At 37.7% G+C, this 57671-nt stretch carries 53 protein-coding genes (2 of these 53 cut by a window edge); 40 read left to right on the top strand and 13 right to left on the bottom strand.

Translation table 11 applies throughout. The features are described 5' to 3' along the window. The 3 genes from msrB to B4B65_RS12505 form a co-directional block, all read left to right on the top strand. Positions 1–478: the 3' portion of a peptide-methionine (R)-S-oxide reductase MsrB gene (gene msrB / locus B4B65_RS12515; RefSeq protein WP_293915929.1), read on the top strand. Its footprint begins 47 nt before the window's first position; 478 of the gene's 525 nt are visible here — the last part of the coding sequence; the start codon falls outside the window, past its left edge; its stop codon occupies positions 476–478. Between the two features lie 84 nt (positions 479–562). Continuing rightward, positions 563–1135 carry a fasciclin domain-containing protein gene (locus tag B4B65_RS12510; RefSeq protein WP_293915928.1) on the top strand — a complete coding sequence of 191 codons (573 nt, stop codon included), beginning with the start codon at positions 563–565 and terminating at the stop codon, positions 1133–1135. A 491-nt stretch (positions 1136–1626) separates the two neighbouring features. Further along, positions 1627–3051 carry a Glu/Leu/Phe/Val family dehydrogenase gene (locus B4B65_RS12505; protein WP_293915926.1) on the top strand — a complete coding sequence of 475 codons (1425 nt, stop codon included), beginning with the start codon at positions 1627–1629 and terminating at the stop codon, positions 3049–3051. 82 nt (positions 3052–3133) lie between these two features. Here the strand turns inward: B4B65_RS12505 and B4B65_RS12500 are convergent, their stop codons facing one another. Further along, positions 3134–3532, bottom strand: a complete 399-nt coding sequence (locus B4B65_RS12500) for a DUF983 domain-containing protein (protein ID WP_293915925.1) — start codon at positions 3530–3532, stop codon at positions 3134–3136. A gap of 5 nt (positions 3533–3537) precedes the next feature. Beyond that, positions 3538–4389 (bottom strand): helix-turn-helix domain-containing protein, encoded by an 852-nt coding sequence (locus B4B65_RS12495; RefSeq protein WP_293915924.1) that lies wholly within the window; start codon positions 4387–4389, stop codon positions 3538–3540. Between the two features lie 820 nt (positions 4390–5209). Between B4B65_RS12495 and B4B65_RS12490 the strand changes: the two genes are divergently transcribed. The 4 genes from B4B65_RS12490 to B4B65_RS12475 are packed head-to-tail and all read left to right on the top strand — an operon-like array spanning position 5210 to position 7111. Then, positions 5210–5635, top strand: a complete 426-nt coding sequence (locus B4B65_RS12490; RefSeq protein ID WP_293915922.1) for a MarR family winged helix-turn-helix transcriptional regulator — start codon at positions 5210–5212, stop codon at positions 5633–5635. A 17-nt stretch (positions 5636–5652) separates the two neighbouring features. After that, complete coding sequence (locus B4B65_RS12485; RefSeq protein ID WP_293915921.1) at positions 5653–6075, top strand: organic hydroperoxide resistance protein; 423 nt, start codon at positions 5653–5655, stop codon at positions 6073–6075. Positions 6076–6086: 11 nt separating this feature from the next. Further along, the gene (locus B4B65_RS12480) at positions 6087–6455 is read left to right on the top strand and encodes a DUF1304 domain-containing protein (RefSeq protein WP_293915920.1); all 369 of its coding nucleotides are present in this window, start codon (positions 6087–6089) and stop codon (positions 6453–6455) included. 20 nt (positions 6456–6475) lie between these two features. Then, the gene (locus B4B65_RS12475) at positions 6476–7111 is read left to right on the top strand and encodes an NAD(P)H-dependent oxidoreductase (protein ID WP_293915918.1); all 636 of its coding nucleotides are present in this window, start codon (positions 6476–6478) and stop codon (positions 7109–7111) included. A gap of 79 nt (positions 7112–7190) precedes the next feature. On the opposite strand, the gene B4B65_RS12470 is transcribed toward B4B65_RS12475, so the two are convergent. Beyond that, positions 7191–7529 (bottom strand): hypothetical protein, encoded by a 339-nt coding sequence (locus B4B65_RS12470; RefSeq protein ID WP_293915917.1) that lies wholly within the window; start codon positions 7527–7529, stop codon positions 7191–7193. A gap of 63 nt (positions 7530–7592) precedes the next feature. Continuing rightward, positions 7593–10451, bottom strand: a complete 2859-nt coding sequence (locus tag B4B65_RS12465; protein ID WP_293915916.1) for a copper-transporting P-type ATPase — start codon at positions 10449–10451, stop codon at positions 7593–7595. A gap of 298 nt (positions 10452–10749) precedes the next feature. Between B4B65_RS12465 and B4B65_RS12460 the strand changes: the two genes are divergently transcribed. From B4B65_RS12460 to B4B65_RS12420, 9 genes are all read left to right on the top strand, one after another. Further along, positions 10750–11343 carry an RNA polymerase sigma-70 factor gene (locus B4B65_RS12460; RefSeq protein WP_293915915.1) on the top strand — a complete coding sequence of 198 codons (594 nt, stop codon included), beginning with the start codon at positions 10750–10752 and terminating at the stop codon, positions 11341–11343. A 121-nt stretch (positions 11344–11464) separates the two neighbouring features. Beyond that, positions 11465–12607 carry a FecR family protein gene (locus B4B65_RS12455; protein WP_293915907.1) on the top strand — a complete coding sequence of 381 codons (1143 nt, stop codon included), beginning with the start codon at positions 11465–11467 and terminating at the stop codon, positions 12605–12607. A 9-nt stretch (positions 12608–12616) separates the two neighbouring features. Continuing rightward, a complete protein-coding gene (locus tag B4B65_RS12450) occupies positions 12617–16711 on the top strand; it encodes a SusC/RagA family TonB-linked outer membrane protein (protein ID WP_293915906.1) in 4095 nt (1364 codons plus the stop codon). A gap of 12 nt (positions 16712–16723) precedes the next feature. Further along, the gene (locus B4B65_RS12445; RefSeq protein WP_293915905.1) at positions 16724–18088 is read left to right on the top strand and encodes a RagB/SusD family nutrient uptake outer membrane protein; all 1365 of its coding nucleotides are present in this window, start codon (positions 16724–16726) and stop codon (positions 18086–18088) included. Positions 18089–18256: 168 nt separating this feature from the next. Further along, positions 18257–19654 carry a BT_3987 domain-containing protein gene (locus B4B65_RS12440; RefSeq protein WP_293915904.1) on the top strand — a complete coding sequence of 466 codons (1398 nt, stop codon included), beginning with the start codon at positions 18257–18259 and terminating at the stop codon, positions 19652–19654. 35 nt (positions 19655–19689) lie between these two features. Beyond that, the gene (locus B4B65_RS12435; protein ID WP_293915903.1) at positions 19690–20805 is read left to right on the top strand and encodes a TlpA disulfide reductase family protein; all 1116 of its coding nucleotides are present in this window, start codon (positions 19690–19692) and stop codon (positions 20803–20805) included. A 33-nt stretch (positions 20806–20838) separates the two neighbouring features. Continuing rightward, a complete protein-coding gene (locus B4B65_RS12430; protein ID WP_293915902.1) occupies positions 20839–21531 on the top strand; it encodes a DUF4369 domain-containing protein in 693 nt (230 codons plus the stop codon). A gap of 85 nt (positions 21532–21616) precedes the next feature. Continuing rightward, positions 21617–22540, top strand: coding sequence for a S1 family peptidase (locus B4B65_RS12425; protein ID WP_293915901.1), 924 nt, complete (start codon positions 21617–21619; stop codon positions 22538–22540). 10 nt (positions 22541–22550) lie between these two features. Beyond that, a complete protein-coding gene (locus tag B4B65_RS12420; RefSeq protein ID WP_293915900.1) occupies positions 22551–23801 on the top strand; it encodes a thioredoxin fold domain-containing protein in 1251 nt (416 codons plus the stop codon). Between the two features lie 111 nt (positions 23802–23912). Here B4B65_RS12420 and B4B65_RS12415 read toward each other — a convergent pair whose 3' ends face one another. Further along, entirely contained in the window at positions 23913–26078 is a 2166-nt protein-coding gene (locus tag B4B65_RS12415) for a S46 family peptidase (protein ID WP_293915899.1), read from the bottom strand. Positions 26079–26234: 156 nt separating this feature from the next. On the opposite strand from B4B65_RS12415, the gene B4B65_RS12410 reads away from it, so the two are divergent. Further along, positions 26235–27176, top strand: a complete 942-nt coding sequence (locus tag B4B65_RS12410; protein ID WP_201679348.1) for a hydrogen peroxide-inducible genes activator — start codon at positions 26235–26237, stop codon at positions 27174–27176. 60 nt (positions 27177–27236) lie between these two features. Beyond that, positions 27237–28979 carry a chloride channel protein gene (locus B4B65_RS12405; protein ID WP_293915898.1) on the top strand — a complete coding sequence of 581 codons (1743 nt, stop codon included), beginning with the start codon at positions 27237–27239 and terminating at the stop codon, positions 28977–28979. Between the two features lie 3 nt (positions 28980–28982). On the opposite strand, the gene B4B65_RS12400 is transcribed toward B4B65_RS12405, so the two are convergent. After that, entirely contained in the window at positions 28983–29573 is a 591-nt protein-coding gene (locus B4B65_RS12400) for a riboflavin synthase (RefSeq protein ID WP_293915897.1), read from the bottom strand. 1564 nt (positions 29574–31137) lie between these two features. On the opposite strand from B4B65_RS12400, the gene B4B65_RS12395 reads away from it, so the two are divergent. Beyond that, the gene (locus B4B65_RS12395; protein WP_293915896.1) at positions 31138–32802 is read left to right on the top strand and encodes a PNGase F N-terminal domain-containing protein; all 1665 of its coding nucleotides are present in this window, start codon (positions 31138–31140) and stop codon (positions 32800–32802) included. Positions 32803–32861: 59 nt separating this feature from the next. Here B4B65_RS12395 and ychF read toward each other — a convergent pair whose 3' ends face one another. Next, on the bottom strand, positions 32862–33962 hold the full coding sequence (gene ychF, locus B4B65_RS12390) for a redox-regulated ATPase YchF (protein ID WP_293915895.1): 1101 nt from the start codon (positions 33960–33962) through the stop codon (positions 32862–32864). 67 nt (positions 33963–34029) lie between these two features. Between ychF and B4B65_RS12385 the strand changes: the two genes are divergently transcribed. From B4B65_RS12385 to B4B65_RS12325, 13 genes are all read left to right on the top strand, one after another. Further along, a complete protein-coding gene (locus B4B65_RS12385) occupies positions 34030–34359 on the top strand; it encodes a Rieske (2Fe-2S) protein (RefSeq protein WP_293915894.1) in 330 nt (109 codons plus the stop codon). A gap of 109 nt (positions 34360–34468) precedes the next feature. Beyond that, entirely contained in the window at positions 34469–35008 is a 540-nt protein-coding gene (locus B4B65_RS12380; RefSeq protein WP_293915893.1) for an SRPBCC family protein, read from the top strand. Positions 35009–35308: 300 nt separating this feature from the next. Then, a complete protein-coding gene (locus B4B65_RS12375) occupies positions 35309–36310 on the top strand; it encodes an NAD(P)H-dependent glycerol-3-phosphate dehydrogenase (RefSeq protein WP_293915892.1) in 1002 nt (333 codons plus the stop codon). 8 nt (positions 36311–36318) lie between these two features. After that, positions 36319–37215, top strand: coding sequence for an oxygen-dependent coproporphyrinogen oxidase (hemF, locus tag B4B65_RS12370; protein ID WP_293915891.1), 897 nt, complete (start codon positions 36319–36321; stop codon positions 37213–37215). Between the two features lie 19 nt (positions 37216–37234). Continuing rightward, complete coding sequence (locus B4B65_RS12365; RefSeq protein WP_293915890.1) at positions 37235–38488, top strand: M16 family metallopeptidase; 1254 nt, start codon at positions 37235–37237, stop codon at positions 38486–38488. Then, positions 38481–39764 (top strand): M16 family metallopeptidase, encoded by a 1284-nt coding sequence (locus tag B4B65_RS12360; protein ID WP_293915889.1) that lies wholly within the window; start codon positions 38481–38483, stop codon positions 39762–39764. The genes B4B65_RS12365 and B4B65_RS12360 overlap by 8 nt, the downstream gene beginning before the upstream one ends. A 387-nt stretch (positions 39765–40151) precedes the next feature. Further along, positions 40152–41018 carry a DUF4303 domain-containing protein gene (locus B4B65_RS12355; RefSeq protein ID WP_293915888.1) on the top strand — a complete coding sequence of 289 codons (867 nt, stop codon included), beginning with the start codon at positions 40152–40154 and terminating at the stop codon, positions 41016–41018. A gap of 56 nt (positions 41019–41074) precedes the next feature. After that, complete coding sequence (locus B4B65_RS12350) at positions 41075–41455, top strand: hypothetical protein (RefSeq protein ID WP_059324290.1); 381 nt, start codon at positions 41075–41077, stop codon at positions 41453–41455. Between the two features lie 183 nt (positions 41456–41638). Beyond that, on the top strand, positions 41639–41908 hold the full coding sequence (locus B4B65_RS12345) for a DUF7660 family protein (protein WP_244893025.1): 270 nt from the start codon (positions 41639–41641) through the stop codon (positions 41906–41908). Between the two features lie 107 nt (positions 41909–42015). After that, positions 42016–42720 carry an SMI1/KNR4 family protein gene (locus B4B65_RS12340; protein WP_293915887.1) on the top strand — a complete coding sequence of 235 codons (705 nt, stop codon included), beginning with the start codon at positions 42016–42018 and terminating at the stop codon, positions 42718–42720. A gap of 32 nt (positions 42721–42752) precedes the next feature. After that, complete coding sequence (locus B4B65_RS12335) at positions 42753–43208, top strand: hypothetical protein (protein WP_293915886.1); 456 nt, start codon at positions 42753–42755, stop codon at positions 43206–43208. A gap of 1 nt (position 43209) precedes the next feature. Next, complete coding sequence (locus B4B65_RS12330; protein ID WP_293915885.1) at positions 43210–43974, top strand: hypothetical protein; 765 nt, start codon at positions 43210–43212, stop codon at positions 43972–43974. Between the two features lie 193 nt (positions 43975–44167). Beyond that, entirely contained in the window at positions 44168–46648 is a 2481-nt protein-coding gene (locus tag B4B65_RS12325; RefSeq protein ID WP_293915884.1) for a hypothetical protein, read from the top strand. Positions 46649–46753: 105 nt separating this feature from the next. Here the strand turns inward: B4B65_RS12325 and B4B65_RS12320 are convergent, their stop codons facing one another. The 3 genes from B4B65_RS12320 to B4B65_RS12310 form a co-directional block, all read right to left on the bottom strand. Continuing rightward, positions 46754–47233, bottom strand: a complete 480-nt coding sequence (locus B4B65_RS12320; protein ID WP_293915883.1) for a nuclear transport factor 2 family protein — start codon at positions 47231–47233, stop codon at positions 46754–46756. Between the two features lie 177 nt (positions 47234–47410). Further along, positions 47411–48283 carry a cation diffusion facilitator family transporter gene (locus B4B65_RS12315; protein WP_201679332.1) on the bottom strand — a complete coding sequence of 291 codons (873 nt, stop codon included), beginning with the start codon at positions 48281–48283 and terminating at the stop codon, positions 47411–47413. A gap of 208 nt (positions 48284–48491) precedes the next feature. After that, positions 48492–48872, bottom strand: coding sequence for a hypothetical protein (locus tag B4B65_RS12310; RefSeq protein WP_293915882.1), 381 nt, complete (start codon positions 48870–48872; stop codon positions 48492–48494). A 256-nt stretch (positions 48873–49128) separates the two neighbouring features. On the opposite strand from B4B65_RS12310, the gene B4B65_RS12305 reads away from it, so the two are divergent. From B4B65_RS12305 to catB, 6 genes are all read left to right on the top strand, one after another. Beyond that, positions 49129–49791 (top strand): Imm19 family immunity protein, encoded by a 663-nt coding sequence (locus B4B65_RS12305; protein ID WP_293915881.1) that lies wholly within the window; start codon positions 49129–49131, stop codon positions 49789–49791. 39 nt (positions 49792–49830) lie between these two features. Continuing rightward, positions 49831–50277 carry a hypothetical protein gene (locus B4B65_RS12300; protein WP_293915880.1) on the top strand — a complete coding sequence of 149 codons (447 nt, stop codon included), beginning with the start codon at positions 49831–49833 and terminating at the stop codon, positions 50275–50277. Between the two features lie 2 nt (positions 50278–50279). Further along, positions 50280–50867, top strand: a complete 588-nt coding sequence (locus B4B65_RS12295; RefSeq protein ID WP_293915879.1) for a hypothetical protein — start codon at positions 50280–50282, stop codon at positions 50865–50867. A 12-nt stretch (positions 50868–50879) separates the two neighbouring features. Further along, positions 50880–51389: a hypothetical protein gene (locus B4B65_RS12290; RefSeq protein ID WP_293915878.1), complete on the top strand. Its 510-nt coding sequence runs from the start codon at positions 50880–50882 to the stop codon at positions 51387–51389. Positions 51390–51425: 36 nt separating this feature from the next. After that, positions 51426–51989 carry a hypothetical protein gene (locus tag B4B65_RS12285; protein WP_293915877.1) on the top strand — a complete coding sequence of 188 codons (564 nt, stop codon included), beginning with the start codon at positions 51426–51428 and terminating at the stop codon, positions 51987–51989. 147 nt (positions 51990–52136) lie between these two features. Further along, on the top strand, positions 52137–52769 hold the full coding sequence (gene catB / locus B4B65_RS12280; protein WP_293915876.1) for a type B chloramphenicol O-acetyltransferase: 633 nt from the start codon (positions 52137–52139) through the stop codon (positions 52767–52769). A 60-nt stretch (positions 52770–52829) separates the two neighbouring features. Here catB and B4B65_RS12275 read toward each other — a convergent pair whose 3' ends face one another. The 3 genes from B4B65_RS12275 to B4B65_RS12265 form a co-directional block, all read right to left on the bottom strand. Next, the gene (locus tag B4B65_RS12275) at positions 52830–54698 is read right to left on the bottom strand and encodes a M60 family metallopeptidase (protein ID WP_293915875.1); all 1869 of its coding nucleotides are present in this window, start codon (positions 54696–54698) and stop codon (positions 52830–52832) included. 315 nt (positions 54699–55013) lie between these two features. Beyond that, entirely contained in the window at positions 55014–55535 is a 522-nt protein-coding gene (locus B4B65_RS12270) for an NADPH-dependent FMN reductase (RefSeq protein WP_293915874.1), read from the bottom strand. A gap of 119 nt (positions 55536–55654) precedes the next feature. Then, positions 55655–56731, bottom strand: coding sequence for a hypothetical protein (locus B4B65_RS12265; RefSeq protein ID WP_293915873.1), 1077 nt, complete (start codon positions 56729–56731; stop codon positions 55655–55657). A 397-nt stretch (positions 56732–57128) separates the two neighbouring features. Here B4B65_RS12265 and B4B65_RS12260 point away from each other — a divergent pair, with 397 nt between their 5' ends. Beyond that, on the top strand, positions 57129–57428 hold the full coding sequence (locus B4B65_RS12260) for a hypothetical protein (protein ID WP_293915872.1): 300 nt from the start codon (positions 57129–57131) through the stop codon (positions 57426–57428). Between the two features lie 3 nt (positions 57429–57431). Next, positions 57432–57671: the beginning of a DUF2931 family protein gene (locus tag B4B65_RS12255; protein ID WP_293915871.1), read on the top strand. 396 nt of this gene lie beyond the right edge of the window; only the first 240 of its 636 coding nucleotides appear in the window; it begins with the start codon at positions 57432–57434; its stop codon lies off the right edge, out of view.

The following is a 57671-nucleotide window of genomic DNA, read 5'->3' as shown; positions in this document are numbered from 1 at the left end:
TCTCTTGATCTGTATCGGCATCAACATCAATGCGCAGCAGACCACTACCCGAAATCCGTATTACTCCCGCACAGATACAAAGAAGCTAAATGTCAAAAACTCGGAATGGAAGAAAATTCTGGATCCGAATCTGTATGCCGTAGCAAGGGAAGCGCAGACAGAACGTGCCTTTACCGGTAAATATTATGAGTATGATGTCAAGGGAACCTACTATTGTGCCGTATGTGGTAATCCATTATTTCGTTCTACAGCCAAATTTTCTTCTACTTGCGGATGGCCATCCTTTTATGAGCCTCTCAAAAAAAACAGTGTTATCTATAAACAAGATAACAGTTACAATATGGTACGCACAGAGGTATTATGTGGACGCTGTAATTCGCACCTGGGTCATATATTCGATGACGGACCTCCGCCCACTGGCAAACGGTTTTGTATGAACTCCATATCGCTGGAATTTGAGCCTGATCAAAAAAAATAATAAAAAATAAATCCGCTCCGCTATCGATGTCGTAAATGAGGTAAAGAAAGCAAATAAAAGAATCAATTTTCAAAACAAGACATCATGAGAGCAACATCAAAATTAATCGCCCTGAGTTTATTTTCACTTAGTCTGATTTGCGGAGCAAATGTATCTGCACAACAAAATCAAAAAGAAAAAACAGTAATGGTAGGAGGTGCTCCAATGTATCCATCCAAAAACATTGTAGAGAATGCGGTAAATTCTAAAGACCACACAACATTGGTAGCTGCTGTAAAAGCTGCAGGTCTTGTAGAGACATTGTCTTCAAAAGGACCTTTTACTGTATTCGCTCCTACAAATGAAGCTTTTGCCAAATTACCGGCAGGTACAGTAGAATCTTTGGTGAAACCAGAGAATAAAGCAAAGCTGACAACTATTCTTACCTATCATGTTGTCGCTGGTAAACATGATGCCAAGAGCATTATGAATATGATCAAAGCAGGTGGAGGTAAGGCCAGCGTAGCTACTGTACAGGGTGAAAAAATTACATTCTGGGCAAAAGGAAAAGATCTGTATGTACGGGATAGTAAAGGTAACGATGCCAAAGTAACCATAGCAGATGTGAATCAATCAAACGGTACTATTCATGTAATTGATCAAGTACTGATGCCGTAAATAAATAAGGTGAGGTAAATGTGAGGTCGGTATTTACGGCTTTGAACGGAAGTAAACTTAGGTTTACTTCCGTTTCTTTTTTGCAGGGAATTGCACTTTATATTCTACAGGATTGAGCTGGTCTATGGGTATTTAAAAATAAGTTTTTAAAGCGGAGCGGAGATTGTGCTAAAAAAATTAAGCTATATAATTTCTAAAATTAAGCTGTTAAAAGATAATATCCGGTTACCTGCAAACAATTTCAACATTTTTTATCTTTTTAAGATGATGGAAAACTGACTGAAAAACTATTGTTTTTTTACAGAAACCGGTCTTTTATTTATTGATTTTTAAAGAAATCACAGGATCAAAGATAATATGGTAAAAATCTGGTTTTCAGTATCCGTACCCAATTATTGATGATCAAAAATATTAACTTTAATCCATCAAATACTGCTTAAGGCAGCAACATATTACCAAAAATAAATTAAATGTAAACTAACAAATATCTTATGTCCCACACATCACAAGAAAATTACAGCTTTTTCAAAGGTGTTAGTCAAAATTTTGATAAAGCAGCTAAATTCACTTCCTTTTCTTCCGGAATACTGGAACAAATCAAAGCTTGTAATTCTATTTTACAGGTCAAGTTTCCGGTTAAGATCGGAGATAAAATTGAAGTAATTGAAGCATATCGTGTTCAGCACTCTCATCACAAGTTGCCTTGTAAAGGTGGAATTCGCTTTAGCATTGAAGTGAATCAGGATGAAGTAATGGCTTTAGCAGCACTAATGACTTACAAATGTGCGATTGTCAATGTACCATTTGGAGGTGGAAAAGGAGGGATAAAGATTGACACCCGGAAATATACTGAATTTGAACTGGAAAAGATCACCCGCCGATATACATCAGAATTGGTGAAAAAGAATTTTATAGGTCCCGGAATAGATGTCCCGGCACCGGATTACGGTACGGGAGCCAGAGAGATGAGCTGGATACTGGATACCTACTCTTCGCTGAATCCTAATGATATCAATGCGCAGGCCTGTGTTACTGGAAAACCTATTTCGCAGGGAGGTGTGAGAGGACGTACAGAAGCAACCGGACTGGGAGTATATTTTGGTGTTCGTGAAGCATGTTCTTTTGCAGAGGATATGGAAAAACTTGGACTCAGCACCGGGATAGCTGGTAAACAGGTTATTGTGCAAGGATTAGGTAATGTGGGTTACCATGCTGCCAAATTTTTTCAGGATGGAGGAGCTCTTATTGTTGGTCTTATTGAATATGAAGGAGCGATATATAATGCGGAGGGTTTCGATGTGGACGCTGTACTTGCACATCGCAAAGCGACTGGCTCTATTCTGAATTATGAGGGAGTACAAAACTTTAAAAATGGAGCTGAAGGATTAGAACAGCCTTGTGATATCCTTATTCCGGCGGCCTTAGAGTCTGTTATCCATGAAGGAAATGCGGATCGAATCCAGGCAAAAATAATCGGAGAAGCAGCCAACGGACCACTCACTCCCAAAGCAGATGAAATTCTGAATAGAAAAGGTATCCTGATTATTCCGGATATGTACCTGAATGCCGGGGGTGTAACGGTATCGTATTTTGAGTGGCTGAAAAATCTGAGTCATGTGAGATATGGACGTCTGGAAAAACGATTCAGTGAAAATATGTATGCGGAGTTGGTAAATATAATAGAATCTCTGACGAGCAAGAAAGTGTCCGAACTGGAACGTAAGATCATCCTGCGCGGTCCGGACGAAATAGATCTGATCTACTCCGGTCTTGAAGATACCATGATCGGATCGTATCAGGAGATTCGTGAAGTATATAAAAATACAGCAGGCGTAGAGGATTTGCGTACTGCAGCCTTTATATGTGCGATTAATAAAGTCGGTGCAGCATACGAACAATTAGGAATCTTCCCATAAAGGATGATCTCATCAGAAACAAAAAAGCCTGTATACTAATCGTATTGCAGGCTTTTTTAATACACTATATAAATAAGGAAAGTTATTGGACATCGTAGATATCAGGTCTGTATCTGAAAGAAGGCGTAAGCCAATAAAGCAACACAACTCTGGAATATCTGTAATTGACCGGAGCCATTAGTATGGCCGCAGATAGCGATACCCCAAGATATAACCAGGGAGACTCAAGGTTGTTTGTCAGGAAGTAAGTGGCAAAACAAGCGGTTAGCAACTCTGCGACATTAAATGCATAGCTGATATACATAGCTACATAAAAGTAACCGGGCTCTTTTTCAAATTTGAGACCACAGTGCGGACAGGTTTCGTTCATTTTCTTAGATCTGAAACTGAAGAGAGGAGCTTTAAAAAGATCTCCCTTTCTGCATCGCGGGCATTTGCCATCCAGGGCAGATTTCAATTCGTTTGACAGGGTATATTTCATAGCTGTTATATGTGTTTTTTTCTAAATTCTTCGGGAGTAATCCCTTCGTTTTTCTTAAAAAATTTTGTGAAATATGAATTATCATTAAAATTCAACCCGTAGGCTATTTCACTAATGGAATAATCCTGGATAACCAAAAGGCGCTTTGCTTCCAGTAATACCCGGTTTCTTATAAGCTCTCCCGCTGATAAACCCATAGATTCTTTCACCAGTGCATTCAGGTGGTTGGGAGTTATAAACAGGAGCTTAGCATAATCTTTAGGCAGTCTGAGTGTTCTGTAATTGCTCTCGATAAGGCTCATGAAATTCCTTAATAAGGTATGATTATAGGCAGCACTCTCGGATTTATTTTGAAGTACAGGACTTCTTTCCAGTGTTTTGAACAGATATAATAAGGTAATTTTAGCAAAATCCAGATCTCGTGTAGTTAGTAGCTCCCGGAACAATCTCATAACCTCATCCTGCAAATCCGGACTGATATCGAATACCTGGTCTTTTATTAAGCCTGAAAAGAACGAAAACTGACTCAGATATTCAGGCCGCAACAAAAAAGTATGGAAAAAATCTGGTTGAAAATTCACTATAAATCCATCCATTTCACCTTCAAAATCCCAACGGTGTATCTGACCGGGTAGCATCATGTAAATCTGCCAGGGAACTACATTAAATGTTTCAAAATCAATCGCGTGTGTTCCTGCGCCCTGTGTGAATAACAACAGTTGGTAAAAACTATGCCGGTGAGGAAATACAAGATTTTTATTGCGGGACAGATAAGAAGACAACGCCTCTACAGTGATCGTATTCTCCTGTGTCCGGGACAAAGAGCATTGGTCTAATATAGGGATGCTTGCTTCCATGTCTACAAAATTAGCGTAATAAATACCATTTGTATGGTGTAGTACATTTCTTTTGTGGTATTTTTTACTGATTATACAATTTATTATACCACAAAGGCCTCTGTTAATGATTTGGGGCGTTATTTATATCTAAAAGCAAGATCAATGGAGGAATGGATAAAATGCTTAATTTCATTTCACTTAACAGCTATGAAATAATTATGTAGTATCTGTGATGTATAAAATGGGGAAGGGGAAGCCTGTTTTAAAAACAAAAATCTCACCCTTTTCAGGGTAGAGATTAGTGTGTGAAAGTATTGTGTTGTATCTTATGTTATATTGTTATTGCTCATTCTGAGCCGATGTATCAGGCACTTCAAGGATAGCCATTAGTAATAGATAATATCCTTTTTCAAGTCCTAGTTTTGCTGCATTTTTTTCTGTAGTTTCCATACTAATTTTTTATTGATTGATTATTCTATTATTAACTCATGATAAGTTTTGCAAATAACATGCACAACTTCTAAGACCACCTTGTTTATATTTCTTTTTTTATTTTTTATTAGTAATAAATAGCTAATAAACAGTTAGTTTACTTTCTTATCAATTGTTTTTTACCTTATTTTTAAGTCTTAGTTATAAGCTCTTAAAGTGTATAGTATTTAGTACATTTTTAACCTGTTATAATATAAAATACCCTGTTTAAACTCTGTTCAAGCAGGTTTTTTGGGATTTTCCGTCTAAGTACGAAACCACTAACGGTAACCGGAGATTGTCTGTGTAATATCACAAAATTAAATTGTGCACAATTTAATTTGATTCAATGTATATCTTTGTTGCCATGGAAGAAGAATTAATGTTAGATCATCAGGTATGTTTTCCGATATATGCTTTATACCGGGAAATAGTACAGCAATACAGGCCAATGCTGGACAAGCTGGATCTGACCTATCCACAATATCTTGTATTGTTGGTGATGTGGGAACATCCTTTGCAAACCGTCAATCAGATCGGACAACGCCTCCGGTTGGATAGCGGTACGCTGACACCTTTACTGAAGCGCATGGAGCAAAAGAGACTGATATCCCGCCGGCGCAGTGCTCAGGATGAAAGAACGGTTGAAATATCCCTTACAGATACAGGTAAGGAGCTTTCTACAAATGCCAAATGTATTCCCGGCCAAATGCTGAATGAGATGGGCATTACTTTAGAAGAACTTTTACAATTAAAAACTATTGCCAATAAAATATTAAACAGGAATCACTAAAAAAGAACAAGGATAATATGAAAACTTTGTATACAGCAGTAGCAACTGCAACAGGTGGTCGTAATGGCCATGTAAAGACTGATAACGAAGTACTGGATCTTCAGGTCAGAATGCCCAAAGAACTCGGAGGTGCTAATAACGATTATACCAATCCTGAACAATTGTTTGCAGCAGGATATGCGGCTTGCTTTGACAGTGCATTAAATCTGGTGATTGGTAAATCTAAAATTAAAACAGGTGAAACAAGTGTCACTGCACATGTTGGAATAGGAAGCATAGAAGGTGGTGGTTTCGGATTAGAAGCCGAGTTAAAAGTAAATATTCCGGGAGTAGAGTTAAATGAAGCAGAGGCCTTGGTCGAACAGGCACATCGTATTTGTCCGTACTCTAATGCTACAAGAGGAAATATAGAAGTCAGATTAACAGTAAGTAATTCATAAATTTTACCCTTATGATAACGATCATTGCAAAGATATTCGTCACTATTGTAGCGCTGGAACATCTTTACATCCTCTGGATGGAAATGTTTGCCTGGGAAACAGCAGGCCGGAAAGCTTTTAAAGGAGCTTTACCAGATGAAATGTTTCGGCCAACAAAAGGTTTGGCTGCTAATCAGGGACTTTATAATGGTTTTCTTGCAGCAGGGCTGATTTGGTCATTCTTTATAGAAGATCTGGTCTGGCAAAAGAATATAACATTGTTCTTCCTGGGATGTGTGATTGTGGCAGGTATATATGGAGCGGTCTCCGCATCCCGTAAGATCTTTTTTGTACAGGCATTGCCCGCAATTCTTGCTCTTGTATTTGTATTGTTATCTTAAAAATATTAAAAAAACAAGTTATGTCATTATTAGAAGATTTATCATGGCGTTATGCCACAAAGAAGTATGATCCTTCAAAAAAAGTAAGCACAGAAGATGTGCATAAAATTATTGAGGCCGCCCGTCTTGCTCCGACATCCTCAGGTCTGCAACAATTCAGGGTACTTCTTATCACAAATCAGGAATTAAAAGAAAAAATCGTTCCGGTAGCTATGGATCAGCAGATCATAGCAGACTGCTCGCATCTTTTGGTATTCGCTGCATGGGATCAATATACAGAAGAACGCATTGATGAGATCTACAACCGAACTACAGATGAGCGTGAATTACCGAGAGGTCGTTTTTCCTCGTATACAGATCGTTTGAAAAGCCTGTATCTTACCCAGTCAGCAGAAGAGAACTTTGTACATACTGCACGACAGGCTTATATCGGATTTGGACTTGCTATAGCTCAGGCTGCAGAATTAAAAATAGATACTACTCCTGTAGAAGGATTCAACAATCAGCAATTGGATGAATTGCTGGGATTGACAGAAAAAGGATTGAAGAGTGTTACTTTGTTACCAATAGGTTACAGAGATAATGAGGGCGATTGGTTAGTCAGCATGAAAAAAGTAAGAAATCCGCAATCCGAATTCATAATCGAATACAATTAACATTAACTATTTCATAAGACAAGAGCGGGACTATTACTCCCGCTCTTGTTATTTTATGTGGATTGTCTTTTATTAATACCTATTTAGATGATTCTCCTTTTCCACCAAAGGTTATCAATACCATACCGCTTATAATAATAAACATACCGAGAATCTGTGCCCAGGTAAGAGGACTTTTAAAATAAAGGGCCATCGTCAATTGAACGGTCAGGAATGTGCCTCCCGAACAAAGCGCTATTACAATAGGCTGAGATACTGATCTGAATAGTTGTACTAAAAACCAGCTTGCCGATAACAATATAATATTACCTATAATCAAGGTCAGCCATTTATACTTCGGATGAATTCCACCATATTTAAAGAGAAGAGTAGAAACACACTGACAGGCCCAGAATGCAATAAAGTAGACGTAGTTCATGCGGTAAAGATAAACTTTACTTTGAATTTATCTATATACATCCTCCTCAACTTTTATTCTATTCTAACGATCAATTTTGGCTGCATTCAACCGTAAGGAGTTTAGAATAACTGATACGGAACTGAAGCTCATAGCTGCAGCAGCAATCATAGGGGATAGCAATAGCCCGAATACCGGATATAGAATTCCTGCTGCCACAGGTATACCCAATACGTTATATAAAAATGCAAAAGTCAGATTCTCCTTGATATTCCGTGTTAATTTTTCACTCAGGATCTTGGCTTTAACTATTCCGGTCAGATCACCTTTTAACAAGGTTACCTGTGCACTTTCAATAGCTACGTCTGTTCCTGTGCCCATCGCTATTCCTATATCTGCCTGGGCAAGTGCCGGTGCATCATTGATACCGTCTCCGGCCATCGCTACAATTTGCCCTTTATTCTGCATTTTCTTTATTTCCTGTAACTTATCTTCCGGAAGTGCCTGAGAGAGAAAATGTTTAATACCTAATTCATCCGCTACTGCGTTAGCCGTTTTCCCATTATCTCCTGTGATCATCACTACATCTACTCCATGAGCCATCAATTCCTGAATGGCAGTTTTGGCAGTAGCTTTTATTTTATCCGAAATGGTAATAAATCCCACCACATCTTTATCAATAGCCAGATAGGATACCGTTTTTCCCGTTGCCTGCTGTGTTTCCACTTGCTTACGTACTTCTTCTGTAATCGCTATGTCCTGATCCATTAATAGTTTTTCATTTCCAAGAAGCACATGTTTTCCATTGATAGTCCCGGATACACCTTTACCTGATATATTCTCAAAATCCTCCACCTTATCCAGTTTCAAATCTTGTTCTTTTGCTTTTTTTACCGTAGCTTCAGCCAGTGGATGTGTACTGTTCTGATTAAGAGCAGCTGCCATTTGCAGTACCTGATCGGCATCAAATGCATTAACACCAAATACCTCATTGACTGTAGGTTTACCCTCTGTAAGTGTTCCGGTTTTATCCGTCACCAATACATTTACTTTATTAAGTTTTTCCAGTGCTGCAGCATTCTTAATTAAAATTCCGTTTTTTGCGCCCTTGCCTACACCTACCATGACTGACATTGGAGTCGCCAAACCCAAAGCACACGGACAGGCAACAATTAATACAGCCAGTAAATTGGCAAATCCAAAAACCATTTGTGGTTCAGGACCCCAGATCGCCCATGCAATAAAGGTTAATATGGATATGACAATCACAATCGGTACAAAAATAGCCGAAACACGGTCTGTTAGTTTTTGAATAGGAGCCTTGCTGCGACTGGCATCATTGACCATGTTGATAATCTGAGACAATAACGTTTCATCTCCCACACGTTCAGCCTTCATCAAAAATGTTTTGTTGCCATTAATGGTTCCCGAAGAAACTTTATCCCCGACCTGCTTATCTACAGGAACTGGCTCTCCTGATATCATAGATTCATCAATGGTCGCACTACCTTCCACAATCTCTCCGTCTACCGGAATTTTATCACCTGGTTTTACACGCAATACATGACCAATAACAATGGATTCCACTGCAATTTTTCTTTCTGACCCGTTCTCCACAAGAGTGGCTTCAGATGGAGCCAGTTTGATCAACTCTTTTATGGCTGAATTTGTTTTCGAATGCGCCTTAGCCTCCATGACCTGACCAAGAAGTACTAAAGTCAGGATCACACATACAGATTCAAAATACAAACCTACATTGCCGTGATGTCCCCTGAATTCCGCAGGAAACAGCTGAGGGAAGATTAATCCGACGAGGCTGTAAATAAATGCGGCTGTACCTCCAAGACCAATAAGGCTAAACATATTCAGCTTCCATGTTTTGAAGGATATCCATGCACGTTCGAAGAACATCCATGTAGCATAAAACACGACTGGCACAGTCAGTGCCAGTTGTATCCATCCGTTAATATGTGCAGGAATAATCTTACCTATAGGATCTCCCGGAATCATTTCGCCCATGGCGAGTATAAAGATGGGGATCGTAAATCCTAAGGCTATCCAAAACTTGCGTAACAGATCTACATAAGTCTTATCTTCATCATCCGGAGTTATCGGTACCAGATCCATACCACATATAGGACAACTTCCCGGTTCATCTTCCACGATTTCAGAATGCATAGGGCAGGTGTATTGCGTGCTTTTCCGCATATCTGGTATCTTCTCCAGATTCATTCCGCAAACCGGACAATTTCCAGCCTGATCATAGACTTTGTCTCCTTCACAATGCATAGGGCAGTAATATTTGCCAGCTTTGTTGTTTTGAGATTTTAGCGGTTTGTTTTCATGTACCTGAGAACCGCAACAGCCTGCTGAGTTAGATTCTTTATTTTTCTTTTCCGTTTTTTCAGTAGATACTAAAAACATACCGCATACCGGACAACTTCCTGGTGCATCGTAGACTTTATCACCTTCACAGTGCATAGGACAGTAGTATTTACCATCTTTATTGTTTTGTGATTCAGGTTTCTTGGAGCTGCAACAATTATCTTGGTTATAATGGCCGACTTCTGTATCAGGTTCTTCGGTAGCCACAAGAAACATACCGCATACCGGACAACTTCCCGGTGCATCATAGACTTTATCCCCCTCACAGTGCATAGGACAATAGTATTTACCATCTTTGTTGTTTTGTGATTCCGTTGCTTCGGGGCTCTTTGAACCGCAACAATTATCTTGATTATTCTGACTTACCTCTGTATCAGGTTCTTTGGTCGCCACAAGAAACATACCGCATACCGGACAACTTCCCGGTGCATCGTAGACTTTATCTCCTTCACAATGCATAGGACAATAATATGTACTGCCTTTTTCAGACACCGAAACAGCTCTTTTATGCTGATTATTTCCTTCAATACGGCCATCCGTTGATTTTTCTTTTTTCATAATGTTATATTTTTCAACAGTAATAACAAAGATTGAAAATCTATGTAGAAGATATGTTATACAATTATGAGGAAAACGTACAAGTTTTCAATCCGGAGATCAGTATAGGATACCTTCTGACTGTAAGATATTAACAACCCATATGCTTAATTTGTTTAAGATGTTTCGTATTCGTGAAATGATTTTTTAGATTGAGGTGTTTTGTAGAAAAAATACTTATGTTTTATTTAATGATATTGTTATATTGTAGAATCTTTTTATTTTCGATTACTTTTCTTTAAGGCTAAAACCTAAATCAATGGTTAGTTTTACAAAATACAGTGATTCTGAATTGATCGCCTTACTTAAGCAAGGCAATAGTAATGCTTTTACCGAGGTTTACAATCGTTATTGGGATAAGCTGTACATTGTCGCAGCTAATAAGCTTAATGATGAATATCTTGCTGAAGAGGTTGTACAGGACATATTTCTGGATATTTGGAAACGAAAAGAGATGCTTGGTCTTTTGCACAATATAGGCTCCTATCTCGGCGCTGCTCTAAAATATAAGATCATTAATATCCGACACAGAAGGACTATCGAACAACGTTACCAAGACGCGAGTGAAAATCTCGAATTATATTATTCAATGGAAAATTATCTGCAATTTGATGAACTCAAAGACCGTCTGGAGAAACTAGTTGCACAACTTCCGGAGAAATGTCAATTGATTTATAAATTAAGCCGTGATGAAGGCATTCCTCAAAAGCGTATAGCACAAATGCTTAATATTGCGGAGAAAACAGTAGAAGCACACCTTACACGTGCACTGAAAGCATTGCGATCAGGAATCAAAATGATTATTTCCTACATTCTTCATTCAAAGTTTCCTAATCTCCAAAGGAGAGCATAAAAGTAATCTTCTATTAATCAGGAATAACCAAGCGGGTTTTAAAAAAAGTGACTTGCCTATGTAGGGATATGGACAAGTTATTTGACTATATAGATATAAAACCAAATTATATTCCTAATAAATGAACAAACAACGACTGGCAGAACTTGAGTTAAAATGGCTGAAAGGCGAGATCAGTGAAGACGAATCAATAGAGTATGCGCTATGGTATAACGAGGGACAGAATGATCAGCTTCAAGTTCCGGAAGATATTGCCGATAGTAAATCCGCGCACCGGTCAAAGCTGTGGAAAAATATTAATCAGAAACTTGCTAAAGATATTAATACAGAAGTTGGCCAATCTTTGAAAAACAGAAGTAGTATACCGTATTTCTACCCGCTGACAGCGGCCTGTGTACTGATTATGGTGGCATTGGGATTTTGGATGTATAATCTGGAAAAACCAATTCCGTCAAATATTATAAATGATGTGAATCCGGGACATCACGGAATGATTATTACGCTGGAAAACGGACAACAGCTTATCGTTGATTCTCTTGCTGACGGTTTGCTCGCTATACAGGATGGTGTGAGAATCATAAAAAAACAAGGCATAATCTATTATGAAGGAAAAGCTAAAAAATCAACTTTTAACACTGCTTCAACAGCTAAAGGCCGAAAATTTCAACTGTTATTGCCCGACAACAGTAGAGTATGGCTTAATGCAGAGTCTTCTATAAAATATCCTACGGTATTTTCCAATGATGAAAGAAGGGTCGAAGTGAAAGGTGAAGTTTATTTTGAAGTTGCTTCTGATCCCGGGAAACCATTTATTGTACAATCCGGTTTACAGCAAATTACTGTTTTAGGCACCCGATTTAACGTAAATGATTATCCCAATGAAGATGCTGTCATAACGACACTGTTGGAAGGCAAAGTAAGTGTTGGTGTGAATAGACAAGGTACTATTATCCGTCCGAATCAGCAGTTAGCGTTATTCCGGAAAACAGATGAAATACGGATTTCCAATGTAAAAGCTACAGATGCTATTGGCTGGATTACAGATGAGTTCAGACTGAATAATACAGATCTGGCAACTGTTATGCGACAGATAGAACGTTGGTACGGAGTAGAGGTTCGGTATGAAGACGGAGTAGATAAGCATCAGACTTTCTTCGGAAGCACCCAAATGAATCAAAAGTTATCTGAAGTGTTAAAAGTGTTGCAACTCAGCGGTGTAAAGAGTTCAATTGATGGTAATATCGTTGTAATTCATAAAAACTAACCTAAAATTATGAAAGCAATTTTTTACATTCTCTTTGTAGGCTTTTTGCTTTTTTCTGAAAATGCCTATGCGCAAAAAATAACATTACACGAAGATAACTCAACCCTGAAAGAGATTTTGGATAATATCACTAATCAGATTCCTTATAAAGTGTTTTATTCTTCAGAAATTATTAAAAAATCAAAAAAAGTTTCGATCCATGTTACAAATCAGGATTTGATTCCCGTACTAAATAAAATCTTCGAGACTCAACCATTTTCGTATTCAATAACAAATAATACAATTGTCTTAACCCCATTTAAAAATAAGGTACGTGAAATATCGATTACTTTTAGAGATATCTCATTTCAGCAGCCTTCCCGCGAAGAAAAATACTCTCTGGTATACGGTCTGGTGCAGGATTCTTTAGGTAAACCTATGGTGGGAGTAAATGTAATCAATAGCCGGGATCCCAAAAACAGCATGACGGTTACTGATAAACACGGCAGATTTACTATTTCAGCTACGTCTGGTGATATTTTGACAATCTCTTCCTTAGGATTTAAGGAAAGAACTTTTTGTTGTCAGGAAGAAGACAAGGTTATTATAGAAATGAGTGAATCTGTGATTCAGATTTCAGATGTAACGATAGAAGTTGAAATCAAGAAAAAACTAAATCTGAATACGCAAATCGATCTTTCTAACCGATCTTATATGAATCTGGCACAGGTATTACAAGGCACAGTACCCGGAATGACTTTGCAGTTCTTACCAAGTAACAAGAAAAAAATTGAAGGAATCAATTATGGCGCACGTGATCCTAATCAGCCAGGCCTTGTGATAAGTAAAATCTATTATACGGTAGATCAGTTTCTGAAAAGATTTCATCCTAACGGACAGCAGATTTTAGATGCGCTACAGAATGGAGGCTCATTACCCTTAGATATGGATAGATCCCGTTTTGAACTTGTCTATTCGACAAGCTCCGGCATACAGCTCGTTCCGGAGTTACGGGGAGCCGCCAATTTTGGCAATACAGAAGGAATGATGGTGATCATTGATGGATTTCCCTTAGATGAATTTCCGGCTAACTATCCTATGGCCAATGTAGAATCTGTAGAAGTAATCAAAGATCCTAAAGAACTGATAAAATGGGGCCCCAGAGGTTCAGCAGGCATTATAATGGTCAAAACAAATGCAGCCAAAGTAAATAAATTAAATATAAACTATAGTATGAATATGTACTATACACCTGCACCTAAGTTTGACAGAAATAAATTACAATTACCCTCATCTCCTAATATTATAGATTACCTCAGAGATCTGGTGGACTCGAATATGGTCGCTGGTGAAGCTACTTCTGAAAATATGAATTTTGCCGAACGTGTGGTGCGTAAATATAAAAGTGGACAACTGACTGAACAAGAGTATATAAGACAGATGGATTCACTTAGTAATCTGGACAATCAGGATCAGATCAGTCTGTTACGTCAGAATGCTGTTTCGCAGAATCATATGCTTACAGTCGCCGGAGGAACAAATCATTATCGTTTTAATGTAACAGGTATTTATAATAACATGCGGAATAATGGTCTTAATAATAAAAATGAGACCTATGGCTTAGATGTAAAGAATATCTTCAATTTTCTGAAAAATAAACTCCGTGCTGATTGGCAGATTAATATCAGTTCCGGCAGAGCGCAGACAGGTGGGGATAATCTGTCAGTTTTTGATCTTCCACCACCATATCAGATGCTTCTGGATAAAAACGGTAATTATATCTACGATTACCGTTCTATAGGGGCGGAGTATAACTCGCTTATTCAAAAGGCAGGCTATTTAAATCATGGTGTAAATATACTGGAAGATGCCCGGCTGAAAAGTAATATTACCAGAACTTTACAGAAACAAACAAGATTTAATATGCGCTGGGAAATGGCAAAGGGATTAATGATGAACAATTCCTTTTTTTACAGGGATGTTACTAACAATAATGAGTTAAATAAGAATGAAGCTCTAAGCGAAGTTCGTCAATTGATCAATAATTATGGTGTTCCGAATGCCAATGGAGTTGATTTTTACGTTCCTCGCGGTAATATTGTCTTAAGAAATAAAACGCTATCCAGGCAATGGAATCTTCGTTCGGGATTAAATTATAATTTAACATTGAAAGAACACACATTAGATATTAATCTGGGAGGAGGAGGAGCTAATGATATTTATCTGAGACCATCCGGCAATACTATATTTGGGTATAATAATAAAACAAAATACGGAAGCGCAGTCTTTTTGCCGGGAGGAAATCCGTTTGGGGGGATTCGTAATTATCGCCAGTTATATTCTAATATTTCTACTGAACTATATCCTTATACACTCCTTACCTCTACGGGGGGGGACAGCACAAGTGCACCTACGCTAAACTGGAATGCCGGATTAAATTATGGTTTTCTGGATAAAACAATTACTTTGAATGGTACTTATTCACAGTCGTTAAGCTCCGGCTACGGACAAGGGTCATATGCAAAATCCACAATTTATAACGGAGAACTGGCATGGAGAATAAAAGCTAAGCGTATTGGACCTATACGGATAAGTACCGGTATAGAAGGTAATAAAATGCCGGATCTCCCATCAAATATTCAATCTAATCGATCCAAGCAAGCCGATTGGAATAATTACGCGATATGGATTACCAATTTTATTCCTGTGCAGCAGTCAGGTCAGTCATCCACGAATATTTTTCAACGGGTTACTTTTGACCTTTTTAAAGAAAAACTTAAACTGAGCGGCACTTATAATACACAACGAATGAAGGGTATTTCAACTAGTGGATCACTAATTGACTCTACAGCATTCAAAACAAGCCGTACTATCCGGTACTTCAGTGCGGCTGCAGAAGGAAGTTTCAGGGCAGCAACATTACTGTTTAATGCGAACTATTCACGTTCACCAGAGGGGCAGCAACAGTTTAATGGCAATGTTTCGTACGATATTAAGAGAGAGACATATTTTCATTCTGATGTGATCAGCTCCCTGTTGATAGGTGGTACTATTCAGGATATCAGTTCTTTGCAGGGCTTAGGACTAATGATGGGTACCAATGTTGCTCAGGGCGGAGGCTTTGGTATGGCCACTAATAACAGTTTTAATATCCTTCCCCCGAAGAATAAGAATATGGAAGGGTATTTTCAATTGGGATTAAATCAGGACAAGACCAGAATAGATATACGCTATTATAAACGCTCAATTATTGGATTGTCCAATAATATACCGCTTCCTACAGATCCGTCTACAGGGCTGAATAATCAGATTACATACAGTAATATTGTTAATGAAGGGATAGAATTTTTTGTTAAAAGCGATTTGGTACGCAATAGAAAATTCAAGTATAGTATAGCATTGAATGGTGCTTATAACAACAATTATGTTAAGGAAGTACCTGAAGTACCATTTACCACTACAGATGATTATCTGCGGGGGTATCGTTCAGGTTATAGTACCAATAATGTCTGGGGATATCGCTGGGCAGGACTGGATGAGAAAGGAAACCCACAGATATATGATTCAAAGGGAAATAAAACAGCCAATCCCGAAAAAAGTGTACTTAGCGAGTCTCTGGTATACATGGGCGTGAGTCGGGCACCCTGGACAGGTGCTTTGATTCAGGATATGGGTTACCAGAATTTTTTTATTCGTGTCACTCTTATGGCAAATTCCGGAGGTATTATGCGTCGTTATATTCCAGCTCCATCCAAAGAATACGATAATAGCAGTCTGATAGCAAACCGTTGGAGAAAACCCGGCGATGAAGCCTATACAGATGTACCCGCAATAGCGAATGAATCGGCAACTGCATTACGGGGTTATCTGACAAGGAATTCTTCCAACAGCATTATGTCATCCGATTTTGTGCGTCTTCAGGAAGTGATGGTAGGTTGGAGTTCTCCTTCAAATTTTTGGAAAAGCAATTATATAAAATCTATGTCTGTAAGTCTTCATTTGCAGAATCTTGCTTTCTGGGCGAGGAATAAATATAAACTGGATGTAAATGTTGTAGATGGTACAGGAAGGATAGGACTTCCTATACCATTGCAATGCGGTTGTAGCCTGAATATTACATTTTAAAATCAATTGATAATGAAATTATATATCTCAAAATCCATACTGACTATTTTGGTATTCCTTTTTCTGTCAGGCTGTGACAGTTTCCTGAATGTTAGACCCAGTACTTCCAATGTCAATCCTTCAACTATTAAGGATTTTCAGGAAATGCTCAATAGTGATTCGTTGGCAACCAGCAGTTTTATTCTGGCAGATATCATGTCCGATGATGCAATGATGGTGCGTAGTGACAAAAATGAATTTTATGGTAATGCTTATCTGTGGAACAAAAGTATCTGGACGGAAGCAGACAATGACTTTATGTATAACAGTGCCTATACACGTATTTTACAACTCAATATCTTATTGAATAAGGCCGAAAAAGTTTCTACCGGGAATCCAGCAGATCTGACTGCTAAAAATATTATTCTGGCACAGGCAAAAGTACATCGCGCATGGTTTTATTTACAGCTTGTCAATCTTTATGGTAATGATTATACATCCGGCAGTCCCCAGACAGATCCTGCTGTCCCTTTAATATTAAACCCCGATGCTGGTGTTAAGCCTAAACGAGCAACGGTAAAAGAAATTTACGATCAAATTATTAAAGATCTTTCGTCTGCAGTCACCACTCCAGATCTGCCGGCTATGGGACAGACAGTTATTCATCCCGGAAGAGCCGCCGCTTTTGCATTGCTTGCCAGAACATATCTGTACATGGGCAATTATTCTGCTGCACTGACCAATGCAAATGCTGCATTAGATTTAAAAAATACATTGGCGGATTATAATGCACTTGAAGTTATTCCTGTTTCGCTCCTGGATCAAAAAGATAATAGAGAAACAATGTTGGCAAAGATGGGGCAGGATGTGCATTATATTAATCGCTATACTTCGTCGATGTTGGGCAGTGACGAAGTATTAGATTTATTAACGTATCAGGATCAACGACGAAATTTAAGCTTTTCCATGTATGGAAATAACTACATATCTGTAAATGGGATAATGACTTTTAATTATAGCATAGGTGTTCCGGAAGTCATGCTTATCAAAGCCGAATGTCTGGCCCGAAAAGATAATACAGAAGAAGCACTGTCATTAATTAATGCTTTAAGGGAAAAAAGACTGAATAACCCTGAGCCTTTAACAGGTATTTCGACTGATATTCTCAAAATAGTTCTGGAGGAACGCAGAAGAGAATTGTTTTTTCATGGCGGCCTTCGCCTTTTTGATCTTAAACGGCTGAATCGGGATGAACGATTTAGAAAAACTCTGGAACGAACGGAACAATATCAGTCAACTGTGCTGTCTACACTGGAGCCAAACAGTCCTCGTTATCTGATGGAAATTGCTCCCAGAATAATAGACAACAATAAAGATATAGTCCCCAATCCGCGTTAGCAGGATAAAGGAGTATAAAAACCTTTTATATCAATAACGGTAAATAACAAAAATATGAACGACTGTGTAAATAAATACAATGGAAAATGCAGGAAGTTAACATATTTTCTTTTGTTAACTCCCCTGTTTATGTTTTTTTGGGGTTGTAAAAAAGAGCAGTGGAGCGAGATGAAGGATATCTCTGAGCAATTCTCAAATTATAAATCTTCCTATATCGGAAAGGCAAGTTCTTTGTTTCTCGGGGATAAACCATTCGTCAACTACACTTCTGTGGCTCCGGGATTACCTGTTTTACTTGAAAGGGAAGTCAATGAAACAGTAGTTGTGGAGGGAAGGATAGATACCAGCCTGATCAAGACTTATAATGATTTGCAACAGACCAACTTTCCTTTATTTCCTGTAAATGCGTTTGAACCGGGAAATAATGGCCGGATAAAACTTGCTCCCAATATGCTGCAATCCGCAGATTCATTGAAGGTTTTTCTTAAAGACGCTACCGGACTCAGGAACAATACAGTATATCTGATTCCTGTACGTTTGACTGTTTCTTCCGGTACAGCCAGATTGAAGAGCTCGGTGTTGTTCCTTAAGATGCAACTTATAGTCTCTGATCTCAAAGGAAAAATGAACGCTTTTGTCAGTAGTCCCAATTTTAATGTTACCAGCTCCTGGAGAGTGAACTATATTGCCGGAACAGTTAACAACCTGAGATTAAACGGAGTTAATGACGGACCCGAAGCCATAAGTTTTTCTGTAAGACTACTGGATACTGTCCCGAAAGAAGTAAGGGGTGGAATTCAGGAAAATACGAGTGATTCCATTTTTATATGGTACAGTAAAAACATTGCGAACGCACCATTAAAACGTATCCCTCAGGATGCTTTTAAAATCACACAAAAGAATGTAAGTATCCCTTCTAAAGGTTTTGTTTCATCTGATAATTTTTCAGTTCAGATCAATTATGATATGCTCGCTCCGAGTGATACCGCATATCTGTTGATTCTGGAGATGGAAAATACGTCCGATAAATCTTTGATTACTCCTGATACAGAAGGAAATGGACATCGTGCATTTATTCAGGTTTATATGAGAGAAATTATAACCGGAAATGTTGCAATTTCTAATGATGGCCTTTCCGGTAGTATGATGAACAGGCGGAACTGGTCATCCACTTCAAGTGGAGGAGCTTCAGATGAAGAGTTTCCGGCAGCTAATGTATTGGACGGATCTGTGGAGACCTACTGGAGGGGAGCGAATGCAGGACCTCAGGATCTGATTATTGACATGGGTAAAGTACGCACGCTTAAGGGCTTCTTCCTGACTCCGCAATATAAGTCGATATATGAAGGCTTTAATAATATGAAAATCTATTCCAGTAACGATGGTAAATCATGGATTTATCAGGGTATGTATCAGGGTACTAACACAGACTGGCAATCGTCTATTACTAATCCGGATATCAAAACCCTTCGGTTTCTTAATCCGGTAAGTTCCCGGTATATAAAATTCGGACTGATGAATGCTTACGGTAATCCGGCCATAGCAGAAATTAACGGTGTAGAGTAGTTAGGATAGTTAATAATTTTAATATAATGTATAAAATGAAAAATAAAATAATTTACGCTTTAGCGACAGTATTACTCCTTTGGAATAATGTTGGGTTCGCTCAAAAAAAATATGCTGTAAAAGGTAATATACAAGGATGGACAGAAGATTATATCGTTCTTGTCAGACGAGGCAACTACCCGGGAACTGATTCTGTGAAAAATGTAAACGGAAGCTTTGAATTCAATGGAACAATTGATGGCTTCACGAGTGCTTTTATTGTAGCACGGACTACCGAACCGAAATATAAATTCTTCTTTCTGGAGCCCGGCACTACGGAGATCAATGGAACATTCAGTAATCTGGCTGAAGCAGATGTAAAAGGTTCCCGGGCTACTGATGAATATCAAATAGTAAGACAAGCCCATAAAATTTTTGAATCGAAAAAAGATTCGGTGTTTACCCTGCACAGAGGAGAGGCTGATTCACTAAGAATGCAGACATACAACCAGCAAATAAAAGATTTTGATGCAGAAGAAATGGATTTTGCAAAGCAATTTATTCAAAACCATCCGGGAAGCCCTGCCAGTTTAATAGAATTAGGGAAGATAAATTTAAAACTGGATTATAAGGAGATCAGACAATTATGGGATGGCCTGGACAAGGAACTGAAATCCGTCACCGAAGCAAAAGAACTTGGAGATCTTATAAATAACCTGAAAAATGTTCAGATTGGCGAATTAGCGCCAGTTTTTTCACAAAATGATACGTTAGGACGTCCGATCAGCCTGATTGATTTCAGAGGCAAATATGTACTGGTTGATTTTTGGGCAAGTTGGTGTGTTCCGTGTCGGAGAGAAAACCCAAACCTCCTGAAAGCATACCAAACATATAAAGACAAGGGATTAGAAATATTAGGTGTTTCATTGGATTATAGCAATGGAGAAAAATTCTGGGAAAGAGCCATCAAAAATGATGGTATTATTTGGCCGCAGGTATCAGATCTGAAGGGCTACGATAATGAAGTTGCTGTTCGCTATGCTATACAGTTCGTACCGTCCAATTTTTTGCTGGATCCACAGGGAAGGATTATTGCGAAAAATCTTACCGGAAGTAATCTGAATGATAAATTGAAAGAAATTTTTGAAAAGCAATCCAAGGAGCACATTTAATTTATACAAATCAATATTTTAATATTTAAAGAAATGAAAAAAATCAGTTTAATCGCATTTGTCACATTTGTATTTACGGCATATGGACATGCTCAGGAATCGCCTTATATAGTAAAGGGGAAAATTGCAGGATGGCCTACAGAGCAGGCTTATTTGGTCAGACAGGGAAATTATCCCGGAGCAGATTCTGCTGTTGTCTCAAATGGTGTTTTTGAATTTAAAGGAACAATCGCAGGTCCCACTATAGCTTACTTAATTACGAAAAAAAAAGGAGGAATGGCTAAGTTTCTTTTTGTAGAACCCGGATCTATTACTGTCGAAGGAAATTTTGAGGCTTTTAAAGATGTAAAGATTACAGGGTCACCTGCGTATCGGGAATTTGAATTATTAAGAGATGGTCATGATGTATATGACAAACAGATGAACGATAATATACTTCTTCAGGTCAATACAACAGATAGTCTTGAACTTAAGTCGATATATGCTGACATGGAGAAGATTGGTCTGGCAGATCTCGAGTTTTCAAAAAAATTTATTCAGGAGCATCCGCATAGCCCGGTAAGTGTGATGGAAATCAAAAATCTTGTAAACAGAATAGATAAGTATGCTCTGAAGAAATTATATGACAGCCTGAATGAGACAATTAAGCAATCGCCTGACGGAAAAAAACTTTTACAGGAAATTGAAAATACAGTTGCTGAAACAGCAGAAATTTCAACAAACTAATCTTTAGTATTAAATTTTATTGAATATGTACCAATGCACCGTAGACAAAGTCAATTCTAAAAAATATCATTTTAATAAACATCCTATGACAGTAAAATTTCAGTATTTGGTTAGATTGCTGATGCTGTTAAGTTTTATTCCTGGACAGTCTGTATCCGCACAATACAATTCAGATACACTGTTTTTGGATGATAGCAGATTTAGTAAAGATCTTGAAAAGAAAGTATTGCACGCCTTTGATCTGTACAAAGGAAAAACCATACTTCAGTTGCAGAATGAAGTATCTTCAGTCAAAGAAGGGATTTCCGCAAAACGGAAAATAAAAAGTAGTAAAGAAAATGCTATCCTAACTGCAGAACAGCTTTATGAACAAAGAAAACGAGCTGTGATGATAGTGGGAAGAATAAATAATAGTTCCGGCGCGGATAATGAGGCTAAAGCAGATCTTTTTGCGACTGCATTTGTCATTTCAGAAGATGGTCTTTGTATTACTAACCGTCATGTATTTGCTGAATTGCTGACGACCCATTCTGAAAAAGATGCTATAAATAATCAAAAGGACAAAAGTACATATTTTGTCCTGTCTTATGATGGAGATGTATACTTCATCGATCAGGTACAGGCATATTCTACCGTCAATGATATCCTGATTTTTACCATAAAAGGTGCCGGTAAAAAATTACCTTATATTCCATTGGGAGAAGCATTACTTCCTGCTGCGCCAGTATACATTATTGCACATCCTGATAACAATTATTTTTATTTCAGTCAGGGTGTAGTTGCAAAAAACAGCCTGGTGGTACAACCTGACTCCACAGAACGACAATGGCGTATGGTGGTTAGTGCGGACTATGCTGTAGGATCCAGTGGCGGCCCTATCATGGATCAATCCGGCAATCTCGCAGGCATAGTATCTACTACCAGAAATATCTATGCAGATAACAGGTCTCCTCAGATGGTATTAAAAAATGCTATTTCTGTGCTGGCGATTAAAAATCTATTAAACTAATGATATACAAATGAGAAAAATACTGCTGTTTTTATTTTTGTCTCCCATATTCATATATGCCCAAGGTATTGATTTTGCAGAGGACATGAACTGGGAACAGATCATGATGAAGGCCAAAGCAGAGAATAAGTATATTCTTGTTGATTGCTCTACAAGCTGGTGTGTGCCGTGTAGAGTAATGGAGGAAAATGTTTTTAAGGTTGAAGAGGTAGGGAAAGTAATAAATGCTGACTTTGTGTCTTTGCAACTTCAGTTTGATATTGATACTCTTAAAAATCCTGAAAAAAAAAGCTGGCATAGATTAAGCCAGAAGTTTAACAATTTGTATAAGATTTCTGGTTTTCCCACCATTTTGTTTTTTGATTCGGACGGCAATCTTCTTTATCAGTTTACAGGAATGAAAAATGTCCCTGAATTTTTGAAAATAGTAGCACGTGTATCTAATGGAGAGCTTAAATATTATGCCCTCAACAAAAAGTATAAAGAGAGACCTGATGATATGGATAATCTTTATCAGCTGATTCTGCTTTCAAAAGGTCTCGACGAAACCAATGTTCAACACTTGTTGGATGAATATTTGCAACACAGGAAGGGGGTACACTCCGTTAAGGATGCACAACTTGTGTATGATGTAACAAATTCTTCTTCAAATCATTCCTTTAAGTTGCTGAAAGAGGAGGAAAAGGCTATCAATAGCTTTTTAGGAGAAGGTGTAAGTAATGATTTAATCCGGGCCATTGTTTATTATGAAGAAGCGTATTATAAACTTGGCAACGTATCTGCACAGGGCTATTTTATCAGAGATCCCAATCCGGACTGGAATAGTCTGGAAATAATTCTCCATGATAAATATCCGGATTTAACAGAAGACCTTTTAGCTTATATTAAGCTTAATTTTTATCAGACAGGACATTACTGGGATAGATTTATTCCTGCTCTTTCCGAATATATAACGCACTATGGCAATACAGTCAGTGCTGAAAAAAGAAAGGAATATGCTACAAATGTGGCAACTTATATAGATGATAAACATTTGATAGAAAAAACGTTGAACTGGTCAAAGCAGGTGTTAAAGGATGGTCTGACAGCTGAAAATTATAATACATTAGCTATATTATATTACAAAGACGGACAAACAGAAGAAGCACTTAACTGGATGGAAAATACTATAAAGAAAGATCCTGATGACAAATACAAGAATAATATGACAAAAATGAAAGCCGGTGAAAACCTCACTTTCAAAGTGCCTGTATCTTATTAAATAGATTTGATTCCGGAGTCATTAACATTTCAAAAGATGTCAATTACGAAGAAGCAGGAAGGGATAAAGTAATCTGACAATAAAATGCAGATTACTTTATTTATCTGATTATCAAATTCCCATTTCCTTAATGATGAACTGCGCATTGTCGATTTTATCAGCAATCCACAATACATAGCGTATATCCACACCTATGGAACGGCTGTAACTCTCATTCCATGCAAAATCATTGATAGTCGCATCATATGAACGATCAAAATTAACACCAATAAGTTCGCCATAAGCATTCATAATAGGGGAACCAGAGTTCCCTCCGGTAGTATCCATATTGTAAAGAATGTTGACAGGTACGTCTTTAAGGTCTTTCTTTTCATAAGCACCGAAGTTCTTTGATAACCATGCGGTACGGATTGCTTCAGGATAGACGAACTCAGGGTTGTCGGAATTGCCTTTTTCCAATATACCTTTAACAGTTGTAAACGGCTTCATATAAGTAGCATCGACAGGATTATATCCTTTGATATTTCCAAATGTAAGCCTAAGTGTCGAATTTGCATCCGGAATAAAGTTTTTGGACTGATAGATTTCTTTTACAGCTACGTAATCACCCATTAACTTGTTCAGTTGTCCGTCACGGCGTTGCTGTTCTTTTCCGAAAGTAGTCAATTCTTGATCCATAGCTTTTTGGAAGTTCAGCAGATTATCATTATATGCTAATAAACTTTTTGAATTTGCCAATACATCTTTAGTTAAGGCAGCTTCCTTATTCAACTTGGATTCTTTGATAAGTTGGATCGCATATTTGCTCGCCTGTTCCTGGTTAGCGAATTTCAGATTCTGAACGGTTTGGATAGTATTTGAACCTTTCAATTCGTAAGCATCAGCAAACATACGAGCCACAATTGTTTCATCAACCTGCATATTATAGCTTTCGTAATATCCGGCTATAGTCTGTTTTACTTTAGCAATATTCAGCTCAAAAAACTTCTGCTGATCTGCAGCACTTTTATATTTTAACATTTCAGCTTTGAAATCATTAATATCACGAGCCACCTGCAGCAGTCTGGTGCTGGAATAGATATTATTAAACCAAAGTTCTTTCTTTGCATCTTCAAATGTACGTGCATAGAAGTCTGCAATATCTGACATCAAGGTTCCGTATTTGGTTTTCAGTTCAGATTTACTGTTGATAAATGCAGCAAGCGCTTCATCTTCCTGTTTTTTCGAAGAAATCAAATCAATATTGCGAAGACCTTTTAATTTACCTCTGTAATTCTTCAGTACATTTGCATTTCGTTTGATACGGGTAGCCAAAGCCAGTTCCGTTGCTTTATCATTTTTACCAGCCAGTTCCATCTGTTTATTCTGAAAATCATAAAGCTCAGAAGTGTAAGGTAGTAAAAATTGCTGCTGGTAGGCAATGTATTGTGCCGGACGATGTCTGAATGTACGGCCCGGATATCCCAGAATAAAGACAAAATCATTTTCCTCAACACCTTTAGGATTTACTTTTAAGAATTTTTTAGGTTCATAGGGTACATTATTTTTGGAATATTTGGCTGAAGATCCGTCCGGAGCAACATAAGCACGTACAAAAGAAAAGTCTCCTGTATGACGAGGCCATACCCAGTTGTCTGTTTCTCCGCCGAATTCACCGATATCTCTTCTTGGGATGTAGACCAGTCTGACATCCTCTATCGTTTTATAACGGAAAAGTACATAGGTCTTACCGATAAACATTTCAGAAACTTCCGCTTTGATTGTAGGATCTTCTTTCTGAGCCTTAGCCGCAAGTTCTTCCCGTTTCTGTTTGATAATGGCAATCCTTTGGCTAGGATCAACTACGTTGGAAACAGCTCCAAGTATTTGATTAGAAACATCCTCATATGAATCTGTAATGCGGATAGTTAAGCCTTTGGCCTGAATTTCCTGTTCATGAGAATTAGCCACAAAGCCATTTTTAAGATAATCGTGTTCTTTAGTACTTGCAAGCTGTACAGCACTGAAAGCACAATGGTGATTAGTCACAATCAATCCTTTACCGGAAACAAATGATCCTGTACATCCACTGATTTGTACCAACGCATCGACAAGACCTACCTGCCCCGGGTTATAAATATCTTTTTCACTGATCTTTAGTCCGGCTGCTTTTAGTCCAGCTTTACTTAGCTCGCTGAGTGGAAACATTCCCTCATCAGGAACTTTAGCTGAAAATTGAATCGCACTTGTGGCAAAAAGGAGTGCCAGAGCAAATCCTTTTTTGTTAAAAATGTTCATATGTTCGTTGTTTTATCTGCGTATGGATATAGTGATTGAAAATAAATTCAAAAATAACAAATCTTTACAGGGAATAAAGAGGAATTGCAGAAAGACAGGTATATATTGAGCTTTTGCTTAAAAACTTCCTATTTTTGTATCATCAAAATTGATCTTATGACGCTCGTCCAATTGGAATACATTATAGCTGTTGATACTTACCGTAGTTTCGTTGCTGCCGCAGAAAAGTGTTTTGTTACACAGCCAACGTTAAGTATGCAAATCCAAAAACTGGAGGAATCGCTGGGCGCCAAAATATTTGACAGAAGCCGGCAACCTGTGGTGCCGACTGAAATTGGAGAGAAGATCATACATCAGGCACGGATAGTGCTTACAGAAAGTAAAAAAATCACAGAGATCGTACAGCATAGCAGAGGGGAATTAGAGGGGACATTGAAAGTAGGTATTATTCCTACAGTAGCTCCTTACTTATTACCACGTGTATTGTCATCTTTTATGCAGCAATTTCCAAAACTGCAACTGCAGATCTGGGAGTATACAACGGAACGTATTATTCATGAACTGAAAGTAGGAATTCTGGATTGTGGCATTTTATCAACCCCTCTTCATGACAACAGTATTCAGGAAATACCGCTTTTTTATGAAACATTTGTGGGGTATGTGTCCGAAAAAAGCAACCTTTTTGAGAAGAAAATGATCAGTCCGGAAGATATTGCGCATGAAAAATTATGGTTGCTTAATGAAGGACATTGTATGAGAGGGCAGGTGCTGAATATCTGTCATTTCAAGCATAATCAGGATACAGAAGGTACTTTTGAGTACAACACCGGAAGTGTAGAGACCTTAAAAAGAATGGTAGATATCAATTCAGGAATGACTATACTTCCTGAAATGAGCATCCTGGATTATGATGAGGAACAATTATTGCGTGTAAGATACTTCAAGTCACCGGAACCGGTGCGCGAGATCAGCATCGTGACAACTCAAAATTATGTCAAGCGCCAGGCTATACAGGCACTTGAAAAAGAAATTCTGAAAGCGGTGCCAGACAGATTTAAGAATAAGAAGAAAAAGGATATCATGGAGTTTGGTCTCTAACCCCGAAAAGTAATGAAGATAAATTTTAGACAAAGGCTTGAAATACTGAATAAATGGCGCATGAAGAAAATTTCTAACCGAAATTTTCTGATTATTCTGGCTTTTGTAGTTGGTATCATTGGAGGTGTGGCTGCATCTGTATTGAAAGGGATGACTCATTTTATAGCGTCTGCTTTACAGGATGATGTAGAATGGCATTATAAATATTCGTTTTACCTTGTGTTTCCGTTGATAGGTATTCTCCTAAGCGTATTGTATATCCGAAAGTTTCTGAAAGGAAAAAACTTTGAGCACGGAATTACCCCCATTATTTATTCCATTTCCCGAAAATCCAGTCGTATAGAACCGCATAACGTGTATTCACAGATTATTACCAGTGCTATTACAGTTGGTTTTGGTGGATCATCCGGGCTCGAAGCACCTATTGCTTACAGCGGATCAGCGATAGGATCTAACGTAGGTCGTTTCTTTGGACTGCAGTACCGCGAAATCACTATGCTACTGGCTTGCGGAGCTGCAGCAGGAATTTCAGGTGCATTTAACAGTCCGGTTGCGGGAATGATCTTTGCCATTGAAATCTTACTGCCTGAGTTTTCAATTCCTGCATTTATTCCTTTGTTGATATCATCCGCTTTAGCATCAGTAGTATCCAGATTGTTATACAGCGAACCTCTGTTCCATACTGCTACATCAGATTGGGAGTTTAATGCCTTATTCTTTTATCTGCTTATGTCTGTATTGATTGGGCTTTATACTGTATACTTTGCTAAAATAAGTGCTCTTATAAAGGGTTGGTTCAGTAAGATTAAGAATCCCTATAATAAAGTTTGGTTCAGTGGTATTTCACTTGGATTGATGATCTTTATTTTCCCGGCGTTGTACGGAGAAGGATATTTAACTATTCAGCAGTTATTGGATGGGCGTTTCGACTCCATTGTCAAAAACAGTTTGTTTTCCAGTTATAAGGATATTGGCTGGGTCGTGGTTGTTTATACCGTTCTGACGCTGTTTGGTAAATCATTTGCAGCTCTTTTCACCTTAAACGGAGGGGGAAACGGAGGAGTGTTTGGTCCCAGTCTGGTCATGGGTGGCCTGTTGGGTTTTGCATTTGCATACGGAATGAATCAGACAGGTCTTGTGACATTGAATATTCCTAATTTCGTAATGGCAGGAATGGCAGCAGCATTAGCTGGTATTATGCATGCACCACTAACCAGTATTTTTCTGATCGCAGAGATCACAGGAGGTTATACCCTGATGGTGCCGCTTATGCTGGTCGCTTCTATAGCTTATCTGATTAACAGGGCTGTACTTAAACACTCTATTTACACTAAAGTACTGGCAGATTCAGGTGATCTGGTTTCCTACGAAGACAAAGATAGATCTGTTTTGAGCATGATGAAGCTCCGGTACGTATTGGAAACCAATTTTGTAATATTAAGACCTGGGGAGACTCCTAATGAGCGTAAGCATGATATTATACATTCTAAAAGGAATATCTTTCCAATAGTGGATGATAAAGGTAAATTTCTGGGAATCTTATATATAGAATACTTACTTTCTATTCTTTTAGGTGAAGAGGAGGGAATTGATAAAGACTTCGGAACTCTGGTGCAGAAACCCAATGACATTATCAAAGGGGACGAGAATATGGAGATCGTAATGTCAAAAATGAATAAAGAAGATGTATGGATCCTCCCTGTGGTAGACAAAGAGGATCACTATCTCGGATTTGTTTCGAAGTCCAGTGTTTTTAATAAGTACAGAGCCTTATTAATGCGTCAGGGACATTATCTGGAATAAGATCTAATTTCTCAGACTCATTATTTTAGCTACATATTTGCCCACAATATCAAATTCCAGATTAACTTCGTCACCTACATTGATCTGTCCCAGATTGGTGTGCTCCAAAGTGTATGGAATAATAGCTACTGAAAATTCATGATCTTTAGAGCCGACTACGGTAAGACTGATTCCATTAACAGTAACAGAACCTTTTTCTACGGTCATATTCTGTGTGCCGGGATCATATGTAAAGGTGAATATAGTACTGCCGTTCTGATCTTCTTTTGCTGTACATACTGCCGTCTGATCCACATGTCCCTGTACAATATGTCCATCTAATCGGCCTCCGATCAACGTGCATCGTTCCAGGTTGACAATATCTCCGGTCTTTAGCTTACCCAGATTGCTTTTCTTCAATGTTTCATCAATAGCTGTGACTTTGTGTATATTTCCTTCCAGACCTACGACAGTCAGGCAGACACCATTGTGAGAAATACTCTGGTCAATCTTAAGTTCATTGGAAATCGCAGATTCTATATATAAATGGAGATTACTGTCTTCACTGACAATATCTTTGACCCGGCCTAATGTTTCTATAATACCTGTAAACATAATATAATTTAATTTATACAAATATACCGATTCGAATGCTTCTTACTGTCATTTGTATGCTGAATTATAGAGGGTCATAAATAGGATTATGTCTGAAGACTATGTACGAATCGGAGTGGCAAAAAAAATGTAAAAATAAATTTGCATAGTGTTAATAATACACTATCTTTGTGTCATCATAATTTAGGTTTATAATTGGTTATAAAGGTTTCCACTCTCCCCGTTTGGAAACCTTTTCTTTTTTATCCGGTTTTTAGATTCTTAAGGGGAGTTAGACCTTAATCTTATTTAGCAATTCACGTAAAAAATTAATGAGCTTTGATGTTCAGAAGATAAAACAGTTGGCGTGGACGCCAACCAACACGACATGCGCTTTGGCTTAGCGCGTTGGTAAATATCATCTCATATAGCGTCTGCAGGTGTCCCCACCTGCAGCATCGAAACGGAAATGCTTTGATATTGTATAGATATAGCAGTTGGCGGGGACGCCAACCGACGCAGGGTGAGTTTCGGCTTTGGTTTATTGCGTTAGTAAATGTCATATCACATGGTGTCTGTAAGTGTTACTGCCTGCAGTGTAAAAATGAAAAGGCGTCTGAAGGTATCCCACCTGCAACATAGAACCGAAAATGCTTTGATATTGTATAGATATAGCAGTTGGCGTGGACGCCACCCGACGCTACGTGAGTTTTTGCTTAGGACTTTAGTAAATGCCATCTCATACGGCGTCTGCAGGTGTCCCACCTGCAGCATTGAACCGGAAGTACCTTGATATTGTATAGATAAAACAGTTGGCGGGGACGCCAACCAACACGGTATGAGCTTTGGCTTAGTGCGTTAGTAAATATCATCTCACATGTCGTCTTTAAGTGTTTGTACCTGCAGTGTAGAAATGAAAAGGCGTCTGCAGGTGTCCCCACCTTCAGCAGAAGAATCGGAAAGAATTTTATATACTTCTAATTCAAAAAAAATAAAAAATATTTTGAATAGTGTAATATGTACACTATCTTTGTGCTATCATAATTTAGGTTTATAATTGGTTATTAAAGGTTTTCATTCTCCCCGTTTGAAAACCTTTATTTTTTTAAAAATTTTATTGTTATTCGATAAAACAACCGGTTGTAGAGCAACAATCATCAGATAATTTCCCAAAAAGATAAAATAAATTTGCAAGTTAATTATATTACCTCTAACTTCGTCTTAGGTTTAGGTTGATTGCCTCGTTAAGAGGTATTTTAGAGCCTGGAAAATCGCCCGATTCTTCCAGGCTTTTTCTTTTTGTATTTTATTGTATCTTAAGATTTGATTCGCTTACATAAAATCCTATTTTTGAAATTCAAACCATAGCACCATGCAATATCCATTTAGCAAATGCTCAAGAGGCGTCAATATATCTAATCATTTTATGTATTCGTTATACTCGGTTTGGATCAAAGACAAGTGGATAACCTTTTAAAAGGCAAATTATTTACATATGAAATATCCATGTAGTAGAGACTGCACAAATACGAATGAATATTGTTTGGATATTCCATATGACCATTGAAAATCAAATTATTTACATATGAAATTTTATTCCTTTTTATTTCTTTTCCTTATTTCAACAACCTTACTAGCGCAAGAGTCAGGATATCAGATTTCTTACCTGAGGAGCAGTAATGGTAAAATCCATGAGAAGCAAAGCCCGATCCTGGTATACGCAAACAAGGATCAAACTGCTGTGACCAGTCAACAGATCCTTGAAGGTAAGGCCCGCTTTCCTTATGAGCGCTATTTTGTGAATCGTAAAAGCGGAGCCTATTATAAAATTTCAACTTTTGAGGGAGGACGTGAAATCGCGACTGTAGACTCAGCTTTGCTGGATAAGCAAAAACTGGTGATCACAGGAGAAACGAAAAAAATATTAGGTTATACGGTTAAGAAAGCTACTACTTCTGTTAATTCTAATACGATCGATTTATGGTTTACGGAAGAGCCCGGAATCAAAGGGTCTCCTGTTGAATTAGGACAAAACCTGGGACTGGTACTGGAAATGGTTCGAAATGGCAATTCCGCAATAACAGCAACGAAGATGGAGAAAATAAAAAGTATTCCTGCGGCTATCAGTTTACAGGAATCGGGTTCATATGTGGATGAACTTACGTACCGGGATTTGTTATGGAAAAGCAGATTTGTAGATATTCCTGTTTTCTATAAGCAACGTATCCGTTTTAATGATGCAACCCGTTCGGATAGTATCCTGAGGTTTGCAAACGGAACAGTCATTGTCAAAAAAGTAAAAATACCGGAACTTAAAAAAAATGAAGGACAGGCTTTTGTAGAAGTTATTCAGCAAGCTAAGGGAGATGCATATGACCGTACTGGTTCAGTATTCCTGATTCCGGCAGATCGAGATATCAGTTTTCTGGACGGAATGAAAAACGGAATGAATACTTTGCCGGCATATGAGAATGGTAATGGGAAGAAATATCAGGGAATGACCCAAACTGCTAATTTTGAACCGGTACTGGAGCTGATGCGATTTTTTACACCCTTTGGTGTCAGTCAGTTTAATTATATCAAAATAAAAGGTAAAACATGGCAGGACAGTGTGAGCTATCGTCAGGAAATCTCTGAACTTCTTCCAAGATTTGCAGGTAAAGAGGTATATATCGGTACGTATATCGGTAACTATGATAAAGAAGGACATGAAGTCACTGTTCGTCTGACTATACATCCTGGAAAACCACAGTTTTCGGAAGGAGCAAAAGTACTTTCCCTTTTCAATACTACAAATGTAATGGAAATGGGTGGACAGGAATATCCGACAATGTTTAATCAGGAGAAAGGAGTGGAGGTCAAATTTACGTTAGATCAGGATGTTAAAAATGCACAGTTACGATATATTACTACAGGTCATGGTGGCTGGGGTGAAGGTGATGAATTTGTTCCTAAAGCAAATACCATATTTTTAGATGGTCAGCAAGCTTTCAAATTTACACCCTGGAGAACAGAGTGTGGTTCTTACAGATTATCTAATCCTGCATCCGGAAATTTTGAAAACGGATTGTCATCTTCAGATTTAAGCCGCTCTAACTGGTGTCCGGGAACTGTTACAAATCCAATATACATTGATCTCGGCGATCTTAAAGCCGGAGAGCATACTATACGTGTTCATATTCCTCAGGGCGAGCCCGAAGGAACAAGTTTATCCTATTGGAATGTTTCCGCAGCTTTACTCTATTATTAAGCAACAAAAAAGCCTTCCTGTATGACGGGAAGGCTTTTTTGCTCGATTATAATATATGTTTATACGTTAAATCTGAAGTGCATAATGTCTCCATCTTCCACGATATACGTTTTACCTTCCACGCTAAGCTTACCTGCTTCCTTAACCGCTGCTTCTGAGCCATATTGAATAAAGTCTGCATATTTAATCACTTCTGCGCGAATAAAACCTTTTTCAAAATCAGTGTGAATGACACCTGCTGCCTGAGGTGCAGTATAACCTTTTTCAATTGTCCATGCACGGACTTCCTGTACACCAGCAGTAAAATATGTAGCCAGATCAAGCAGAGAATATGCGGCACGGATTAATTTGTGAACACCAGATTCTGTTAATCCAAGATCATCCAGAAACATCTGGCGCTCTTCAAAACTTTCTAATTGTGCAATTTCAGACTCGATTTGTGCAGAGATAATCAGTACTTCCGCATTTTCGTCCTTTACAGCTTCTTTTACTTTTTCAACATAAGCATTTCCTGTATTTACAGAAGCTTCGTCTACATTACATACATATAGTACAGGTTTTGCAGTTAACAAAGCCAGATCCTGAATAAATTCAAAGTCTTCTTTCTCTATCGGTGTTGTACGTGCTGATTTACCGGATTCCAAATGTTCTTTTACAACAGAAAGGATGTCAAATGTACGCTTAGCGTCTTTATCTCCACCTGTTTTAGCCATTTTTTCTACCTTCTGAATACGTTTAACAACAGTATCCAGATCTTTTAACTGCAATTCTGTATCGATAATTTCTTTGTCACGGATAGGATCTACAGATCCGTCCACATGGATCACATTACCATCATCAAAACAACGCAATACGTGAATAATTGCATTTGTTGTACGGATATTGCCCAGGAATTGATTGCCGAGACCTTCACCTTTGGAAGCGCCTTTTACCAGACCTGCAATATCTACGATCTCAATGGTATTAGGAACCAGACGCTGAGGTTTGACAAGATCAGCAAGTTTATTTAAACGTTCGTCCGGAACAGTAATTACTCCGACGTTCGGTTCTATTGTACAAAATGGAAAATTTGCTGCCTGTGCCTTCGCATTAGACAAGCAATTAAATAACGTTGATTTGCCCACGTTAGGTAGGCCAACTATACCGCATTGTAAAGCCATGAATTGTGCTGTTTTTTAAAATTGTACAAAGATAGAAAAATCAAATCAACTAATCGTATATTTAAGTATGCAATGGATAGAGATTCCTTCACAATACCTCAATAATCCGGAAGAAATACGTTTAGTGAAAGTTCCGGGATTGAATTTTTGTCTTACACAGCAAGGCGGTGAATGGGTCGCTTTTTCGGAGAAATGCCCGCATGCGGGTGCTCCTTTGTCTACCGGATGGTGCGAAGAGGGGCGTGTAATCTGTCCGTATCACAGACATGCTTTTTCCCTTAAAACCGGGAGAGGAGATCCCGGACAGGGTAATTTTGTGAATTTATATCCTTTGAAACAGGAGCGGGATAAGTGGTTTGTGGGCCTGGAGAAAAAATGGTGGCAAAAGTTATTTTAGCCAAATGCTATTTGTTTGATATTGAGATTTTTGTGTATTTATTTTGCACCGTTGATACATTGTAAATTTTGTTTTATATTTAACTCACTAACCCCAAATTATAAACGGTATGAAAATTTTAAAGAAAATCCTGTTAGCTATTCTGGCTTTAGTTGTCATCTTATTGATCGCAGCTTTGTTTTTAAAGAAAGATTATGCTGTAAAACGTGAAATTGTTATTAACAAACCTCGTGAAGTGGTGTTTGAATATATCAAATACATCAAAAACCAGAATTATTACAGTAAATGGGCAACTATGGATCCCAATATGAAAAAAACATATACCGGAACTGACGGAACGCCTGGATTTATTTCTGCCTGGGATAGTGATCAAAAGGATGTAGGTAAGGGCGAACAGGAAATTAAGAAGATCACCGAAGGAGAACGTATCGATATGGAGATTCGTTTTATAGAGCCATTTGAATCTAAAGATAAGGCTTATATGATCACAGAAAGTACTTCACCTACATCTACAAAGGTTATTTGGGGATTTGACGGACACATGGATTATCCTATGAATCTGACATTGTTGTGTATGGATTTTGACAAAATGTTAGGCGGAGATCTCGAAACAGGTTTGCAAAGATTAAAAGGACAGTTGGAAAAATAATATTGGCCAACTGTATTTTAGAGACAGTTGCCGTATTTTTTAGGAATGGTAATTTTGTAAATTATCATTCCATATCTTAATTTCTTTATCAGGTATTTAATACAGCATCAGGTATGCCGGGAAATCTTTTATGCCTCTTTAACTCTTATCTGTTGAATATGAAACATTTGGATATTTCTGTACAATAAAGTTTTGTCTGCACACCTTCAGACCTCATGCTGCAAAGCATCAAATAGACTGTTTCCGTTTTTAATTGAGTATATTTGTAACGTTAAATTTGAAAGAAATTAACGAAATCGTATGCAAAACAAACAAATCGGTGTAATTGGCAGTGGGAGTTGGGCTACAGCTATGATTAAAATGCTGACAGATAATCTGTTGGATAAAACGGTGTTATGGTGGGTTCGTAAACCGGAAGATTTGCAATATATATTGGAATATAAGCATAACCCTACTTATCTGAGTGCTGTTGAAGTTAAATTGTCAGAGGAACAAATTTCAACTGATGCTGCCCAGCTTATCCGCCGTTCAGATATTGTGATTTTAAATACTCCGGCGGCTTATCTTAAGGCGGCATTGAAAAATGTAAAACCTGAGGATTTTGAAAATAAAATTGTAGTCTCTGCGATTAAGGGGATTGTTCCGGATGAAAATCTGGTGGTAGGTGAATACCTGATGGAATATTATAATGTTCCGTTAGAAAATATAGTGGTTGTAGGAGGTCCTTGCCATGCAGAAGAGGTATCACTGGAAAAACTGTCTTACCTTACGCTGGCCTCTAAAAATTTGGACCATGCAGAAGAAATGGCTAAATTTCTAAGAAACAGATATATCAAGACCATTATCTCAGCTGATATTTTTGGGGTGGAATATGGGGCTGTGCTGAAGAATATATATGCTTTGGCAGGCGGTATATGTCATGGGCTGGGATTTGGAGACAATTTTCAGGCTGTCCTTGTCTCTAATGCAATACGTGAAATGGAAACCTGTGTGGATGTCATTGACCCTCAACCTCGAGATATAAATCATTCAGCTTATTTAGGTGACCTTTTGGTAACTGCCTATTCCCAATTCAGCCGCAACCGTACGTTCGGCAATATGATAGGTAAAGGTTATAGCGTTCAATCTGCTCAATTAGAGATGAATATGGTAGCGGAAGGTTATTATGCCTCTGCCTGTATTCAGCGAATTATTCAAAAATTTGACCTTAAAATGCCTATATGTGATGCTGTATACAAAATACTGTACCAGCAAAGTCCAGCATTACCAACAATCAAAACCCTAGCAGATTCTCTAACCTAATTTTTTACATGATAACGAAAGAACAGATAGCCGAAACATATAAGTCTATTCAGCAAGAAATTACCGATGCTTTAGAAGTATTGGATGGTAGTGCTAAATTTCAGGAAGAACTGTGGGAACGTGATGGCGGAGGCGGGGGCCGCACCCGTATTATACAAGGTGGCAATTTGATAGAAAAAGGTGGTGTTAACTTTTCTGCAGTTCACGGGACACTCCCGGAACCTATAAAAAAGGCTTTTGGAGTTGAGGATGATCAGTTTTTTGCAACAGGAGTATCTATTGTACTTCATCCTAATCATCCGTTAGTGCCTATTATTCATATGAATATCAGGTATTTCGAGCTGAATGAGCAAACCAGATGGTTTGGCGGAGGTATAGACCTGACGCCTCACTATGTATATAAGGAAGATGCGCAACATTTTCATCAGACATTGAAAACTGTATGTGATAAGCACAATCCTGATTTTTATTCTGAATTTAAAACATGGGCTGATAATTATTTCTTTATTCGCCACCGGGAAGAAACACGGGGAATTGGTGGTGTATTCTATGACCGCCTTACTCCTGCAAAAACAAATATGTCATACGGACAGATCTTTGATTTCTCCTGTGATCTGGGACGTACTTTTGCAGGTGTGTATGCTGAATTAGCAAACAGACATCGTCATGAAAGCTATTCAGAAGAACAAAAAAACTGGCAGATGCTCAGGAGAGGCCGGTATGTTGAATTCAATCTGGTGTATGACGCCGGTACGAAATTCGGGTTAGAAACTAACGGTCGTATCGAATCTATTCTGATGAGTCTTCCTGCACAGGCGAACTGGGCTTATGATTTTAAAACACAGCCCGGATCAAAAGAAGAGGAAACACTTTCTTTACTTAAAAAAGGTATTGACTGGGTTTAATATTCATTATTAAAAACTTATGATCAAATTTCAAAAATTTGTACTTGATAACGGACTTCGTGTATTAGTACACGAAGACCATACCACAGCAATGGCCTGTGTCAATATTTTATACGATGTCGGGGCACGTGACGAATCTCCGGATCAGACAGGATTTGCCCATCTCTTTGAACATCTGATGTTTGGCGGGTCGGTGAATATTCCAAATTACGATATGCCTTTGCAAAGAGTAGGAGGTGAAAATAATGCCTTTACCTCCAATGATATTACAAATTATTATATTACTCTGCCTGCAGCAAATATAGAGACAGCATTTTGGCTGGAATCTGACCGGATGCTTAGTCTTGCCTTTTCAGAACAAAGTCTTGACGTTCAGAAACAAGTTGTTGTTGAGGAATTTAAACAACGTTACCTTAATCAACCCTACGGTGATGCCTGGCTAAAACTGAGACCGCTTGCTTATCAGGTACATCCATATAAATGGGCAACTATAGGGAAAGAGATTTCGCATATTGAAGAAGCTCGAATGGAAGATGTGAAGGCATTTTTTGCAAAACATTATAATCCGCAAAATGCTATTATGGTGGTTTCAGGAGATGTAACCTTAGCGCAGGTAAAGCAGCTGACAGATAAATGGTTTGGGGATATTCCTTCCGGAGTAAAGTATACCCGAAATCTGCCATCTGAACCTGTACAGACTGAAGCCCGCAGACTGGAAGTAGATGCCGATGTTCCTGTTGATGCTATACATATGGTTTTTCATGGTCCCAGCAGACTATCTCCTGAATACCAGGCTATGGATCTGATATCAGATATATTATCCAGAGGATCTTCCTCGAGACTGTTTCGTAAGCTGGTTAAAGAGAAAAAGATATTCAGTGAAATCAATGCCTATGTCACCGGAAGCATCGATGACAATCTATTTGTTATTGAGGGCAAACCCAGTGAAGGTATTACTACATCGGAAGCTGAGGCTGCAATCTGGGAACAACTTACAGTTCTGCAAAATGCGGAAGTAAGTGCAGGTGAACTGGAAAAAGTGAAGAATAAGATCGAATCGACTTTAGTATTTGCTGAACTCTCTATTCTGGATAAAGCTATGAATCTGGCTTATTACGAATTACTTGGCGATGGAGATCTTTACAATGTCGAAATTGAGAAATATCTGACTGTAACTGCAGATGAAGTTCGTACACAGGCAAATCAGATTTTCCGAAAAGAAAACTCCTCCACACTAATTTATCACGCTAAACCGGAACCTATTCATGCTTAACAGATCTTTTGCTCCTTCATTCAACACTATTGCCGGTATTGATCTTGTCCATCCTGAGTCACTTACATTTGATAATGGACTTAAAACATTTATGTTTCATAATCCGGATCAGGAATTAGTACGTCTGGAATGGATTTTCAATAATATCTATGACGAGTCCGAGAATCCATTATTGAATACTACGCTGAGTGCAATGCTAAAGGAGGGGACAGCCAATCTTTCCAGTGCTCAGATTGCAGAGCAGGTAGATTTTTATGGTGCTTATCTTATTCCGGAGTACAGTTATGATCAGACCAGTCTGACCTTATATGTCCTGAATAAGCATGTGGATAAACTGTTGCCACTTATTAAAGAGATTCTGACTACAGCTACAATTCCACAACATGAGCTGGATACGTATATACAGAATAACAAACAAACATTAAGCATCTCCCTTCAAAAGAATGATTTTGTAGCAAGGAGATTATTTTATACTGCTGTATTTGGAAATAACCGATACGGAAATGTACCTACTGCACAGGCTTATGATGCGATTACCAGAGCGGATTTACTGCATCTGTATTATCAGCAGGTTCTGCCTCATAACTGCACCTTGTTTATCGCAGGTAATGTCAGTGAATCATTGATAGATCGTGTTAGTCAGCTTTTTGGACAGGAGTGGCATTCTGATACGTTAATTGTTCCGCAAGAAAAACCTGTATTTAATACGCTTGCCGGTCAGCTTATCAAAGAAAACAAGAAAGATGCATTACAATCAGCGATACGCCTGGGATATCCGATGATCAATCGTACGCATACCGACTTTCCGGCTGTACAAGTGGTCAATACATTATTTGGTGGTTTTTTCGGATCCAGACTGATGCGTAATATCCGTGAAGAGAAAGGTTATACCTATAGCATTGGTTCAGCAGTAGCGAGTCTTAAGTTTTCCGGATTTTTTACAATTGCTTCGGAAGTAGGAGCGGACGTTACCAGTCAAACTCTAGCAGAGATTGATAAGGAGTTAGATATCTTGTGTACAAAGCAAGCTGAAGAAGAGGAATTAGCAGTCGTTAGAAATTATATGCTCGGTTCTATGCTGGGTAGCCTGGAAAGTATATTTTCTCATGCGGATAAGTTTAAAAATGTATATTTCTCCGGAATGACACTTGACTATTATGATCGTTATGCGGAAGTGGTTAAGACTATGACATCTGAACGTGCACTTGAAATTGCTAAGCAATACTTTAGAAAAGAAGACCTTATAAAAGTAGTAGTAGGGAAATTAAAAGATTAAGAGTTAACAGATTCTTCGATTCCCTTTGGCGCAGGCATTTTGTTTTAACCTCTGAAGAATCAAGATCTCTCCTTAGAAGATAATAAAATAATTGGGCTAGGCATTATTATTTGTCTGGCTCATTCTAATGCTAATAAGCAAGCGTCCGCTTGTACCTGTTCAGCAATTCAATAAACCATTGTATATCTTACAAAGAACTATAACCTTTGATTTCTTATCAGCGCAAAGGCTCAACATACTCTTCAATAGGCGCCCGCTTATATATTCAATGTCCATTTGATCAAAAAACTACCATTATCAGGGATATTTTCATCTGGTATCTCTTGTTATCTTTAAGACATAAATTTACAGAGAAGTATTATTTAGAATCTTGGAAAGTAGAAAAACATGAGTAAAAGCAATAATAAAATAAAACTGAGTGAAGAAGAAGCGGTGAAAATAATCGTCGATCTCGATCAGATTGTCATTTCCCTCGATAAAATAAAAAGTCATTTTGCAGAAGACAGCAATTTTCAGAAACATGATAAAACACTTAGCGACTATATCATAAACGAAAAAGTTAATCAGACACTGGCACAAATCAGAGGTTTGTTATCCTCTAAATTTTCACTGAGCGTTGGTGAGGATGATATGGATGATCTGGAAAGAGCTTGTAGCACCAATAGATATTGGACTCCTGAGAACAATGAAATGGATGCTGTTTCTGTAAATCCTAAAAATTGGCATGAAACGAATCTTCCTGTTTTATCTAGTTCAATTGTAAATGAATTCGTTTTTTTTCATCAGCTTTTCAGTAAGAAAGAACAAAATATGTACGCCTTTGCTTTGATACTGGACGATGATTGCCTTACCGCTTATTCAGCAGTTTCTACAACCGAAAGCTTAAAGAAAATCCATAAAAATAAAGAATGGGATGCTCCTGAATGGTGTTTCTGCGTTAGTCAAGGCGCTGTAAAAGAGGGTGTAGATACTTTTACCAGATTGCTTTTAGACCGTTACAGAAAGGATATTGTACCGTTATTTCAACAGGGATTTGACTATGCGTCCGAACGACAAAAAAATCTGCAGTTATTTACAGATGCTCTGCGCATTGCCAAACAGGAACTTGTGAAAAAATATGGTAATGAAGTAGAAGAAATGGCTTTTTACATAAGCATACCGGGAGAGCCAATTGTAGAAAAGAACACTGCATTGGCTATCAATAGTGAGGGCAATACGAAAGTAAAAGAACTATTGGATAGCTTATATATTTAGAATGAAATTTTGAAATACTGGTCGCTGAAAATGATACTTCAATACATTAGAATGATATGAAAAAAAAACTTACAAACCCACCATCAGATAAGCGTGACAGAGAACTGTGGATGCAGCATGGGGCAGGTTATATTGTATTCGAGAATATCCGGAAATCTGCTATCAGCAAAATCCCGCCAGAAGCTGACAACACACTTCGGGAAGCTCATCTAATAGCGATAGACAACACCATATATGGCATGATGATGCAAATGGACGGAATATTTGGCTCTCTGGAAAATGAAAACTACCGCCTGGATCTGCAAACCAATATTGTCCTTTATAAAGATGGCGAAGTGGTTGAAGAACTCAATACTCTTGAAGGAGACGGAATGTGTATGGGATTTCATGGATGGATAGAAAACGATTTTGGAAGCGATGAAATTGTAACTGATTAAAACATGGTCTTTAAAAGTATTTGAACAAAAACCAGATTATGTGCATCAAAACCCTGGGAGTGGAAGTATAACAGTTCAAGAAATTATTGCGATGATTTTGGACAAATTTTGAAAATCAATGTTAACAGGTAATGTGGATACGAGCAGGGAGAATGCTGATCAAACGTAAAACTCGAAAATATTATGGCCAATTATATGAATGATACACTTAACAATTTTAAAGTTACAGACAGGCAAAGCTTCATTAAGTTTCTTGACTTATTACGTAAGGACCTTTTAGACAATCCTGAAAATTGGGAAAACAAAACATTGCCCGATTTTCTTGAAGCTTTAAGTACATACACCGAAGACGTTCAGGGGTATTACAACAATATGAAACTCGATATAAATGCTGACAAACCAGACTGGTCTACCTTTGCAGATATTTTTAAAGGTGCGAAGGTTTACGAGTAAAGATATCACCATGCTAACGAGCTTTGTTCTAATATTTTTGATCAAAAAGCCACCGTTATAGTCTGGGAAATACCAGAAATATTTAGAGAAACTGTTTAAACATGCCTATGAATACTTTAGAAGACTTAGAAAAAGAATTTAACTTTACTTATCCGGAGCTTTATAAGCAATTATATGCCGACAAAATGCTGGATTGGGGTTCTGATGGAAACGGCTGGTATGCTAATGTTTTTCCGAAGTTAAAAGAAAATCCGCCTTTGCTTCTGTTTGGAAGTGATATCGAAATTTGGGATCCAATCGTTTATCGTGATGGAATCAGGGAAATGATTAACCACGAAATCTACGATATAAATCCAAAATACAGGATGGTTCCCTTTGCAAAAAATGGAGCTGGTGATATGTTTGTTTTCCAATTGGATATGGAGAATAATGGTGAAATTCCCATTACTTTTTTCGGTCATGATTCAGATGCTGAAATTTTAGCCAAAAATCTGCAGGATTTTATCTTCAGACAGCTTTTGGAATCTCTAACCGAAATAGATGAATACTCGATGTTCTATGAGGATTCTGAAGAGAAAATCAAACAGAACCTGCATAATCAGCTGAAGACACACCGTAAGTATTTAAAAGCTGAACAAGTTGAAATTCTGGAGGATTTTTACCAGCGTGATATTTTTGAATATACTTACAAAACACCCAATGGTAGTGAATTTGAGGCAAAAGGTTTGCTGACTTTTGACGATCTTGAAAAGCTTATTAAGCAGGAAATGGCTTTTGAAAAATTGAATATAAAATTTGATTATTGGAAATAGAGTAATTGACTGAATAATTATAAAAAAACACAATGATGAAAAAGAATGTTGCTTTCATGATTTTGAGTGCGCTGCTGGTTGTGTTCTACAGTTGCAAAGAATCGGAAAGAAAAAAAACGATTTTTCCGAATTATCTGAAAAATACCAACTGGATTGTTAATGAAGGAGGACTTATAGCTCCGGATGGTGGGAAAACTTATTATATGTCTCCAAGAATTGACACTGCAGTTATTTTCAACTTTCAGGCTGTTAACTTTTTAGATGAAGAAAAATTCAGCAGTTATGATAGTTGGGAATGTGGAAATGATTGCTTTACTGAGGTGCACGGAAGGTATTATTTTACAGAAGCTAACCAGATCAAAATGGAAGTTGACAGCATTAGCAAGTCCGATTTCTGTGATGTACCAACACAAATTTTCAAACCATCGAAAGAAATGGTTTTCGACCTTGTAAAAGAAGGAGAACAGTTAAAAATCACAAGAAAATAAAATGACAGATTTAATAAAGATTTTTCCGGAGTATGAAGATGTGTTTTATGATGACATGGAGAATCATAAAAAATATTTTCTTCCGATTTGTTCAATTAATTTAAAACTTCTGAATCCAGCAGAAGATCAATGGCTGCACATTGTTTCTGTAAAGGAAATTTACGATGGCTGTGTCGGAGAGGATACACCAGAATACCATACAGAATATACCAAAGCAGATATGTTTGGTTTCGATGTAATTGATGGTAAATACAAATTTGATGCAGATTGGAATTATTTTTCAGCACATACCGTGATTTCTCCGGAAGATTATGTAAACAGTTATTCAGATTTAGAGATTGAATACAACATGAATGAGGCCATGTACCAATTAAAAAAGGAATATTATCAAAAACATAATAAGCTTTATGATAAAGATTTCAATCGACCGGGCTTAGAGGTTTACGACATTCGTCGCTTAGAGCGTTTACGTAAGCTTACGGTTGAAGATCTGGAGAAAGATAATTACTCAGAATATGCAGAGGAACGTTTACAAAATAAGATTTTCGGTATTTTTGAAGAACTTAACACCAATGCACTCCCCTTGGAAGAATGCAATTTCGGAGGTGAAAACCTCATTGAAAAACCCTTTAAACCTGACGGAACCCTGATGGATTATATTGCATGTTTGGAAGGCTATGATTTTCAACAAAATTCGGCAGATCAAGTATTTTTATTTTATGACAAAGGGCTTAAAAAAGCAGTTATTTGTTTAGAATACACTTAATCTGATAGAAAATTCAACTTTTTTCAAAAAGTAAGAGAAATAGAAAGTTGGATAAGAAGAGCTTATTAAGTTGATGAAAAACTTCAGAAAAGTCGATTATAAAGCAATAAACGCAACCCAGCAAAAGAAAATATAAACTGTTTTTGTTTTATTTTGTTTATATTTTCTAACTAAAAACTGATTCACAGAGAGTATGAAATATTTGTTTTTTATAATATTGGGACAATTTCCACTTGTATTATTTGCTCAGGACACCTTATACTTTGATAGGGACTGGAACCATACCACACGTGATAAACATGAATTTTATCGCTTGTTACCAATGAAACGTACAGGAGAAATCGTTTTTATACAAGATTTCTATAAAAACGGACGTATGCAGATGCAAGGATATGCGCTTGCCAGTGATGAACAATCTTATGTAGGCGATTCTTACTGGTACGACGAAGAGGGTATCGACAAAGACATAAAGCAGTCAGCCAATAATAGTAGTGTAAAAGAATTAATCTACTATCATCCTGATGGAAGTATATGGCAGAAAATTGTTTATAACAGCAATGGCAAAAAAGAAAAGATCACTGTTTATCTAAAGAACAAAGTTCTTTCAACGGGTTTTATAAGTGAAGACAATGTTTTGTCCGGTGTTTTTAGTCCAAATGCACCGCAATTCTATTATGACGAAATCAATATTGAATCTGAACCCATGATAGATTCTGCCGAAGCTGAAGCTGTAGAATCAGAGCCCATGATAGATACCGCAGCTGTAGTGGTTGATGGTGAAGAACCTACCATAGTAGAGCCTATACCTGTTATGGCCAGTCCTGCAAAAGTAAATTATACTGAAATCTTGTATTGGTCAAATGGCCAAAAGGCACGTGAATACACGTATGGAGATTACGGAAGTTTGATAAAAAGTAAATATTACAGTGAAAAGGGACAATTGATTAATGAGTTCTCCGGAGATGAATCCGGTACATTGTTTACATACTATCAACGAAACGGTTTTGCTCTGGCTATAAAAACAAAAGATGTTCGTGTACAGGGAGAAGGCGGGGGAAGAATAGTAACTGAATATAATCTGAAAGGACAATTGACAAGAAGATCCACCTTCCATGAGGGAGAACTGGCCGAAGTCATCATTTTTAAGGAAGGAAAAGAGAAATCAATACAAAAGTATAAAGATGGGGAACCATTTGATGGCTTATTTACAAACGAGCGCTGGAACAAAGTAACGACATACCAGCTGACCAACGGACAAAGGGTAGGAAGGGAAGAAACTCGTAATATGGAAACCGGGGAAATATTTGCTTCCGGTACATATAAAGACGGTCAACCCTATGAAGGATACTTTTACACCGGGAATGATGAATATTTTCTTTTACACTATAAAAATGGAAAGCAGGAAGGTGTACAACAGGAGTTTGTAGATTCGGAATCTACACGCCTGCAGGAAGAGTATGAGATGAAAGCCGGAAAACGTGATGGATTCAGACGGATTTACAGAGACGGAACAGTGGAATTTGAGAGCGAGTACCGTAATGATGTTCCCGTTTCAGGTACTATAGTAGATGATGGAACTCAGGCAATATATGAAAATGGTACGATTGTTAAGAAGCTGATATTTTCCAAATACAATACTGATAACCCATCTTCAATCGAGAATTATAGCAATAATACAATGAAAACCATAGAATATTTCGATTTTACCATTTCCGAGCATCCTCAGGAATCCTATGTAGGTGAATATAAAGATGGAAAACCTTTTGACGGGTATTTTAAATCAGATACGCTGATTGATAATATTCAGTTGGTAAGTTACTACGAACAAGGAACATTAAAATATAAGTATTCCTTCGAACTGCTGGATCAGCTGGAGAATTATATGCATTATACATATGATCGTAAATCAGAATATAACAATGGCAAAATTGTAAACGGACCTGATTATAAACTGGCAGACAGAAATGCACTTATCACTTCGCATTATGAATCCGGAAAAGTTACAGCTTTTGATGTCAATGTATTTGCTATGCATTATTTCAACCGGATTATTTTTAAATATTCCAATGATAAGCTATTGATATCAGAAATGACTACTCCGTTGCGTATTGTTGCTTTTGCAAAAGACAATAATATTGTGGCTGAATTGTGGAAGGAAGATGATATGATCAAAAAAAGCCGTGGTATTACGATGCCTGAAGAGGGCACCCGTAATTCGATCACCAGATTTTATGCAGATAATCAGCAGATCAAAAAATATATCATGGCAGTAGATAGCCTGGATGAGCAAATTGATGAGGAAGATAGTAATTCACTGGTAAGTAAGCTTTTTTATCAGTTTCCTGTAGAAAACAGTGCGGATCTAGGCAAGGTTTTTAGACGCTTCTATGATAACTTCAATCAGGAAGACCTTAACAGGGTATTTGAAATGAGTATTAATGAGAATTTTCCGATTAATGAAACGAATTATCTCGGAGATCTGCAATATGATGAGCATGCAAAACCAGTAATGGGACTCCGGATTACACAACAAGCAGACAAAACAGTTGTGGTAGAGACCATAGTCGATGGCAAACTAAAAGCTACAAATAAGTTTAAATCTGTAGCTGCACTTCTGGAAAATGACAGAGCAGAATTACGAGAACTGGAGCATAAGATGTTAAATGAATATTAGAAGGGACAGGGTCTTTCTACAATTGCAACAGGAGTGTAATTTCAGTGCAATTGTAGAAAGCTGTTTTATGGAAATGGCAATTGATACTGTTGATATCGTGCTTTATTAATGACCGTAACTTACTACCCTTGCTATTTTCCAACCGTCAGCTGTCTTTTTCCAGATATGCATAAATTTGTATGTATCGCAATTGGTTAATGTTCCGTTTACGAACTCACAAAACCGGTGTTCACCCGTTTGAATAGCTCCATAATCCTTGACAGGATACACTTCTACTGTTTCCTTAATAAGTTCCCTGCGGACTGCAGGATTATTCTTCGCTATACTTCTTAGCTTTTCCATAGTTACTTCATAATTGTCAAGGCCGCCTGTATCGTGATAGAACTCCAGATCTTTCATGAAAAATGTACCTTCTTTTTCTACATTTCCGGTATTTACAGCATCGAAAAGTAAACTATCCATATGGAGAATAGTATTATAAAGTTCTTTTGAAACAGGAGTGTAAGAGTTGGATTGTGCGGAAACATGGATTTGTGAGCTAATTGCAAGTGCCAGCAATATTATTTTACTGTATAGATGTGTCATGATATTGGTTTTTAATGCGGCCAATATAAAAAGACAGCTGTTTCCTACCTATGATTATTCTGTAAATGAAGGAACAGGGTCGGTTAAACACAGGTTTTGAACGGTAAAATATTTGGAGCAGAACTCTCTACAGTGAATAGAACAGGTCTTTCGGCTGTAGAGAATTCATTTGATTTTTTAATATGCGTTGGGTTCTATATGTATCAGTACATGACCTAACTGCGGCATTTTTGCCCTGAGAAAATCTTTGAGATCATGAGCAATACGATGACCTTCTTTGACTGAGATATCAGCTTCAACAATAGCATGCAGGTCTACATGATAAGTAGTTCCGGATTTGCGGACGAAGCACTTTTCTGTTCCCAACACACCTTCCACTAATATCGCATTATTTTTAACCTGTTCTATTATCTCCTCATACACGTTCTCATCCATGATCTCGCCCAATGCAGGTCTGAATATATGATAACAATTATAGAGGATGAATCCGGATGCAAACAGGGCAGCAAAGTCATCTGCACTTTCATATCCTTCACCCATAATCAGCGCAACAGAAATACCGATAAATGCAGCGACAGAGGTAATGGCATCGCTTCTGTGATGCCAGGCATCCGCTTTCAGAGAAGAGCTGCCGGTCTCTTTACTCTTTTTTATTACTATCCGGAATGAGACTTCTTTCCATATAATAATACCAGCTAATACCGCCAGGGTCCACGGTTTTGGAAGTTCATGAGGGGTACCTATATTTTGAATACTTTCATAAGCAATGATGGTTGCAGAGACTATCAGAAATCCGACTACTATAAAAGTAATCAAAGGTTCTACGCGGCCATGGCCGTAAGGGTGATTTTCGTCAGCTGGTCTTTTTGCATATTTGAGCCCCAGCAGAACCAAAAACGAAGAAAAAATATCTACAGTAGATTCTATAGCATCTGCTATCAATGCATACGAATTGCCGAAAAAACCCGCAAGCCATTTCAATAACGCCAATGCCGTATTACCAGCTATACTAAAATATGTGGTTTTAATTGCTTTATCTTCACTTGTCATTATTAGTGCACTTTAATTTTTCAATTTTATGAAAAGGGTCATACTTTATGTATAACAATTTGTCTCCAGTTTGGATTTAGAATTACGAATGATTTTGATCTCTTATTTCCTGTAAACTTTTCATTCTAATTATATGGTGTAAAGTGTTACAAGTAATATGTTTATGAATCAGAAACTCTTAAACAAAGAGATTGCAATCAAAGTCTGCTTAAACGGATTGAGGAGGCTGCCATATGGCTGAGGGATTGTAAGGAGGGATTTCCTTATTAAGATAAAAAACAGGCAAGTCTGTCTCTATACAATATGCAGCACTTGTGGGAAGAGTAACTGTTGAAAAAGGAAGCCAAAGCGTGACCTGAAGGATATTAATATGTTGCGCAAAAGGCAACTTCATATCGGTATCCCAATCGGCATCCTTTTCGTGACCTGCATAGTGATGCACGAGATAATCAATAATACTTAACTTGTCATCGTATTGTTTGTGTTCTGTATAGTGGTGTACCAATACAGGGATCTTGAACAATTGTGCAAGTTCTGTAGTGGAAAACAGATATACAGAAAGAAATAATAGGACAATACTATTTTTCATCGACACAAATGTAGTACATTTTTATATTCCATTGCAAGGATAAGGTTACCGTAATCTGAAGAGATTATCAAATTATGCTTATACGTACAATTTGTGTCCTTTGATTTAGATATAAAAGTTAATGCTAGTCTACAATGAGATAAAAAAGAAATCCTAACGAATATAGACTCATGTTGTACGAATAGCGAATGCTTTTTTGTACAGATCATAAATTATTGTTTATTTGAGTGTCTTATGGTTTTTAAAACTAAGAGTAATGAAATTAGATTTGTCAAATAAAGACTTCTGCCTGTTCCTGATGACAGAGTTTCCCTTTGGTTTTAATGATAAAACAGAAACTATGCTTTCTGATTATATTATTGAAAATTTCGAGATGCCTTCGGAAGAGTGGTTTGAGGAACTGGCAGGTAAGACTGATGAAAACGGAAAGGAAGCGGAGCCCTGGAACGGTTATACCTGGATGTATCCTCTAAATGATAAGGTGACATTTTATGCTGAATTTCACCCAAATGAAACCATCTATTTTTTTAATGATACTTATCTTGGCAATACAGGTGGACATTTTCATCTTTCATTAATACACTGGACGGAATTAATGAGAATGATTGCAAATGAACAGAGTGATCCTTCTTTGCTGTTTTTTATGCTGCTTCCACTCACATTGGGCGACATATCCGAAAGGGAGGCTATCAGATCCGAAATCTCTGTACATCTGAGTAAGACATCAATAGTGGCAGAAGATGTTATAATGAACGATATAATAAATTTTTTGACAAACCATGTGGTTGCAGATGAGGGATTTGATTACAGAGAGGGAATCGGTTTTATCACGCACCGGAATCATTCAGAGAGAAATCATATGCTTAGTGAAGAACATCTCAGAAATATAAATGAGATTATAGGATTGGCAATACAATAAGGATAAAAAGGTAATATCTGATAGGATAGGAAATTACTTATGAAGGCAATAGATAATCTGACTTTAAGAGCTCTACAGGCAAGTATGTTTGCCTGTGTTGTGCTTGTCTTTACGATAGCGCAGGGGTACTGGGCATTATGGGAGTACCGAACTGCTCCTTCTTCAGCTTGTCTGGACTGTAGCTTTTTACCTGATCTGGTCCTGTCTTCTTTTTTACCCTTGACGGCGATGATCGTTATACATGTCATTTTTATTTTTATAAAACCTAAACGGATAATGAGAACATGCGTAGTTGCGTTTGCATTTATGCTCTGCTGGTATCTTATTGATATTGCCATTTTTGATGAAAGAGAGGCTTTCTGGAGTACATATACAAATATATGGGTTACGGGGCTATACCTTTGCGCTTTACAGATCAGTGTATTTGGATCAGTTACAGCCGTCATATATTATAAATTTCTTTCCTGTCAAAACAAAATTATATAGCTATGAAAAACATCATTCTTAAGGTTTATGGAGTTATAACTGTTTTACTGGCAGCAGATTTACTCGCCTATGGTTTTTTCAGGATAAGTCTGCAGGGTTATTATAGTGATGTAGCATTGGTATGGTTGTGGTTTTTAGGGAGTTTTATTTCAATTATTTTATTTTGGAAAAAAATACTGGCAAAACTTCTTTTAGGCGGCATAATTTTAGGTCTGGTATTAAGTATGTTGCCAATGGGAATGCCGTTTTTTGCATTCATACTTTCTACCACACCCTTTGGATTATGGTTGAAAACAGATTTGAATTCGGAATACCGCGCTCAGATAGTCGGCTACAGCGTCATGGCATATCCTGTCTTGCAGGTTATCGAGAAAAAGGGACTGATTGAGAAACAGATCTTTCAATGTGATGACCACGATTTGCTTAATGATAATCTTGAAGTTAAAATACGATATGCCAAGGATATTCTGTTTGAGAGTGAAACAGATAGCACGCTTACATTGACTTTATTCTATGGCGGCCCGAATAAAACATTGACATTTGACAAATCCAGCGGTAAAATTATTAAAAAGAAGGTTTTCTTCAGGTAAAGAAACATCAGTATGCATACAAGAGATATCATTCAAAAGCCGGAAAAGCATATAGGTTTGCATTGCTTACTTTTTGCTTTAGGCTGGTTAGGTTATATGCTTATATTTCTGCCTTTTGCAGATAAAGTAATCGGTCCATGTGAAGGTACTCCCGGACACGACTACACAGGAGCTCTTTTCGTGTTACCTCTTTATTTTGTGGCATTTTTCGGATGGATATTTTACATCAGCAGAAAAATAGTCCGTAAAAAAGCTCGCCTGATTATCACTGTTTTGATTTTGTTTATAATACCGTTATGTACTGCTGCTTTAGTCAGCAGATTCTTTTATTCGGACTATATAACTGGCTTTATTAATGATCTTGGCTGGTTTACTTATTTTTATGAGTATGGGTGTTATGGAGATTTTGATTTGAAGGAATTACCTTTTATGTTCTGTGTAAGTGCCGGAACAGGACTCTCTTTGTATCTTTTGTTGATGATTTTCAAAAATAAAAATACAGCGATGACACGTTTTGATTAATTTTATAAATTATTCTGTCATTTATAATTATACTATATGTCTGCAATAAATAGTACACCTGATCATCTGCATGATAGGGTGACGGATTTGGATAATGACACAGTCAGATATTTTGATGAAAATCCTGTCTGGCTGGATAGTCTTGATTGGGTCGGAAAATTATCATTTAAGGAACAAACCCTTTTTCGGATTTATTATTCCGGTACAACAGATGACTACGGAATTATTATGAATGACGACGACACGCCTCTTGTCATCTGGGCAGAGCCTGTTGGCGAAAATCTAAAAATTGTATTGTTTGATGAAAGAATACATGGTTACAATGCTTTGTTAGTCGAAACGCTTAACTATTCTTCTGCAAAAAGTAACCAATATAACGATAAAGAGGGAAGGAGTGAGTTTAATATATTTATGTGGACCAACTCGAGTGTAGATTTTGAGGATGAATTTGAGTTGAATGAGGATCGGGAAATATATACGCTTGAGAATCAATACAGGAGTCTGGCATACTTAAAAAGAAATGCTTTTGATTATCTGGGGATTCTTATCCGGAATGAAAATCAGGAGGAAACAGTATTGCTCGATATGGAATTAGCGTAGAAACAGAATGAGATACAACGTTCCATCTTTTTTTTAATATATTTGAATATGAAATTATCAGATTAGCATGTTATTGAGGATTTAAGTTGGGGTAGAAAAACAGACTGCCCTGTTATTGAATTGGATTTAAAATAATATGCTATAAAAATGAATAATTTTTTCGAAAGCCCTTTCAAGGGTAAAATCATAAGTGATCATATCACCAACCCTAATATTATCGCAGGTAAATATTCCTATTATTCCGGTTATTATCATGGTCATTCGTTTGATGACTGTGCCCGCTATTTGTTTCCTGACAGAGATGATGTGGACAAATTGATAATTGGTTCCTATTGTTCCATTGGCAGTGGTGCGAGTTTTATTATGGCTGGTAATCAGGGACACCGATACGACTGGGTATCCAGTTTTCCCTTTTTTTACATGTCTGAAGTATTGCATTTTTCAGAAAGTAAAGATGGATTTCAACGTGCAGGAGACACGTTAATAGGTAATGATGTATGGATTGGAAGTGAGGCGATGATCATGCCGGGTATTACTATCGGACATGGAGCCGTAGTCGGAAGCAGGGCTTTAGTTACGAAGGATGTAGAACCCTATTCGATCATTGGTGGCAATCCTGCCAAATTGATTAAGAAGAGATTCAGCGAAAATCATATAGCACTCTTACTGGAAATGAGATGGTGGGATTGGGAAGATTCGGTTGTAAAAGAAGCAATGCCGGTTCTCTGCTCAAATGATATAGATACACTTTACAGTTATTATAAGAAAAACGTGAAATAAAATAAAAAGCCTGTCTTTGAAATTAACCAGAGACAGGCTTTGAGTTTCATTAATATTGTTCTATTGCTTGATCAGTTTGAACTTTTGCGAATTTCCTGTTCCCGAAGTCCATATCTGCATCAATGTACCGTTGGCTGTCGCACCGTTTTTGACATCCAGTGATTTATTAGTTCCTACTGCAGATTTTAAGTATACATATCCAGCACCTGCATCAGCTACATCCCAACGCTGGGCATTTCCGCCATGGTATCCATACACAATAATAGTGGTCCCGTCAGCTGATCCGCCACCTTGTACATCTAATACTTTTGTGGTATCTGCCAAGGATTTGAATACATACTGTCCTCCTGATAATCTTCTGGCAAGAAACTTTTGATTATTACTTGCCGGATTATTTCTGGACCACAAAGTAACCGGAGTGGAATTAGCTGGTGTATGGCTGTTTACATCTACCACACTGCTATTGTTTACGGCCGAAACAATCTGATAGATGTTTCCATTTTCGATTAGACTTTGTCCCGGGGTATAGGAATCTGTCAGTTGGGATAGATCATACGGTGGCGAAGGCAAATTGAGGGCTGCTACTGCAGCATAGATATTCAGACTGTTGTCCTGAATACCCCATGCCTGAAAGAAGCTAGTCAGATTATATCCGGACTGCTGACATGCTTTTAGTATAAAATTCTTCTTTTTTGCATCACTAGAGCTGTATGTGCCCGTATCTTCACGAACAGAGCGATATAGATTGGTATAGAAAGAGTCTCCATAGGCCAGCCATAGCTGGTGAAACATAGCTAACTTCACCCATACACTCTGCGAATCAAAATTTTTGGTACCTGTACCCGTCAGGTAAGTATGTACCTGAGGCCATATATTGTCTTTGGTTAATCTTGTCGGTGTGATCCCCAATGCACGCTCTGCTTTCAGACTGAATATATTAACGGTAACCTCACCGAGCCCGTCCCAGTCTATAGGATGCATTTGCATCAAATGACCAAATTCATGCCATACACCCCAGTTGGTTACGATATCCTCCCCAAATACTTTATGAGCGTCGTAATTTGCATAAGCTGTACGATAAAAGAAGGCATAGTATAAACCAAACGGAACTTCTGTCTGTACCATCAAATGTGGGATTATAGGTCTCGTATGCTGTGTGCTGCTGTTATTTAAGCCTGCATAATTGTAGTGAATATCCCAGGCTGCATCAGCACTATTTAAAATCAGATCATTATTTTGGGTTGATACAGCAGCGTGTAAACCTTTAGCATATACCATATATACATTTTGCCCTACCATCAATACATCCGTGGCCCCATTGTAGGTGAGGAGTTGATTTTGCCAGTTGCTTAATGAGGTGCTATTCTTGATATAAACCGGTATTCTGGAGATACTTCCGGAAAAGGAGAGCAATGCGCTGGCCGCCGGAGCAGTAGTTGCATTGGTCGGTTGCTCATACGTAATCCAGATAATTCCTCCATCCGCATTTGCTGTAATAGTATTGTTTCCTGAGGACAGATTATATACAGGTGGATTGTATGAATAGTCGTGATTGCGGGAATGTGTTCCCACCTGTACTTTAGGCAAAGTGGAACCCTGTTGCAGATTTACATTGATAGTAAAGGTCTGATTAGGAGCTACGTAATATCCCGTGGGTAGAATCCGGGTAGGCTCATAACTTGTTTTCAGGCGGTTTCTCAAAGTTGTGGAATTGATTGTCTCTCTGAAAATTTGCTGAGGCTTGCCTATGGAATCCAATACATAGTAAGGGTTGGTTGGAACAGCGGTACTGGTATTGGCCATATCCAGCGCAGTTGGGTTTTCATCGGTTTTTGCATTTAGAATTTCCTTTGTACAGGAGCTTAATAACGAAGCTCCAAAGAGTAGCCCACTCATAAATAGAAGGGCAGGAGTTGTCCTGTTTTTCATAATTTGATAGAATTGAGTTAGACTAAACCGAAAGCCAAAACTGTGCCTGTATTCTTAAAAGGAAAAAACAGTAATAATTAAAGTGTCTTAAAATTCTTTAATATTCATTTTTTTAATTAACGCAATCGATTGTTCTATTTTTTTATTTGCGTAAAGTTTGTATCTGTCAGATATACAGCTTTGTAGCAAAATAGTAAAGAGCGTATGTATCTGTAGACAATGATATGTAGAATTAAATTACAAATTGGATTTGCAACTATAAGATTATAAATTCTCGTTCCCAGTGATTCTACCCGTAAGTATGAGACTTAAGGATTAAAGGACTCTCTGTACGTTTTTTGCGAGATGAATAAGAGCTTTCTGTGTATCCGGATCTGCTATCTGACCCTCCTGATTTATTTTGCTTTTTACAGCCGGTATATGCAGACAGGTGTTTTCTTCTACAGATGCACCCAATGTGCGTAACAGCATCTGAAGTTGTTCATGCGTATTTTTTCCATCTGTAGATGCAGTAATAATACCAGCAGGTTTATCCATCCATATTGTAGTAGCCACACACCATTCCAGAAGATTTTTTAATCCGCTGGGAATACTGAAAACATATTCAGGTGTACAGATCAGTACCGCATCTGCATCCTGTATAATCTGTCGTAGCGCAATAATCTCTATAGGGGGGCGATCTATACTCTCTTGCGGATCAAAATGTGGTAACTCCTTCAACCGGTCAAATACCAAAAGATTAATCTCCTTTTCTAAGTGAGTTTTTAAAAATTCCAGAATCTTATGGCTTGAAGATGCTGCACTTGCGCTTCCTACTATGGCTATGATATTTTTCATATATGTGTACCGGCTTTGGGAGCGAAGGTAACATTTCCTGCAATCATTTGAAAAAATTACGGGTCATTTGCAAGTATTCGGAAACGGGATTGGCATTATAACAGGACAAATCCTGTTATTTACAGCTTTGCTTTACTTTCCATACTTTCCCAGAAATCCATAGATTCTGCATATTTGGGTCTGATATATCGTATCGTAATAAAAGTTCCCTGCTCTTCATTTCCAGAAATAAAGAGATTAGCGGCCCATTTATCGGACAGTGTGAAATGAAGAGCCGCCCCGCCATCTTTATCTGTTTTGATCAGTTCTTTATTGAGATTGGTCAACTGTAAGTAGGTTTGTGTTAATATGGATTTAAATAAAGTATTTTCCCGTAAATACAGAATGTTAAGCAATAATTCCTGTTTTATAGAAGATTTGTTAAATTCCAGTTCCTTTTTAAACGGTATAGTACGGCTGAAATAAAGTTCAAGATCCTCACAGCCGCTCAAATTGGCCGTAAATTGTGTGCGATCTGATAAAGTAATAACTTCTGTATAGTCTTCATTGAACTGATCATCCATACCTGATGTGATTTTTAGCTGTTGCTGATTATCCGAATTAAATATTTGTTTCTTTACATCTGCCACAGGACAATTTTTATAAGTTTCTTCAACAATTTTATTATCCTGAAGGGAAAAGACGACTTGTACGTGTTTCAATTCGTCGTCATCATTATCACTGGCTGATCTGGACATTGGATTTTCGTCGTAGGTGGCATATATTTTTCCTTTATCTACACGATCGATAGATAAATGACCAAAAGAAAATTTACCGCCACCGAAAATTGAATATTGATCGATGATAGTTTTTTTTGCATCTAAAAGCACTATGATATAATTAAATCCATAAGCGTTGCCGCCGCCTCCGAGCCCCTCGTCCATAAATTGAAAAACGGCATCCGGAAAACCGTCATGATTGAAATCATTCACCCAAAGTGGTGAAGATTCAGCAGTATAGCAGGAGAGAAAATTTCCATCCTCATCTCTTACACAGTTATCTCCCGGTGTGGTTTTTCCTTCCGCCTGTTGCAATTCCAGCTGGACAAGCTGATCTCCGATTTTTGCTAATGCAACTGAATCAAGGGTCTGTGCATAAAGGGACATACTGCTTAATATCAGCATACAAAGCATTAAATAAATGGATGTTAATTTCATATCATCAGATTTTGCAACCTAAAGCTAAATAAAAGGCCTGCAAATCCGGAGTATGGATTTAAATTCGTTTAGATTGGCTTGTAATTTGCGCAGATCAATCTTTAATCCGTTAACATGATTATTCAGATTAAAACTAACCAGAGCTAAGTAACTCTTTAACATTCTAATGACAGGCGCACCGGCATTGCTATCTGTACGTTATCGATATCTGGCAAATAATGGTCAGATTGATACTAATCTGGACTGATCATACGCAAATGTATATTTGTACATTATATTAAGCTCGTCATAGTTACATTTGCTCTGGATTAAAACGTTTGACAGCATATGAAGATTAGAGTCTGTGCTTAGAATATGGAAAGAATTTAATACGTAACAGTTAATTTAAGAAAATACAATGCAATCTACTGAAGATATAAATACATCAAGATCGCTGAGTGCAAAGCTCCTGGCGCTCCTGTATATTCTGATCTTAATCTATCTTGGACTTATTCTTCCTTCCGAAAATGATCAGTTTTTAATACCGGTAATTTATTTAGGAGTGATTGCCGTATTACAGTTCAGCTTTGTTGCCTACTACAAACCCAGGTTTAAGTCAGCAGCAGTTATTTTTTTAATTCTGCTAATTGTGTTACTCAGCTTGTTTGCAGGATTTCTTTATTATATCAGTGGATTGGCTGCAGCTTATAAAAACTAAATCATGAATATCCTCAATAAAATATACAGTCTGTTGATGCTGATCATTATTGTTTTAGTGGTGATTGCCTTTATAGACCGGAGTAAAAAGATTGATTACAGTACATTATTATTTACATCTGAACCGCTAAGAGTTCGGGAAATCTATCTGAAAAGTGGTGACAGTGATGATTATGGTAATTTTAACTATCCGAATCCCGATTATTTTGCCTGGAAACAGTCAGATCCTTCAGTTGACAACAGT

This window comes from Sphingobacterium sp. UBA5789, from assembly GCF_002418355.1.
GTDB lineage: Bacteria > Bacteroidota > Bacteroidia > Sphingobacteriales > Sphingobacteriaceae > Sphingobacterium.
Note: the sequence above shows the minus strand (reverse complement) of the source record. Positions and strands in the feature narration are given on the sequence as shown.

Coding starts and splice junctions, on each gene's coding strand:
- B4B65_RS12470 (WP_293915917.1), bottom strand. CDS start 7,529: ATGAACTACGTCTACTTTATTGCATTCTGGGCCTGTCAGTGTGTTTCT.
- ychF (WP_293915895.1), bottom strand. CDS start 33,962: ATGGCTTTACAATGCGGTATAGTTGGCCTACCTAACGTGGGCAAATCA.
- B4B65_RS12305 (WP_293915881.1), top strand. CDS start 49,129: ATGAAATTAGATTTGTCAAATAAAGACTTCTGCCTGTTCCTGATGACA.
- B4B65_RS12270 (WP_293915874.1), bottom strand. CDS start 55,535: ATGAAAAATATCATAGCCATAGTAGGAAGCGCAAGTGCAGCATCTTCA.
- B4B65_RS12275 (WP_293915875.1), bottom strand. CDS start 54,698: ATGAAAAACAGGACAACTCCTGCCCTTCTATTTATGAGTGGGCTACTC.
- B4B65_RS12345 (WP_244893025.1), top strand. CDS start 41,639: ATGGCCAATTATATGAATGATACACTTAACAATTTTAAAGTTACAGAC.
- B4B65_RS12315 (WP_201679332.1), bottom strand. CDS start 48,283: ATGACAAGTGAAGATAAAGCAATTAAAACCACATATTTTAGTATAGCT.
- catB (WP_293915876.1), top strand. CDS start 52,137: ATGAATAATTTTTTCGAAAGCCCTTTCAAGGGTAAAATCATAAGTGAT.
- B4B65_RS12380 (WP_293915893.1), top strand. CDS start 34,469: ATGAAAATTTTAAAGAAAATCCTGTTAGCTATTCTGGCTTTAGTTGTC.
- B4B65_RS12405 (WP_293915898.1), top strand. CDS start 27,237: ATGAAGAAAATTTCTAACCGAAATTTTCTGATTATTCTGGCTTTTGTA.
- B4B65_RS12285 (WP_293915877.1), top strand. CDS start 51,426: ATGTCTGCAATAAATAGTACACCTGATCATCTGCATGATAGGGTGACG.
- B4B65_RS12375 (WP_293915892.1), top strand. CDS start 35,309: ATGCAAAACAAACAAATCGGTGTAATTGGCAGTGGGAGTTGGGCTACA.
- B4B65_RS12500 (WP_293915925.1), bottom strand. CDS start 3,532: ATGAAATATACCCTGTCAAACGAATTGAAATCTGCCCTGGATGGCAAA.
- B4B65_RS12300 (WP_293915880.1), top strand. CDS start 49,831: ATGAAGGCAATAGATAATCTGACTTTAAGAGCTCTACAGGCAAGTATG.
- B4B65_RS12400 (WP_293915897.1), bottom strand. CDS start 29,573: ATGTTTACAGGTATTATAGAAACATTAGGCCGGGTCAAAGATATTGTC.
- B4B65_RS12510 (WP_293915928.1), top strand. CDS start 563: ATGAGAGCAACATCAAAATTAATCGCCCTGAGTTTATTTTCACTTAGT.
- B4B65_RS12495 (WP_293915924.1), bottom strand. CDS start 4,389: ATGGAAGCAAGCATCCCTATATTAGACCAATGCTCTTTGTCCCGGACA.
- B4B65_RS12415 (WP_293915899.1), bottom strand. CDS start 26,078: ATGAACATTTTTAACAAAAAAGGATTTGCTCTGGCACTCCTTTTTGCC.
- B4B65_RS12320 (WP_293915883.1), bottom strand. CDS start 47,233: ATGACACATCTATACAGTAAAATAATATTGCTGGCACTTGCAATTAGC.
- B4B65_RS12265 (WP_293915873.1), bottom strand. CDS start 56,731: ATGAAATTAACATCCATTTATTTAATGCTTTGTATGCTGATATTAAGC.
- B4B65_RS12490 (WP_293915922.1), top strand. CDS start 5,210: ATGGAAGAAGAATTAATGTTAGATCATCAGGTATGTTTTCCGATATAT.
- B4B65_RS12445 (WP_293915905.1), top strand. CDS start 16,724: ATGAAATTATATATCTCAAAATCCATACTGACTATTTTGGTATTCCTT.
- B4B65_RS12485 (WP_293915921.1), top strand. CDS start 5,653: ATGAAAACTTTGTATACAGCAGTAGCAACTGCAACAGGTGGTCGTAAT.
- B4B65_RS12440 (WP_293915904.1), top strand. CDS start 18,257: ATGAAGGATATCTCTGAGCAATTCTCAAATTATAAATCTTCCTATATC.
- hemF (WP_293915891.1), top strand. CDS start 36,319: ATGATAACGAAAGAACAGATAGCCGAAACATATAAGTCTATTCAGCAA.
- B4B65_RS12360 (WP_293915889.1), top strand. CDS start 38,481: ATGCTTAACAGATCTTTTGCTCCTTCATTCAACACTATTGCCGGTATT.
- B4B65_RS12410 (WP_201679348.1), top strand. CDS start 26,235: ATGACGCTCGTCCAATTGGAATACATTATAGCTGTTGATACTTACCGT.
- B4B65_RS12325 (WP_293915884.1), top strand. CDS start 44,168: ATGAAATATTTGTTTTTTATAATATTGGGACAATTTCCACTTGTATTA.
- B4B65_RS12450 (WP_293915906.1), top strand. CDS start 12,617: ATGAAAGCAATTTTTTACATTCTCTTTGTAGGCTTTTTGCTTTTTTCT.
- B4B65_RS12425 (WP_293915901.1), top strand. CDS start 21,617: ATGACAGTAAAATTTCAGTATTTGGTTAGATTGCTGATGCTGTTAAGT.
- B4B65_RS12455 (WP_293915907.1), top strand. CDS start 11,465: ATGAACAAACAACGACTGGCAGAACTTGAGTTAAAATGGCTGAAAGGC.
- B4B65_RS12465 (WP_293915916.1), bottom strand. CDS start 10,451: ATGAAAAAAGAAAAATCAACGGATGGCCGTATTGAAGGAAATAATCAG.
- B4B65_RS12505 (WP_293915926.1), top strand. CDS start 1,627: ATGTCCCACACATCACAAGAAAATTACAGCTTTTTCAAAGGTGTTAGT.
- B4B65_RS12475 (WP_293915918.1), top strand. CDS start 6,476: ATGTCATTATTAGAAGATTTATCATGGCGTTATGCCACAAAGAAGTAT.
- B4B65_RS12420 (WP_293915900.1), top strand. CDS start 22,551: ATGAGAAAAATACTGCTGTTTTTATTTTTGTCTCCCATATTCATATAT.
- B4B65_RS12460 (WP_293915915.1), top strand. CDS start 10,750: ATGGTTAGTTTTACAAAATACAGTGATTCTGAATTGATCGCCTTACTT.
- B4B65_RS12260 (WP_293915872.1), top strand. CDS start 57,129: ATGCAATCTACTGAAGATATAAATACATCAAGATCGCTGAGTGCAAAG.
- B4B65_RS12330 (WP_293915885.1), top strand. CDS start 43,210: ATGACAGATTTAATAAAGATTTTTCCGGAGTATGAAGATGTGTTTTAT.
- B4B65_RS12350 (WP_059324290.1), top strand. CDS start 41,075: ATGAAAAAAAAACTTACAAACCCACCATCAGATAAGCGTGACAGAGAA.
- B4B65_RS12295 (WP_293915879.1), top strand. CDS start 50,280: ATGAAAAACATCATTCTTAAGGTTTATGGAGTTATAACTGTTTTACTG.
- B4B65_RS12365 (WP_293915890.1), top strand. CDS start 37,235: ATGATCAAATTTCAAAAATTTGTACTTGATAACGGACTTCGTGTATTA.
- B4B65_RS12480 (WP_293915920.1), top strand. CDS start 6,087: ATGATAACGATCATTGCAAAGATATTCGTCACTATTGTAGCGCTGGAA.
- B4B65_RS12435 (WP_293915903.1), top strand. CDS start 19,690: ATGAAAAATAAAATAATTTACGCTTTAGCGACAGTATTACTCCTTTGG.
- B4B65_RS12355 (WP_293915888.1), top strand. CDS start 40,152: ATGAGTAAAAGCAATAATAAAATAAAACTGAGTGAAGAAGAAGCGGTG.
- B4B65_RS12340 (WP_293915887.1), top strand. CDS start 42,016: ATGAATACTTTAGAAGACTTAGAAAAAGAATTTAACTTTACTTATCCG.
- B4B65_RS12290 (WP_293915878.1), top strand. CDS start 50,880: ATGCATACAAGAGATATCATTCAAAAGCCGGAAAAGCATATAGGTTTG.
- B4B65_RS12385 (WP_293915894.1), top strand. CDS start 34,030: ATGCAATGGATAGAGATTCCTTCACAATACCTCAATAATCCGGAAGAA.
- B4B65_RS12430 (WP_293915902.1), top strand. CDS start 20,839: ATGAAAAAAATCAGTTTAATCGCATTTGTCACATTTGTATTTACGGCA.
- B4B65_RS12395 (WP_293915896.1), top strand. CDS start 31,138: ATGAAATTTTATTCCTTTTTATTTCTTTTCCTTATTTCAACAACCTTA.
- B4B65_RS12335 (WP_293915886.1), top strand. CDS start 42,753: ATGATGAAAAAGAATGTTGCTTTCATGATTTTGAGTGCGCTGCTGGTT.
- B4B65_RS12310 (WP_293915882.1), bottom strand. CDS start 48,872: ATGAAAAATAGTATTGTCCTATTATTTCTTTCTGTATATCTGTTTTCC.